56 protein-coding genes, 2 tRNA genes and 1 rRNA gene (1 of these 59 only partly in view) are annotated in these 56757 nt (G+C 58.1%); 33 read left to right on the top strand and 26 right to left on the bottom strand.

All coding sequences use genetic code 11. From position 1 onward, the window contains the following. Both WA922_RS02385 and WA922_RS02380 read left to right on the top strand, forming a co-directional pair. On the top strand, positions 1 to 128 hold the final stretch of the coding sequence (locus WA922_RS02385; protein ID WP_424770078.1) for a class I mannose-6-phosphate isomerase. It extends 679 nt beyond the left edge of the window; only the last 128 of its 807 coding nucleotides appear in the window; its start codon lies off the left edge, out of view; its stop codon occupies positions 126 to 128. A 6-nt stretch (positions 129 to 134) separates the two neighbouring features. Then, complete coding sequence (locus tag WA922_RS02380) at positions 135 to 575, top strand: DUF2721 domain-containing protein (protein WP_424770077.1); 441 nt, start codon at positions 135 to 137, stop codon at positions 573 to 575. Positions 576 to 584: 9 nt separating this feature from the next. Here the strand turns inward: WA922_RS02380 and WA922_RS02375 are convergent, their stop codons facing one another. Genes WA922_RS02375 through WA922_RS02365 form a run of 3 tightly spaced genes read right to left on the bottom strand, consistent with a single transcriptional unit; the run spans position 585 to position 2909 of the window. Beyond that, entirely contained in the window at positions 585 to 896 is a 312-nt protein-coding gene (locus WA922_RS02375; protein ID WP_424770076.1) for a polyhydroxyalkanoic acid system family protein, read from the bottom strand. After that, entirely contained in the window at positions 896 to 1693 is a 798-nt protein-coding gene (locus tag WA922_RS02370; RefSeq protein WP_424770075.1) for a hypothetical protein, read from the bottom strand. Before WA922_RS02370 ends, WA922_RS02375 begins: the two co-directional genes overlap by 1 nt. A 7-nt stretch (positions 1694 to 1700) precedes the next feature. Next, a complete protein-coding gene (locus WA922_RS02365; protein WP_424770074.1) occupies positions 1701 to 2909 on the bottom strand; it encodes a toxic anion resistance protein in 1209 nt (402 codons plus the stop codon). A 194-nt stretch (positions 2910 to 3103) separates the two neighbouring features. On the opposite strand from WA922_RS02365, the gene WA922_RS02360 reads away from it, so the two are divergent. After that, entirely contained in the window at positions 3104 to 4615 is a 1512-nt protein-coding gene (locus WA922_RS02360; protein WP_424770073.1) for a DUF389 domain-containing protein, read from the top strand. 24 nt (positions 4616 to 4639) lie between these two features. Here WA922_RS02360 and WA922_RS02355 read toward each other — a convergent pair whose 3' ends face one another. Beyond that, positions 4640 to 6394 (bottom strand): fatty acyl-AMP ligase, encoded by a 1755-nt coding sequence (locus tag WA922_RS02355; RefSeq protein WP_424770072.1) that lies wholly within the window; start codon positions 6392 to 6394, stop codon positions 4640 to 4642. 126 nt (positions 6395 to 6520) lie between these two features. On the opposite strand from WA922_RS02355, the gene WA922_RS02350 reads away from it, so the two are divergent. The 4 genes from WA922_RS02350 to WA922_RS02335 all read left to right on the top strand — a co-directional run bounded on the left by WA922_RS02350 (position 6521) and on the right by WA922_RS02335 (position 8639). Next, entirely contained in the window at positions 6521 to 7105 is a 585-nt protein-coding gene (locus WA922_RS02350) for a regulatory protein RecX (protein WP_424770071.1), read from the top strand. Positions 7106 to 7117: 12 nt separating this feature from the next. Further along, entirely contained in the window at positions 7118 to 7600 is a 483-nt protein-coding gene (locus WA922_RS02345; protein WP_424770070.1) for a DUF192 domain-containing protein, read from the top strand. A gap of 65 nt (positions 7601 to 7665) precedes the next feature. Further along, complete coding sequence (locus tag WA922_RS02340) at positions 7666 to 8064, top strand: NADH:ubiquinone oxidoreductase subunit NDUFA12 (protein ID WP_424770130.1); 399 nt, start codon at positions 7666 to 7668, stop codon at positions 8062 to 8064. Then, the gene (locus WA922_RS02335) at positions 8046 to 8639 is read left to right on the top strand and encodes a DUF2155 domain-containing protein (protein WP_424770069.1); all 594 of its coding nucleotides are present in this window, start codon (positions 8046 to 8048) and stop codon (positions 8637 to 8639) included. Before WA922_RS02340 ends, WA922_RS02335 begins: the two co-directional genes overlap by 19 nt. Here WA922_RS02335 and aat read toward each other — a convergent pair. After that, a complete protein-coding gene (gene aat, locus WA922_RS02330) occupies positions 8528 to 9253 on the bottom strand; it encodes a leucyl/phenylalanyl-tRNA--protein transferase (protein WP_424770068.1) in 726 nt (241 codons plus the stop codon). The two genes, WA922_RS02335 and aat, sit on opposite strands and share 112 nt — an antisense overlap. A gap of 118 nt (positions 9254 to 9371) precedes the next feature. Between aat and WA922_RS02325 the strand changes: the two genes are divergently transcribed. After that, positions 9372 to 9447, top strand: a tRNA-Trp gene (locus tag WA922_RS02325). Between the two features lie 181 nt (positions 9448 to 9628). Then, positions 9629 to 9778: a hypothetical protein gene (locus WA922_RS02320; RefSeq protein WP_424770067.1), complete on the top strand. Its 150-nt coding sequence runs from the start codon at positions 9629 to 9631 to the stop codon at positions 9776 to 9778. 75 nt (positions 9779 to 9853) lie between these two features. Here the strand turns inward: WA922_RS02320 and WA922_RS02315 are convergent, their stop codons facing one another. Then, positions 9854 to 11392, bottom strand: a complete 1539-nt coding sequence (locus tag WA922_RS02315) for an alanine/glycine:cation symporter family protein (RefSeq protein ID WP_424770066.1) — start codon at positions 11390 to 11392, stop codon at positions 9854 to 9856. 263 nt (positions 11393 to 11655) lie between these two features. Here WA922_RS02315 and secE point away from each other — a divergent pair, with 263 nt between their 5' ends. From secE to rplA, 4 genes are all read left to right on the top strand, one after another. Continuing rightward, the gene (secE, locus tag WA922_RS02310) at positions 11656 to 11862 is read left to right on the top strand and encodes a preprotein translocase subunit SecE (RefSeq protein ID WP_424770065.1); all 207 of its coding nucleotides are present in this window, start codon (positions 11656 to 11658) and stop codon (positions 11860 to 11862) included. Positions 11863 to 11941: 79 nt separating this feature from the next. Next, entirely contained in the window at positions 11942 to 12478 is a 537-nt protein-coding gene (gene nusG, locus WA922_RS02305; RefSeq protein ID WP_424770064.1) for a transcription termination/antitermination protein NusG, read from the top strand. A gap of 278 nt (positions 12479 to 12756) precedes the next feature. After that, entirely contained in the window at positions 12757 to 13188 is a 432-nt protein-coding gene (gene rplK, locus WA922_RS02300) for a 50S ribosomal protein L11 (RefSeq protein ID WP_424770063.1), read from the top strand. Between the two features lie 4 nt (positions 13189 to 13192). Beyond that, entirely contained in the window at positions 13193 to 13888 is a 696-nt protein-coding gene (gene rplA, locus WA922_RS02295; protein ID WP_424770062.1) for a 50S ribosomal protein L1, read from the top strand. Between the two features lie 139 nt (positions 13889 to 14027). Here the strand turns inward: rplA and WA922_RS02290 are convergent, their stop codons facing one another. Both WA922_RS02290 and WA922_RS02285 read right to left on the bottom strand, forming a co-directional pair. Further along, positions 14028 to 14783, bottom strand: a complete 756-nt coding sequence (locus tag WA922_RS02290) for a competence/damage-inducible protein A (protein ID WP_424770061.1) — start codon at positions 14781 to 14783, stop codon at positions 14028 to 14030. A 46-nt stretch (positions 14784 to 14829) separates the two neighbouring features. Continuing rightward, a complete protein-coding gene (locus tag WA922_RS02285; protein ID WP_424770060.1) occupies positions 14830 to 16335 on the bottom strand; it encodes a flavin-containing monooxygenase in 1506 nt (501 codons plus the stop codon). 105 nt (positions 16336 to 16440) lie between these two features. On the opposite strand from WA922_RS02285, the gene WA922_RS02280 reads away from it, so the two are divergent. Continuing rightward, positions 16441 to 18459 (top strand): TonB-dependent receptor, encoded by a 2019-nt coding sequence (locus WA922_RS02280; protein WP_424770059.1) that lies wholly within the window; start codon positions 16441 to 16443, stop codon positions 18457 to 18459. Between the two features lie 9 nt (positions 18460 to 18468). Here WA922_RS02280 and WA922_RS02275 read toward each other — a convergent pair whose 3' ends face one another. From WA922_RS02275 to WA922_RS02265, 3 genes are all read right to left on the bottom strand, one after another. Further along, a complete protein-coding gene (locus WA922_RS02275) occupies positions 18469 to 19515 on the bottom strand; it encodes an ACP S-malonyltransferase (RefSeq protein ID WP_424770058.1) in 1047 nt (348 codons plus the stop codon). Next, positions 19512 to 21713, bottom strand: coding sequence for a thiamine pyrophosphate-dependent enzyme (locus tag WA922_RS02270; RefSeq protein WP_424770057.1), 2202 nt, complete (start codon positions 21711 to 21713; stop codon positions 19512 to 19514). Before WA922_RS02270 ends, WA922_RS02275 begins: the two co-directional genes overlap by 4 nt. A 212-nt stretch (positions 21714 to 21925) precedes the next feature. Further along, a complete protein-coding gene (locus WA922_RS02265) occupies positions 21926 to 22399 on the bottom strand; it encodes an Lrp/AsnC ligand binding domain-containing protein (protein ID WP_424770056.1) in 474 nt (157 codons plus the stop codon). Between the two features lie 108 nt (positions 22400 to 22507). Here WA922_RS02265 and putA point away from each other — a divergent pair, with 108 nt between their 5' ends. Continuing rightward, positions 22508 to 26209 carry a bifunctional proline dehydrogenase/L-glutamate gamma-semialdehyde dehydrogenase PutA gene (gene putA / locus WA922_RS02260; RefSeq protein ID WP_424770055.1) on the top strand — a complete coding sequence of 1234 codons (3702 nt, stop codon included), beginning with the start codon at positions 22508 to 22510 and terminating at the stop codon, positions 26207 to 26209. Positions 26210 to 26264: 55 nt separating this feature from the next. Beyond that, positions 26265 to 28808, top strand: a complete 2544-nt coding sequence (locus WA922_RS02255) for a TonB-dependent receptor plug domain-containing protein (RefSeq protein WP_424770054.1) — start codon at positions 26265 to 26267, stop codon at positions 28806 to 28808. 402 nt (positions 28809 to 29210) lie between these two features. Here the strand turns inward: WA922_RS02255 and WA922_RS02250 are convergent. Beyond that, a tRNA-Ser gene (locus WA922_RS02250) sits at positions 29211 to 29301 on the bottom strand. 267 nt (positions 29302 to 29568) lie between these two features. Here WA922_RS02250 and WA922_RS02245 point away from each other — a divergent pair. Together WA922_RS02245 and WA922_RS02240 are read left to right on the top strand one after the other, a co-directional pair. Continuing rightward, positions 29569 to 30411, top strand: coding sequence for a DUF1134 domain-containing protein (locus tag WA922_RS02245; protein WP_424770053.1), 843 nt, complete (start codon positions 29569 to 29571; stop codon positions 30409 to 30411). Between the two features lie 112 nt (positions 30412 to 30523). Then, positions 30524 to 31702 (top strand): aromatic amino acid transaminase, encoded by a 1179-nt coding sequence (locus WA922_RS02240; RefSeq protein ID WP_424770052.1) that lies wholly within the window; start codon positions 30524 to 30526, stop codon positions 31700 to 31702. Positions 31703 to 31746: 44 nt separating this feature from the next. Here WA922_RS02240 and WA922_RS02235 read toward each other — a convergent pair whose 3' ends face one another. Beyond that, positions 31747 to 32238 carry a hypothetical protein gene (locus tag WA922_RS02235; protein WP_424770051.1) on the bottom strand — a complete coding sequence of 164 codons (492 nt, stop codon included), beginning with the start codon at positions 32236 to 32238 and terminating at the stop codon, positions 31747 to 31749. Positions 32239 to 32329: 91 nt separating this feature from the next. Between WA922_RS02235 and WA922_RS02230 the strand changes: the two genes are divergently transcribed. Continuing rightward, positions 32330 to 33655: a TrkH family potassium uptake protein gene (locus tag WA922_RS02230; RefSeq protein ID WP_424770050.1), complete on the top strand. Its 1326-nt coding sequence runs from the start codon at positions 32330 to 32332 to the stop codon at positions 33653 to 33655. Beyond that, the gene (locus WA922_RS02225) at positions 33645 to 34304 is read left to right on the top strand and encodes a potassium channel family protein (RefSeq protein ID WP_424770049.1); all 660 of its coding nucleotides are present in this window, start codon (positions 33645 to 33647) and stop codon (positions 34302 to 34304) included. Before WA922_RS02230 ends, WA922_RS02225 begins: the two co-directional genes overlap by 11 nt. 8 nt (positions 34305 to 34312) lie before the next feature. On the opposite strand, the gene yaaA is transcribed toward WA922_RS02225, so the two are convergent. Genes yaaA through WA922_RS02190 form a run of 7 tightly spaced genes read right to left on the bottom strand, consistent with a single transcriptional unit; the run spans position 34313 to position 39128 of the window. Next, on the bottom strand, positions 34313 to 35098 hold the full coding sequence (gene yaaA / locus WA922_RS02220) for a peroxide stress protein YaaA (RefSeq protein ID WP_424770048.1): 786 nt from the start codon (positions 35096 to 35098) through the stop codon (positions 34313 to 34315). A gap of 55 nt (positions 35099 to 35153) precedes the next feature. After that, a complete protein-coding gene (locus WA922_RS02215) occupies positions 35154 to 35771 on the bottom strand; it encodes a riboflavin synthase (protein WP_424770047.1) in 618 nt (205 codons plus the stop codon). Positions 35772 to 35809: 38 nt separating this feature from the next. Continuing rightward, complete coding sequence (ribD, locus tag WA922_RS02210) at positions 35810 to 36766, bottom strand: bifunctional diaminohydroxyphosphoribosylaminopyrimidine deaminase/5-amino-6-(5-phosphoribosylamino)uracil reductase RibD (RefSeq protein WP_424770046.1); 957 nt, start codon at positions 36764 to 36766, stop codon at positions 35810 to 35812. Between the two features lie 10 nt (positions 36767 to 36776). Continuing rightward, positions 36777 to 37304 carry a hypothetical protein gene (locus tag WA922_RS02205; RefSeq protein ID WP_424770045.1) on the bottom strand — a complete coding sequence of 176 codons (528 nt, stop codon included), beginning with the start codon at positions 37302 to 37304 and terminating at the stop codon, positions 36777 to 36779. Between the two features lie 32 nt (positions 37305 to 37336). Beyond that, complete coding sequence (locus tag WA922_RS02200) at positions 37337 to 38071, bottom strand: M48 family metallopeptidase (protein ID WP_424770044.1); 735 nt, start codon at positions 38069 to 38071, stop codon at positions 37337 to 37339. Further along, the gene (locus tag WA922_RS02195) at positions 38068 to 38511 is read right to left on the bottom strand and encodes a YcgN family cysteine cluster protein (RefSeq protein ID WP_424770043.1); all 444 of its coding nucleotides are present in this window, start codon (positions 38509 to 38511) and stop codon (positions 38068 to 38070) included. Before WA922_RS02195 ends, WA922_RS02200 begins: the two co-directional genes overlap by 4 nt. Further along, positions 38499 to 39128 (bottom strand): SCO family protein, encoded by a 630-nt coding sequence (locus WA922_RS02190; protein WP_424770042.1) that lies wholly within the window; start codon positions 39126 to 39128, stop codon positions 38499 to 38501. Before WA922_RS02190 ends, WA922_RS02195 begins: the two co-directional genes overlap by 13 nt. A gap of 82 nt (positions 39129 to 39210) precedes the next feature. Between WA922_RS02190 and WA922_RS02185 the strand changes: the two genes are divergently transcribed. The 7 genes from WA922_RS02185 to WA922_RS02155 all read left to right on the top strand — a co-directional run bounded on the left by WA922_RS02185 (position 39211) and on the right by WA922_RS02155 (position 44020). Then, complete coding sequence (locus WA922_RS02185; protein WP_424770041.1) at positions 39211 to 39852, top strand: ankyrin repeat domain-containing protein; 642 nt, start codon at positions 39211 to 39213, stop codon at positions 39850 to 39852. Beyond that, positions 39852 to 40526, top strand: a complete 675-nt coding sequence (locus WA922_RS02180) for a COQ9 family protein (RefSeq protein WP_424770040.1) — start codon at positions 39852 to 39854, stop codon at positions 40524 to 40526. The genes WA922_RS02185 and WA922_RS02180 overlap by 1 nt, the downstream gene beginning before the upstream one ends. A 62-nt stretch (positions 40527 to 40588) precedes the next feature. Further along, positions 40589 to 40840 carry a FeoA family protein gene (locus WA922_RS02175; protein WP_424770039.1) on the top strand — a complete coding sequence of 84 codons (252 nt, stop codon included), beginning with the start codon at positions 40589 to 40591 and terminating at the stop codon, positions 40838 to 40840. Further along, positions 40837 to 42687 (top strand): ferrous iron transporter B, encoded by a 1851-nt coding sequence (gene feoB / locus WA922_RS02170; RefSeq protein WP_424770038.1) that lies wholly within the window; start codon positions 40837 to 40839, stop codon positions 42685 to 42687. The genes WA922_RS02175 and feoB overlap by 4 nt, the downstream gene beginning before the upstream one ends. A gap of 31 nt (positions 42688 to 42718) precedes the next feature. Continuing rightward, complete coding sequence (ssb, locus tag WA922_RS02165; RefSeq protein WP_424770037.1) at positions 42719 to 43255, top strand: single-stranded DNA-binding protein; 537 nt, start codon at positions 42719 to 42721, stop codon at positions 43253 to 43255. 199 nt (positions 43256 to 43454) lie between these two features. Next, positions 43455 to 43814, top strand: a complete 360-nt coding sequence (locus WA922_RS02160; RefSeq protein WP_424770036.1) for a hypothetical protein — start codon at positions 43455 to 43457, stop codon at positions 43812 to 43814. Next, entirely contained in the window at positions 43811 to 44020 is a 210-nt protein-coding gene (locus tag WA922_RS02155; protein ID WP_424770035.1) for a helix-turn-helix transcriptional regulator, read from the top strand. Before WA922_RS02160 ends, WA922_RS02155 begins: the two co-directional genes overlap by 4 nt. Positions 44021 to 44055: 35 nt before the next feature. Here WA922_RS02155 and WA922_RS02150 read toward each other — a convergent pair whose 3' ends face one another. Together WA922_RS02150 and WA922_RS02145 are read right to left on the bottom strand one after the other, a co-directional pair. Then, positions 44056 to 44586, bottom strand: coding sequence for a YceD family protein (locus WA922_RS02150; RefSeq protein WP_424770034.1), 531 nt, complete (start codon positions 44584 to 44586; stop codon positions 44056 to 44058). Further along, a complete protein-coding gene (locus tag WA922_RS02145) occupies positions 44586 to 45164 on the bottom strand; it encodes a ubiquinol-cytochrome C chaperone family protein (RefSeq protein ID WP_424770033.1) in 579 nt (192 codons plus the stop codon). Before WA922_RS02145 ends, WA922_RS02150 begins: the two co-directional genes overlap by 1 nt. 196 nt (positions 45165 to 45360) lie before the next feature. Between WA922_RS02145 and WA922_RS02140 the strand changes: the two genes are divergently transcribed. From WA922_RS02140 to WA922_RS02120, 5 genes are all read left to right on the top strand, one after another. Next, positions 45361 to 45834: an outer membrane protein assembly factor BamE gene (locus tag WA922_RS02140; protein WP_424770032.1), complete on the top strand. Its 474-nt coding sequence runs from the start codon at positions 45361 to 45363 to the stop codon at positions 45832 to 45834. Positions 45835 to 45912: 78 nt separating this feature from the next. Then, positions 45913 to 46473, top strand: a complete 561-nt coding sequence (gene hslV / locus WA922_RS02135; protein WP_424770031.1) for an ATP-dependent protease subunit HslV — start codon at positions 45913 to 45915, stop codon at positions 46471 to 46473. Positions 46474 to 46484: 11 nt separating this feature from the next. Then, positions 46485 to 47786 carry an ATP-dependent protease ATPase subunit HslU gene (gene hslU / locus WA922_RS02130; RefSeq protein WP_424770030.1) on the top strand — a complete coding sequence of 434 codons (1302 nt, stop codon included), beginning with the start codon at positions 46485 to 46487 and terminating at the stop codon, positions 47784 to 47786. A gap of 129 nt (positions 47787 to 47915) precedes the next feature. Beyond that, positions 47916 to 50795: a M16 family metallopeptidase gene (locus WA922_RS02125; protein ID WP_424770029.1), complete on the top strand. Its 2880-nt coding sequence runs from the start codon at positions 47916 to 47918 to the stop codon at positions 50793 to 50795. A 5-nt stretch (positions 50796 to 50800) separates the two neighbouring features. Then, positions 50801 to 51199 carry a GFA family protein gene (locus WA922_RS02120; protein ID WP_424770028.1) on the top strand — a complete coding sequence of 133 codons (399 nt, stop codon included), beginning with the start codon at positions 50801 to 50803 and terminating at the stop codon, positions 51197 to 51199. A gap of 12 nt (positions 51200 to 51211) precedes the next feature. On the opposite strand, the gene WA922_RS02115 is transcribed toward WA922_RS02120, so the two are convergent. From WA922_RS02115 to WA922_RS02100, 4 genes are all read right to left on the bottom strand, one after another. Beyond that, complete coding sequence (locus WA922_RS02115; RefSeq protein WP_424770027.1) at positions 51212 to 53008, bottom strand: ABCB family ABC transporter ATP-binding protein/permease; 1797 nt, start codon at positions 53006 to 53008, stop codon at positions 51212 to 51214. 64 nt (positions 53009 to 53072) lie between these two features. Then, positions 53073 to 54092 carry an aspartyl protease family protein gene (locus tag WA922_RS02110; RefSeq protein ID WP_424770026.1) on the bottom strand — a complete coding sequence of 340 codons (1020 nt, stop codon included), beginning with the start codon at positions 54090 to 54092 and terminating at the stop codon, positions 53073 to 53075. A 62-nt stretch (positions 54093 to 54154) separates the two neighbouring features. Beyond that, complete coding sequence (locus WA922_RS02105) at positions 54155 to 55729, bottom strand: lipopolysaccharide biosynthesis protein (protein ID WP_424770025.1); 1575 nt, start codon at positions 55727 to 55729, stop codon at positions 54155 to 54157. A 16-nt stretch (positions 55730 to 55745) separates the two neighbouring features. Then, positions 55746 to 56045 carry a hypothetical protein gene (locus WA922_RS02100; RefSeq protein ID WP_424770024.1) on the bottom strand — a complete coding sequence of 100 codons (300 nt, stop codon included), beginning with the start codon at positions 56043 to 56045 and terminating at the stop codon, positions 55746 to 55748. A 300-nt stretch (positions 56046 to 56345) separates the two neighbouring features. Between WA922_RS02100 and WA922_RS02095 the strand changes: the two genes are divergently transcribed. Continuing rightward, positions 56346 to 56757 (top strand): 16S ribosomal RNA (locus WA922_RS02095); the annotation flags it as partial.

The raw sequence follows: 56757 nt of genomic DNA, 5'->3' as shown, positions 1-56757 counted from the left end.
CGCTGAGCGGTGAAGTGACTGTTGCAGACGAATGCATAGCAGCTGGCGAGTGTGCCGCGATTACTGCGCTTGCCTCGGCAGGTTTTTCTTCTCAAGGATTAACGCTCATCGCGCAATCTCTGAGGTAACGTGTCATGATCGCCGAGATTATCCAGGTCGCCCTCGCTCCGGTGTTTTTGCTGGTTGCCATCGGCAGCATGCTGAACCTGCTCACGGTCCGGCTTGGCCGGGTGGTGGACAGATCACGCATCCTGCAGGAACGGCACCCCGAAACCCAGGGCGTGGAACATGACATGATCGTGTCGGAAATCCGCAATCTGGCAAAACGAATCGAGTGCACCAACCGGGCAATATTACTGCTGGTGCTAAGCGGCCTCGTAACCGGGCTGACGGTGGTTCTGCTATTCGTGCGCGGCTTTACCCGCTTCGACCTGGAAGTTTTGCTTGCAGGCGCATTCATCCTGTCAATCGGGCTGATGATGACAGGGCTGATTTATTTCTTGAGGGAAACCCGCGAAGCCTCTGCCAGTTTGCGTATCCCGTCAACCTATCTGGAACTGGACCGCAAACTATAGTCAGTATGGTCAACCCGGTTTTGGCGCTTCCAGCAATTTTTCACCCTGTTGGCGCACCGCACCGGAAATGATCGGTTCGACAAAAGCCAGTGCCATCGGCAGGGCAATCTCGAAGACAAGCTGATGATCCTCTATATTCACTGTGCCGCATAAATCCTGCCCCATCGCGCTGATATTGATCTGCAGCGTATCCTCGCCGGTCCAATCGGTGCCGACTTGGGCCACTGCCCCAGGGATGTGGTCGGCAATTTCGTGGCTGCGTTCTTTCAAGCGGCGCCGCACCTCGTCGCGGCCCAGATCATGTGGAATGGCGACGCGCATCAATGGGCCTTTGTTCTGGTTGCATTGAAATCAGGCAGCGGCACCCCGCTATCGCCGGCCAGGCCGTCATTATATTTGTAATCAAGATAGCGGGTTTTGATGGCCAGATCATCGAGCGATCCTTCCGCCAATTGCCGGGTGACATTGTCTATCTCTCGGCTGATCTTGCCGAGGCTTTCGGTAACCTGCTGATCGGGCGTGGCACCGCCCCGCCTTTCACCGCCCCGCCTTTCACCGCGCAGATGGGCAGGGATATTGCGGTAAGCATCTATTGTGCCGGGCAGCACTTCGCCCACCAATTTGCGTATTTCACCGATCGCCGGATGCGATTGGTCTACCGTCTCCAGTTGCACGCCAAGCGAATCGAGCTGCACGCCCATATCATCGACAATTCCGGCAGCAGCTGGCGGCAGTTCACTGCGTTGATGCTCCAGCCATAATTCCGTTTTGCCAACCATCTGGCGCAAATCGCCCTTGGCCAAATCGGCCCGTTTTGGTGTTTTGACTTTGGGGTAATTGGAAAGCACCGCAATGGCGATAATGCTTGCGATAAAGACGCTCATCACCCCGATAAAACCGATGCCATTGAGCACTGCGCCCGCAATACCGGCCGTTACAAAAATGGCACCAACCGCGATTATGATATTGCGGATGCGTTTGACCCAGTTGGCCCGTTTAATCCGTTTGGAACCCTGGCCAATCGAGGCCATCCGGTGACGGCCGCCATTGCGGTTATCGTCACGCACCTGCTTGGCATGGTTCAGTATCTGTTCGCTCTGGTGGGTAAGGTCATTCATCGAAAGATCAGTCCTCAACCGTCAGCAAGCTCGATTCGCTGAGCTGTTTGGAGGCCTGTGCCTGCCCTTCCGCGCGGGCGATGTAGCCTCTTGATTTCTCAACCTCACCCGACAGCGCATTGACAGTCTGCTTCATCGATTCAAGCGAACGCAGTTTGAACGTGTCCACTTCATCCATCGTGTCGTAAATATTCTGGAAGGCGCGCTGTAGCGTTTCCAGCGGAATAGTGCTGGAGGCGGCCTGTTCGTGTATCTTGCCGGTCTGTTCGCGCAGCATCGCCGATGTGCTGTCGATAATGCCTGCGGTTGTTTCATTCAGCGCAGTGATTTGCCCCAATACCAGACGCTGGTTGGTCATCGCTTCGGATACCGTCACCGCAGTGCGCAATGCGCCGACGGTGGTGGTGCTGGCGCGGTCGACGCCTTTCACCAGTTCGACATTGTTCTTTTTCACCAGATCAAGCGCGAGATAGCCCTGGACGCTGACCGCCATCTGCGTAAGCAAATCCTGCGTTCGCTGACGGACATAGAACAATGCCGTTTCGCGCACTGCCTTGGCTTTGGCTGGATCGGTTGAATCAAGCTCGGCTGCCTTTTCCTCCAGCTTCGCATCAAGCGTTTTGGAGATATGGATCATCTGTTCCAGATCACCCATTGCCTCCCACAGTTTCTGCCGTTCCACATCAATGGCGGCATTGTCCATGATCAGCTCGTCTTTGCCGTTACCCAGCTTGGACAGAATTTCCTGAATATGGGTTTGCGCGCTCTGGTAGCTGCGGAAATAATTGGTGAGCTTATTACCCCACGGAATAATGCCGAAAATCTTTCGCGTACCGGTCAGCTTGCCGCGTTTGCCGGGATCAAGATCCTCCACGACATTGCGCAATTCCTGCAAATTGGCACCAACGCCCTCGTCCTTGTCCATCGCACGGATGGGCCGGTCGAGGAAGCGGTTGGACATGTTGCTGGCCGCCATAATTTCCTTGCGGCCCATATTGGTCAGTTGATCGACCTTCTTCCCAAATTCTGGCGAATTGGCATCTTCGGACAGCAAATCTGTCACGAAGCCTTCCACTTTGGTGGCCAGTTTTGATTGGACCTCTGCGGATACCGGTACAAGGCCGGCCGCTTCGGCGGGCTTGATTTCGGGGACCGGATCGGGCGCTGTCAATTCGAGCTTCAGATCGGTGGCGGTGAGTGTGTCAGTTGCGCTCATGGCGGCGGGCCAGCTCCATTAATGCCGCATCTTCCCATGTCCGGGGGCAATGCGGAAAGTGATATCTCCACTGTATTAAGCCTATAAGACACGAAGTTCAAGATTTGTGCGTCATACCGGCTCTTATCTCTGTGCTTTCTTATGTGAAACCGGCAAGCTATGCTGGGGCAAATAATAAAAAGGAATGCCCGCTTATGGCGAGCGAAGCGCCCGAAACCAACAATCTGACGTTTGCACGCGCGGTATATTCGTGGCGGCTATGGTGGCGGGAATCTGTGATCGGCACAGTCGATCAGCAAGCAGTGATCGAGAGACGGCGTGCCGAGTGCACTATGTCAGCGCGATACATGTTCATGACGGCGATGTCGGGCGGGATCGCCATTCTCGGCCTGTTGTTATCGTCCCCTGCGGTGGTTATCGGGGCGATGCTCCTGTCGCCGCTCATGGACCCGATCATCGGGCTGGGGTTTGCATTGGCGACAGGAGATTACAAGTGGCTGAGACAGTCGGCGGTATCGCTGGCATGGGGCACCTTGATGGCGGTGGGCCTGTGCGCGCTGATCGTGTTTCTATCCCCGATCCAGACAGTCACCTCGGAAATAGCCGCGCGGACATCGCCCAATTTATTTGATCTGCTGGTGGCCCTGTTTTCCGCTCTTGCAGGCGCCTATGCCATGATCCGCGGGCGCGAGAATACGATCGTTGGTGTGGCGATCGCGACCGCATTGATGCCCCCTCTTGCAGTGATCGGTTTTGGTCTGGCAACGTGGAACTGGACGGTTTTTTCAGGCGCTCTGCTTTTATACGTCACCAACTTGCTGACCATCGCGCTGACTGCATGGGGCATGGCGCGGCTTTACGGATTTCGATCGTCCTTATCGGAACGCCAGAGCCAGTTTCAAAATTTCATGGTCGTTGCGGTTTTTGTCGCATTGTCAATTCCGCTGGCATTTTCCTTGCGTCAGATTGCGTGGGAGGCGAATTCAGAACGCCAAGTGCGGTCCGTATTGATCGATACTTTCGATGACGTCTCGCGATTGGATGAAGTCAATATCAATTGGGATACGCGCCCGATCACCATTGATGCGACTGTCATGACCCCGACCAACCGGGAAAACGCCGAAGCACAGGCCGCGCGTGTGTTGACCCGGCAATTGGGTCAGGATGTCGATTTGCGAATAAACCAGTATCTGGTCGGCACTGGAAGTGCCGCGGCGGAACAGGCGCAATTAAGCGCGGCGCGCGCAAGCCAGGAAGCGGCGGCTGCCGAACGCGTTGCTGATCTGACCAGCCGGCTTGCGATTGTTGCCGGGGTGAAGGAAGACGAGCTGCTGATCGACCGCGAACGGCGCAGAGCGGTGGTGAAGGCGCGCGAACTGGATGGTGCGACGATGGCTGCCTATGCCGATCTGGAAAACCGCATCGGCGCGACCGCGCCGGATTGGCGGATCGAGTTGATCCCGCCTGCCAAGGCACTGCCGGTGATCGCCTTTGTGGATAGCGAGCCAGCCGATGCCGGGGCCGCGGCAATCGGGCTGATTGCATGGGCGGGCCGCCGCGTGGGCGCGCCAATCATTCTCACCGGACCTGTTGCGGACGCTGAAACTGCTGCTGCATTGCTGCGGGCAGAGGGTTTGGAAAACGTCACGGTTGAGGCCGGACGCGGCCCGAACATCATCGCAAGCTGGGGCGATATCGCCCGTTAGGTACCACTACTGCGCGGTGTGGCCCTAAGCCGCAACGGGCATCTCTATTGGCTGGATTTCGCCTGCCAGATAAAGCCGTTTTGCCTTCGCGCGGCTGAGTTTGCCAGAGCTGGTGCGCGGCAGCGTGCGCGGCGGGACCAGTTCGACCACGCAGTGCATGCCGGTGATCGAGCGGACTTTCTCGCGGATCTGCTCGTGCAGCTTTACCCGCTCCTGCGGATCGGACACGCGGCAATGGACCAGGACAGCGGGTGTTTCCTCTCCATCATCCTTATCAATCGAAAATGCTGCAATATCGCCGTGATTGAAACCGGGCAGTTGTTCGACAGCCCATTCGATATCCTGCGGCCACAGGTTTTTGCCATTGATGATAATCATATCCTTCGCGCGGCCGACAATGAATAAATATCCTGACGCCAGATATCCCATATCCCCCGTGTCCAGCCAGCCATCGACCAGACATTGACTGGTCGCGTCTTCATTGCGGAAATAGGAATGCATCACGCTCGTGCCCCGACACCAGACTTTGCCAATCTGCCGATCGCCCCGGACTGCGCCGTTTTCACCGCGAATCTCCACTTTCATCCCGCGAACGGCTTTGCCGCAATTGACAATGGCACGGTAGCGCGCCGGACGCGACAGGTCACGCGGCGTTCCCGAAAGGCTTTCTTCCTCGACCAGCTCAACCCGAATGCCTTCGCGCGGCGGCATCACCGTAACCGCAAGAGTCGCTTCAGCCAGGCCGTAGCTGGGGGTGAATGCGCTAGCCATGAACCCGGCATCGGCAAATGCATTGACGAAATTCTGCATCACATCAGGCCTGATCATATCCGCGCCATTGCCTGCTGTGCGCCAGCGCGACAGATCGAACCGGTCGGCGACATGGCTCTGGCTTGAGATACGGCGCGCGCAGATATCGTAACCGAATGTCGGTGAATAGCTGAGCGTGGTGCCTTGGTTGCGGCTGATCAGATCCAGCCATGCGAGGGGCCGGCGTGCAAAATGTTCGGTCTTGAGATAGTCGATCGACACCTGATTGGCGATGACCGACAGGAAGCATCCCACCAGCCCCATATCGTGATACCAGGGTAGCCAGCTGACAACACGGTCACCCGCGCCGACATCCATCGAAATCGAATGACCGGCCAGATTGTCGAGCAATGCACGGTGCGTGACGGCAACGCCCGTGGGGAAGCGCGTGGATCCGCTGGAATATTGCAAATAACAGATGTCATCGGGTTCTGGCGGGGTCAGTTCACAAGCGGGCGCGGGATATTCAGCAAAACTTTCCCAATCACAGCCGGTGCAGCCCTGGCGTGCAGCGGCGGCCTCCCCCATTTCGGAAATTTCTGCCGGATAGAGCAGAAGAACAGGATCAGAGCTGTCCAACTGTACCGCCAGCTGATCAATATAACCTTCCTTGCCGCCAAATCCTGTGGGCAGGGGGAGCGGAACCGGCCACGCCCCGGCATAGATGGCACCGCAAAACAGCGCGGCAAATTCTGCGCCCGTTTCGGCGATTATCGCCACGCGGTTTTCCTTGCCGATACCTGCGGCCCGGAAACGCTGTGCCATATCTATGGCATCTTGGTGCAGATCGACATAGGTATAGACGCGCTCAAGCGTGCCGCGCATATCGTGGAAATTCATGCCCTTGGCGCTTTGCGCGGCATATTCGACCGCCTCTGTAAAGGTGGAGAAATCAGATCTGCGGCGCGGCCAAGGGCAGTCATTGGGTGTAGGGGTGAGAGCGGCACTATCTGATGCGGTATCAATCATGTAGTCAGTTACAACCCGTTTGTTGCGCGCCCTCTGGCGCTTCCAAATGCCGCAGCGAGGAACCGTTTCTGATGCCATCGCTGTACTCGTTCCCATTTCCCTTAGACTGTGGCACGAATATGGCCGATGAACGATAAGCGATCGGGAAAAAAACGGGAACGGCAACCGCGAAAGCCGCCCAAGCCGCTCAATACGGCTGGTTTGCGCGATCTTGCATTGGCCTATGTCGCCCGGTTTTCCACCAGTTCGGGCAAGCTTCAATCCTATCTTGCCCGAAAAATCCGGGAGCGCGGCTGGGCACAGGGAGAGCCACCGGCTGATATCGCTGGCCTGGTCGCGCGGTATACCGCGCTGGGTTATATTGATGATGCGGCTTACGCAGCATCGCGCGCAGGCGGATTGCTAAGACGTGGATACGGCCCGCGCCGCGTATCGCAGGATTTATACGCTGCCGGAATTGACGAGCATTTACGTGACGATGTCGCGCCTGGTGAAGCGGATCAGCGCGAGGCCGCGCTCAATCTGGCGCGCAAACGCCGCTTTGGCCCGTTCCACCGCGAGGAGCTGGACCAGAAACGGCGTGACAGGCAGATTGCGGCGATGCTGCGGGCAGGCCATAGTTTTGATATTGTCCGCGCAGTAATCAATGCGCATAGCGAAGATGCGGCTGAACAATGGGCATGCGAGGCGCGTGATGATGAACCCCTGTAAGGATCACCGAAAATGAGATTTTTTCATGTCTTTGCTGTTGCTGCGCTTGCCATGACCGCATGCGCCCCGCAAAATACGCAAGAACCCCCTGCGGCAGCGCAAATCGCTGCAGTGCATCCCGAATCGGGACTGAACATTATTCCGCTCACCGTGACCAGCGGTAACACGCGTCACGAATTTCAGGTGGAAGTTGCCGCCAGTGATGCCGATCAAGCCAAAGGGTTGATGTTTCGCACGCAGCTTGGCCCCGATGAGGGGATGATTTTTCCGCGGACTCCGCCCGATATTGCCAGTTTCTGGATGAAGAACACGCCGCTGCCGCTGGATATCATCTTTGTCGGAACGGACGGCCGGATCTTGAACATTGCCGCGAACACGGTGCCGTATTCGCTCGACCCGGTGCGTTCTGCCGGGATGACCGGAACCGTTCTTGAAATCGCTGGCGGACGGGCCGAGGAACTGGGTATCACAGCCGGTGATCTGGTCGAATATTGAAGCGCATGAGTTAGAGGTTGGAAGGGCGCTGGGAAACCGCTAAGCGGCCCTCAAAGAGGTAAATGATGAAGTTTCTCGGCAAAATTTTCACATGGTGGAACGGCGGTACGATCGGAACACTGCTCAACAGTTGGCGAACCGGTGAAAAAGTCGGGACCGATGCGCAGGGCAATGCCTATTACCGGGCCAAGAAAACCAAACATGGCGCGCGCGAGCGGCGCTGGGTAATCTATGACGGCGCCAATGATGCAAGCCGCGTGCCCGCAGAATGGCATGGCTGGCTGCATGGATCGTTTGACGGTGTACCCGAAAGCAATCTGCCGCCTGCGAAAATCTGGGAAGTCGACTATATCCCAAACACCACTGGCACCGCTGCTGCCTACCGCCCGAAAGGTGCGCTGGAGCAGGGCGGCAAACGGGCAAAGGCCAGTGGTGATTACGAAGCGTGGACACCCGAAGCCTGACGATGCGCAGTTTTGCCACTGTTTTGATGAGCGCGGTGTTGGCCAGCATGCTGGCTGCGTGCGGTCAGGATACGCCCGAAGCGCCGGTCGCACAGGAAACTGCGGTTCCCGAAGACTTGCAGACAGCCGAAGCACCGCCCGATCCTGCCGAAATCACGCCGGAAATCGGCACGCCGATGGCGGAGCGAATTGCGACGCTCGGCGTACTCAACAAGCGTAACAATGTGTCGCAGGACCTGGAGATGAAACCGGGTGAGGCGCGGCGGCTGGGCGATGTCATCATCAGGCTGTCTGCGTGCGAGCGAACCCCGCCGTGGGAAATGCCCCGCGAGACCGGCGCGTTCGTGCAGGTTCTGACCATAATCAAAGACGCTGATGCAGAGGCAGAGGACCGGTGGAAGCGGGTTTTTTCCGGCTGGCTGTTCAAAAATTCGCCATCGCTTAATGTGGTCGAGGATCCGGTCTATGACGTGTGGGTTAAAGAATGCGCGATGAGCTTTCCGGGAGAGGCATCCCCGCCAGCGTCCTCTGCGCCTGAGCCTGCCGCGCCGCCGCCAGATAACAACGAAACGTAAGCTTCATGAAGCGACATGGCAGCAGGGCCACTGGCTTTGGCGATATGCGCGCAATAGTCCTGCTGCGACATGACCACCGCACCCAGTGATGCGAGATGAGCGGTCATAAACTGGCAATCGAGCACTGCATATCCGGCGTGTTTAAGCAGCGCGATCAACCATACCAGCGCGACTTTGGATGCATTATCGGCACGACTGAACATGCTTTCCCCGCAAAAAACGCGGTCAAAACTGACTCCGTATAATCCGCCGATCAGCGTGTCACCGTCCCAGCATTCGACCGAGTGGGCATGGCCAATATCGTGAAGCGCGACATAGCTGGCGGCGATCCGGTGGTTGATCCAGCTATCGGGGTGATCGGGGCGGGGGGCTGCGCAGGCTGCGACCACATCGGCAAATGCGGTGTTGCACGTTACGCGGTAGCGACCTTGCCGAACGACTTTGCGCAGGGACCGCGCCATACGGAAACTGTCAATCGGGAATGTCGCCCGTTCGCGTGGCTCAACCCAGAATATCTCTGGATCATCGCGGCTATCCGCCATCGGGAAAATTCCGCTGCGATAGGCGAGTAGCAGCAAATCTGTCGGAATCAATGAAGGCGCGGCAGCGGGCATTGCCGCGCATTGTAACCACGCATTGCCGCAGCGCCTAGCGGTCAGTTTGCCGGCTTTGCCGCGGTCATATTTAACATTGCCATGCCCGCGCGAGCGCATTAATTGCGGCTAGGCCTGCAGGGGCGTAGCTCAGTTGGTAGAGCGTCGGTCTCCAAAACCGAAGGTCCAGAGTTCGAGTCTCTGTGCCCCTGCCAGGTGGATCATCCAGACACCTTCTGATTTTGATGCGTTGTGATTTTGACACGCAAGAGGATTTTGCGCCTCTTTTGCAACCCATCGCTATGCCTGAACGAACGGCACAATATGTGTTCAGGGAACGCGCAGACGAGCTGTGCATTATTAGCGTCAGAACGAAATACAAGAAGGAAATCCACCATGTCCAGTTTGACTTACCGTAGCAGCCGCCCCGATGCCTGGGTTCAACCGCGTGCCTATCGTGATGCCTCGCAGCGTATGCAGCAGCACGGCAAAATCATCCCGATGGATGCGCCCGGAGTTTTGGCCCGGCTATTCGGCGCGCGCTAAGCCAGGCGGCACCGCCGCCAAAAAAAAGGGGGGGCCGGTTGTACGACCGGCCCCCCTTTTTTAACGTCTGAAGGATCAGTATTCGTTGGGTTCTTCCGGCGTGTCGGCGCGGAAATCCCGGCCAGCCTTTCTGTCACCTTGTGCCAATTTGAACACCACGCCGGATAACAGGGCCAATGCCAGCAGGTTTGGCAATGCCATTGCGGCGTTGGAAATATCGCCCATCCGCCAGACCAAGGTGAGGTCCAGCGTACTGCCAAGATAGATCACCACGCACCACAGCACGCGCCAGATCATGTGCAGCACTTTCTCTCCGCCGCGTGTCGAACCCGGAATACGGTCATAGATAAACGTGATCGCACGCTCCCCGTAATAGGACCATGTCAGCAGGGTCGTGAACACGAACAGGATCAGTGCGGTACTGGCGACCAACGTACCGATCGGGACGCTTGCAACGGTGAGCGGGAATGCAGCAGCAAACGCGCCCGATGTCATCGCAAAACCTTCAAGATCGGAGTTCCAGGCATGCGGCACAGCTTGCCCGCCGCCGGTAAAGTCGCCCTGAACGGTCAAGATAACCAGCGCGGTCATGGTACAGATTACAATCGTGTCGATAAACGTGCCCAGCATCGCCATGCGGCCCTGCTGTTCCGGATCATTGGTCTGCGCGACAGCGTGAGCGATCGGAGTGGAACCCTGACCCGCCTCGTTAGAAAACAGGCCGCGCGCCACACCGGCCCGGATCGCGAGCATAATGGCTGCCCCGACAAAGCCCCCGGTCGCCGCTTGCGGGTTAAACGCGCCGTAGAAAATCAAACCGAATGTCGCTGGAATATCTTCAAGGTTCAGCATCAGGGCGATGAAAGCCATGATGATGTAGGCGGCTGCCATGAAGGGAATAATCTTTTCTGCGACACCGCCAATGGATTTGATCCCGCCGATAATCACGATGAACACCAGCACGGCCACGATCAACCCGCCGAGCCATTCTTCAATGCCGAACAGTTCATTCAGGCCGTCAGCCACTGCATTGGCCTGTATCGAATTGCCCGTGACCAGCGCGGAAAACAGCGTTCCGATGCAAAACAGGATCGCGAGCCAGGTAAATTTCGGGCCCAGACCCATCATGATGTAGCTCATCGGCCCACCGCGATAGACGCCGTCCGATGTTTTCTCACGGTACCGAATGGCCAGCGATCCTTCAGCAAAAGCAAGCGCCATGCCGACCAGTGCTGTTATCCACATCCAAAAAATCGCGCCCGGCCCGCCCAGCGCAATTGCTGTCGCCACGCCGGCAAGATTGCCTGTGCCAACCTGGCCGGACAAAGCGGTAGACAACGCTGCGAAGGGAGAAATTTCTCCGTCGCCGTCGCTCTGGCGGCCTTTGAACAGACCGGCAAAGGCGCTGCCCAGTTTGCGGATCGGGTAGAATTTCAGCCCGATCATGATCCACATGCCAATACCCAGCAGGATCAATGTCATGGGCGGAATGGGTTGTCCGCCTATCGACAGCCATGAAACGACCTGCCCGTTCCATGTGCCGCCCCAGATAAAATCGGATACGTTCGTGACCTGGTCGATAAAGCTTGTCGCACCAGTTTCGCTTGCAGCCATTATCGGCCCCCCTATCGCGTAATTCCTCAAGCCGTGCACGCTAGAGCGGTGCGCGTGGCAACGCCAGCGATAAAACACCGCAGCCAGCCGGGGACGTTTTCACGTCCTTGCTTTTGGCCAGATGTGGCCCTAAATAGCTCGGACTTCCTACATTGGAACAATCACAGCCCCTCCCGGAAACAGCCGGGGCGGCGATTGGCCTATCCCGGAAGTGACGATTTTTAAGTCGCGTTTTTGATACAGGACGGCGAGAGTTTACGATTATGGCCGAAAAGAAGACCAGAACGACTCCGGGCGAATTCATTCGCCAGGTCAGGACCGAATCGAGCAAGGTCGTCTGGCCCACACGGCAGGAAACAATCACGACCGCGATTTTCGTGGGTATCATGATGGTGATTTTGTCGCTGTTCTTTCTTGGTATCGATTCGCTGTTCGGCGCTTTGGTTGGCTGGTTGCTCACTCTGGCGTGATTTCGGTGTCTTGTAATTGCGCGACACCATTTTTGCCCGCAACGGGCTGACCAAAATTTATTACTAATGGGGATCACACATGGCTCGCTGGTATATCATCCACGCCTATTCGGGTTTTGAAAATAAAGTCCGCGACGCAATTATTTCGGAAGCTGAGCGTTTGGGATTGTCCGACGGCGTTGAAGAAGTGGAAGTTCCGACCGAAACCATCACCGAAGTCAAACGCGGCAAGAAGGTTCAGGTAGAGCGTAAATTTATGCCGGGCTACGTGCTCGCCAAACTGCAAATGACCGATGATGTGTATCACCTGGTCAAAAACACTCCAAAAGTGACCGGCTTCCTCGGTTCAAACAATAAACCGCAGCCGATTACTGAAAAAGAGGCCGCACGCTACTTTGGCGGTGTCGAGGATGCCAAGGCTGCGCCGAAAACACAGGTCAGCGTTGATTATGAAATCGGCGACTCGGTCAAAGTGCTCGACGGCCCCTTCGCCAGCTTCAACGGCGTGGTGGAAGAGCTCGATTTCGACAAAGCCAAAGTCAAAGTATCGGTATCGATCTTCGGCCGTGCCACTCCGGTTGAGCTGGAGTTTGAGCAGGTTGAACTGTCGAAGTAGGACCCGGACGGCGGCGCCGCTTGTGCCCAGCTCTGAATTGCTGCGGCTGAAGCGAAGGTGATGCAGGAGATTACGGGCCATATATTTAGGCAATGTGTTTAGGCCATATATTCAGGCCATATAATCAGGCCATTTGTTTAGACCTTGTATTTGCCGCACAAAACGCTATCAGCGCCGCTCCTTGAAAGAGGAATTCGTGTGGGAGGCAGCAGGCTGCCGTTTGACCACTTAACATGACCCCAGACGTGATCCGGGGGATAGTGTGAAAGGAGGCCGTTATGGCCAAGAAGATTGAAGGCTACATCAAGCTGCAAGTGCCCGCGGGCACAGCCAACCCGTCCCCGCCAATTGGTCCGGCTTTGGGTCAGCGCGGCGTCAACATCATGGAATTCTGCAAGGCATTTAATGCCGCGACACAGGATTTTGAAAAGAATGCTCCGATCCCGACGATCATCACCGTCTATGCGGACCGTTCGTTCACATTCGTCACCAAGACCCCGCCTGCCAGTTTCCTGATCAAGAAAGCTGCAAAACTGAAATCCGGGTCGAGCGAGCCGGGCAAAGTCGTCGCCGGTTCGATCAAGCAGAGCCAGGTTAAAGAGATCGCCGAAACCAAAATGGTTGATCTCAACGCAAACGATATCGATCAGGCTATGAAAATCATCGAAGGCTCCGTGCGTTCAATGGGCCTTGAAGTGGTGGAGGGCTGATCCGATGGCTAAATTGACAAAACTGCAAAAAGTCCGCGCTGAAATGGACCGTGAAAAGCTTTACAGCGTTGATGAGGCGATCGCCACATTGCGCGATCATTCGAGCAAGAAATTCGACGAGACAGTTGAACTTGCCATCAATCTGGGGGTGGACCCGCGCCATGCAGACCAGATGGTGCGCGGCATGGTCGCTCTGCCATCGGGCACCGGCAAAGACGTGAAAGTTGCCGTGTTCGCACGCGGTGACAATGCTGACAAAGCCGTTGCTGCCGGTGCCGACAAAGTCGGCGCGGAAGATTTGATGGAAGATATGCAGGCCGGCAACCTTGATTATGACCGGGTTATCGCATCGCCCGATATGATGGGCGTTGTGGGCCGGTTGGGTAAAGTGCTCGGTCCGAAAGGCTTGATGCCCAACCCGAAGCTGGGCACTGTGACGCCTAACGTGGAACAGGCCGTGAAGGACGCCAAGGGCGGCCAGGTTGAATTCCGCGTTGAGAAGATGGGCATCATCCACACCGGTATCGGCAAGATGTCGTTCAAGGATGCAGACATCAAAACCAATTTCGAAGCGATCACCCAGGCTATCGTGAAAGCGAAGCCATCGGGCGCAAAGGGCAAATATGTGAAAAAAGTCTCGCTGACTTCCACAATGGGCCCGGGTCTGAAAATCGATCTGTCGGAAATCGAAGGCGCTTAGGCGGTTTTATCATTGCCGTAAAAATATGAGTAGGGCCGGGGGGAGATCCTCCGGCCCACATGCTGCATCATTGAATGACCGGCGCAGGGTGCAGAAAATGGCGATGATGGAACGGTTGTATGGCGGGACGGCAGTACAGTCAGATACCACCAGGGGTGAAATCATAACCCGACGTACCAAGCCCGTCGCATAGCGTATCGACACAGCTCTGTAGATCATCGGGATCGGTGGACCGTATCACGAAATTCGAGCCGACTTTGCCATCCCTGAAAAAGGGATAGCTGCCGATCTGGCAGTTTTCATGCGCCTGTTCTGTCTCTCGCAGCAGATCAGATATTTCGCTTTCCGGTATCCATCCGCCAATTGTTTCGGTCAGCAGCGGCGCGCCGCCTTCCAAGGTCCCGGTCAGCGCGTCGAGCATTCCTGCGGTGATATGCGGAACCCCTGCCATAAGAAAGATATTGCCGATCTGAATGCCCGGCGCCCCCGATGTCCGGTTCGCGATGAGCTGCGCCCCGTCGGGCACACGCGCCATGCGCAGCCGGCCGTCATTGATACCGCCTTTGTCCGCGTAATAGCGTTCCAATATGGCGCGCGCCTCAGGATGGATAATCACATCCACGCCGAGCGCCGCGGCAACCGCATCAACGGTGATGTCGTCATGCGTCGGGCCAATGCCGCCGGTCGTAAACAGATAATCATTGCGGGCGCGGAGCGTATTGACCGCTTCCACGATCCGTTCCTGAACATCGGCGACCACTCTGACCTCGTCCAGCCGGATGCCTTGCACTTGAAGCCAGCTTGCCACTTGCGCGATATTCTTGTCTTGGGTGCGGCCAGACAGGATTTCATCACCAATGACGACGAGCCCTGCGGTATAGATTTTTTCGCTCATAGAATTTCACTAAGCGAACCCCGCACGAAGGTGAAGCAGCGTTTGCCTATTCTGCCGGTTCTAATTGCTCTGCGCTGGTTTGCGCATTGGCACCGGCAGCATGGATCGACAGGATACCGTCTTCGACTGCGCCTTCCTGCATAATCTTTCTGTCGGTTACATATTCCTGATTGAGCCGCCAGGGATAGGCCACGGCGTTCTTTGGCATAATGTGTTTGCTGCGCTGGATATATCCGCTGGAGAAATCGAAAATATCATCTTCCTGCAGCGTGTGATTGGCGGGAAGTACTGGTACGGCGACATTTGCTTTCTTGGCACGCATCGTGTTGATGACACGGCAGATATATTCAGAATTGACATCAGACCGTAACGTCCAGCTGGCGTTAAGGTACCCAAACACGACCGCCAGATTGGGTAGGTTGGAAAACATGCAGCCTTTATAGTAGAACCGCTGGCTGAAATCGACCGGAGCACCGTCCTGGCTCACCGCGATCTTGCCGCCAACGGCCAGTTTCAGGCCGGTCGCCGTGACGATAATGTCGGCATCCAGATGGCTCCCATCATCCAGCGCGATGCCGGTTTCGGTGAACTGGGAAATCCTGGCAGTCACCACCTGCGCTTTGCCCGACTTCATCGCCTCGAAAAGATCTGAGTCAGGCACCAGACACAGCCGCTGGTCCCACGGATCGTAAGGCGGGGTGAATGTCGGTTCGTCAAAATTGTCTTTGCCGAGGGCTTTCACAATACCCTTTTTCAGCATTTTCTTGACGCGTTCGGGTTTGCGGCGCGCCTGTTTGAAGGCAAAATCCTGCAGTTTGATGTTCTTCCAGCGTGTGATCCTATATGCGGTTTCTTCGGGCAGAATCTTACGCAGAAAATTGGCCAGGGCATCCTTTGCAGGCCGCGCGAACATCCAAGTCGGGGTGCGCTGAAGCATCGTCACCTTGGCGGCTTTGTCAGTCATTGACGGGACGATTGTCACCGCTGTCGCACCCGATCCGATTACCACTATATTTTTGCCCGTATAATCGAGAGTGTCCGGCCAGAATTGTGGATGCAGCACCTGGCCTTTGAAATCACCAAACTCAAATCCTGGGTCATAGGCCTGATCATAATCGTAATAGCCCGATCCAAGATACAAGAAATTGGCCGTAACCCGCGTTTTGGAACCATCCACCAGTTCAATGCCAACGTGCCAGCGCGCTTCGTCGCTGCGCCAATCAGCACAGATCACTTTTTGCTGATGGCGGATGTGTTTGCGAATACCGCGCTCATCGACAATTCGATTGAGATATTCGAGAATCGAGGGCGCATCTGCAATGCTTTTTTCATGCTTCCACGGTTCGAAAATAAAGCCCAGAGTATGCATGTCGCTATCGGACCGGACGCCGGGATAGCGGAACAGATCCCACGTACCACCCAGATTTTCACGGCGTTCCACAATTCCGTATGATACTCCGGGGCAATGCATTTCCATATGCGCCGCCATCCCGATTCCGGAAATACCGGCGCCAACAATCAGAACGTCGAAATCAGGGGCAGTTGCAAGCATGGGTGTTCTCCTAAGGCGGGGATGTAAGCACAGCTTGCCGATAAATGCGAGCCTAGTTGCAATTCGGTACTGACGCGAGCGGTAACCATCGCTAGGCGTCATCCCATGCGTTACAAAATTATGATTGCTGCGGCCCTGATGCCTGCCCCTCTTTGCGCTCAGGAAGATAGCGGGGCCCAGCAAACAGATGATCGGTTCGCGATTGTGGTCACGGGAGAAGGTCTGCCCGATACGCCGGCTGTGCCTGCCTATGGCGCGATAACGCTGGACCGGGATGTGATTACAACATCGGGCTCTGGCCGGATTGACGATGTACTGGCGTCTGTCGCCGGCTTCCAGCAGTTTCGCCGGTCAGACAGCCGCAGCTCCAACCCCAGCGCGCAAGGTGTCACTCTGCGCGGTCTTGGCGGAAATGCAACCAGCCGCGCGCTGGTGCTGCTCGACGGTGTGCCGATGGCCGATCCGTTCTTCGGCTATATCCCGCTCAGCGCAATTGCGCCTGAAAGGCTGGAAACCATCCGCGTGACTCGCGGCGGCGGGGCGGGACCGTTTGGGTCGGGCGCGCTGGCCGGGACGATCGAATTGATGAGCGCAAATGCCGAGACATTAGGCGCCTTTAATGGCTCGGTACTGGTCAATGATCGCGGTGATACAGAAGCCAGTGCGAGTATTGCGCAAGACCTTGGCGGCGGTTTTGCTGTACTCAGCGGACGGTGGGACCGTGGTGACGGGTTTTTTACCACGCCGCAAAACCAGCGCGTTCCCGCCAGTGCCAAAGCGGGTTTTGATAGCTGGTCCGTGAGTGCCAGAGCTGTTGCCCCGATCACGGCGGATATAGAGCTGCAAGCGCGCGGTTTGGTGTTCAATGATGAACGCACATTGCGGTTTGCGGGCGCCGATAGTTCGAGCGAAGGGGCCGATGCAAGCGTAAGGCTGGTAGGGCGCGGCAATTGGGAATTTGACGCACTTGCCTATCTCCAGTCGCGCAATTTCTCCAACATCGTGATCAGCTCGACACGGTTCGTGCGCGTCCTCGATCAGCGCAACACGCCGTCCACCGGGATTGGCGGAAAGCTGGAAATACGGCCGCCCGTAGGCCCGGATCACACCTTGCGTATCGGCACAGACTATCGACGCGCATCGGGCGAATTGCAGGAAGAGGCCTATAGCGCGTTTTCGGGCAATCTGACCGAACGCCGCCGGGCTGGCGGGCGCAATAGCGATTGGGGCCTGTTTATCGAAAATGACTGGTCGCTTGGTGATCTGGTATTGACCGGAGGGTTGCGCGCAGACCGCAGTGTGGTTGAAAACGGATTCTTTCGCGCCACCGATGCAGATGGGCGTGAAGTGAACGAGGCGGCCGCATCAGACCGATCCGACTGGACGGTATCCTACCGCGCAGGGGCAGCGTTTCAGGCCAGTGACACCATCAGGTTACGGGCGGCGGTCTATCGCGGTTTGCGTTTGCCCACTCTGAATGAATTATACCGGCCCTTCGTGATTTTTCCTGTGGTGACACAGGCGAATGCCGCGCTCGAAAATGAGGTGCTCGAAGGGATCGAAGCCGGTATTGATGTGACCCCGTCGGAAACCGTCCAGTTGGCACTGACCGTTTTTGATAACCGGTTGAAAAATGCGATTGCCAATGTGACGCTCACCCCGACTTTGCGCCAGCGGCAGAATTTGCCAGCGATCGATGCCCGCGGTGTCGAAGCAAGCGCGTCAATTACGCAGGGACGGGTGAGCGTCAATGGCACCCTTGCCTATACCGATGCCGTCGTCGATGGCAGCGGTGCGTCGCTGGCGCTCAATGGCAATCGTCCGCCGCAAACGCCCGAATTCTCGGCCAGCGCGACGGTTGCCTGGAAGCCTGCAACTGGATGGCATTTCGCGGCGAGCGTGCGGCATGTGGGCGCGCAGTTTGAAAGCGATGAAGAAACGGATGTTTTGCCTGCAGCGACGACTGTGAACGCCTTTGCCGAATTTCCGTTAAGCAACCGGTTCGCGGTAATCCTGCGCGGTGAGAACCTGCTTGATGAAACGATCGTGACGCGCAATGCGAACGGCGTCCTCGATGTGGGTGTGCCGCGTACTGTGTGGGGCGGCATTCGCGCTGCGTTCTAGATCCTGGCTCTAATTCGCCGTAACGGATAGGCGCTGGGCTGCCATCCCCATCGATACGAGAATCGCAGATTTGGTCTGCTCGGCTTTGAAGGCAGTTTTGCTGTCCATACCGCGCCAGTCAGCCAGGATCAGCGATTGTGCTACAGCCCCGCCCAAAGTCGTTCCGGGTCCGGTGACGATAAACAGATCGGGCGCGAATTCGCGCGCTGCCACTGCGATGGCCCGGCTGAAATCATAGGGTTCAGTCACCTGATAGCCCAAAGTATAGTCGCGTAGCTGCGCGGTGTTCACCGCATGTGGCCACCAGATAGAGCCTCGCCCGTCAATCAGCGGTATGTCGGGTTGCCGGAACAGGCCGGCCCCCAGCAGGGCGGCACCTTTGCGGGCAACCGGGTGCTGCAACGGTGTATGGAACGCCGCATGATTGCCAAGGCGCATCGGGAACCGGCAATCAATCCGCTCCACGGCGTTTTCAAAGGCCGATAGTCCAGCCTCGTTCCCGGCCAAGACCAGCATCCCGCCCAGCTCGATTGAGAGTAGCAGGACATGACCGGGCTGTGCGTTGATCTGTGCCGCAAACCCCAGCAATGTGTCGCGGCGCGCGATATCGGGTGTCCATTCCTCGCCCATAAACGGATAGACAAGCTGTCCGCCAATGAGCGCCTCCTGCATCAGCGTGCCCATTGTGTTGGCCAGGGTAAATCCGTCTTGCGGGGACATGGCGCCCGCGCATGTGAGTGCAGAATACCACCCCATCGAATTGCCGGTGATGGCCACTATCTCGACCGCATCGCGGTCTATCGATAAAAAGTCACCCAAAGTGGCGGCAAAAATCAGGCCTGAGGCATTGTCGCCGCGCGTATGCCTGCTGAGGCTGAAGCGGTCTGCGCTGTCGAGGGCCGTCAGTGTTTCCTGGTCTGCGCTGCGTCTTTGGGCGTCGAAGCCGGCAAGCATCCCGGCATCAGGGAAGTGCTGTGCCAGATAGCCAAGTTCGCTTGCATTATAGGTTCCGCGCCCCGGGCAGATGAGCACTGCGGTTTTGCGCGTCCCCGTCATGCCCGCGCACCCGTGAGCGCGAGGGCTGCGTCCACAATACCCTCAGCGGACGGCATTGTCGCAGCATAGGCCGGCCCGGTCGCAACAAAGCTGTCCTCGGCCGTCAGGCGCCCGTGCGGGATATCGGTTTGTTCTGTAAACAGAGCCATTAACGCTTCGGCGAGCCCGCCGGTGCGGCGTGTCTCATCAACGATCAGAATATTGCCGCACTCCCCGACCGCTTCGAGCAGCGAAGCTTCTGGCAGAGGCGATAGCCACCCCAGATCAATCACGCGCGCGTCAATGCCCTTTTCAGCCAAACGTTTCTGCGCTTTCATCGACAAAAATGTGCCATTGCCGAATGTCACAATCGCAAGGTCCCTGCCTGCGCCATGTACGCGGACCTGGCCAAAGGACATGCGGTCTGACACGGCAGGGTAGGTGTGCATCCAGCCGCCATCACCGGCATCATGCAGATCGCGCATTGGATAAAGCGCAATTGGTTCAAGGAAAATCACCAGCCGCTGCTCTTCGCGCGCCAACCGGACGGCCTCGCGCAGCATCCTGACCGCGTCTGCACCATTGGAAGGACATGCAAGGATCAGCCCCGGAACATCGCGGATCGCGGCAAGGCTGTTATCGTTGTGAAAATGCCCGCCAAACCCCTTTTGATAGCCAAGCCCCGCAATCCGCACGACCATTGGGTTGGTATATTGCCCGCTGGAAAAGAACGGCAATGTTGCGCCTTCACCGCGAATCTGATCCTCGGCATTGTGGTAATAGGCCAGAAACTGGATTTCCGGGATTGGCAGAAACCCGTTTTGCGCCATTCCGAGCCCGAGGCCGAGAATGGATTGTTCATCCAGCAATGTATCAATCACGCGCGCCCGCCCGAAGCGTGCGGCCAGTTTCTGGGTGACGCCGTATACGCCGCCTTTGCGCCCGATATCCTCGCCCATCAAGGCAATCTCGCCGTGCTCCAGCATCAAATCGGTCAATGCCCAATTGATCAGGCGGGACATGATCTGCGGCTGGTCCATCTGTTTCAGATCGCTCCCAAACGCGGCCGCCCGGGCATCGCCGGTGGGGCCGCCTGACGGTGCGTGCTCGCGTCTGGGCGGAATGATGCTGGCCATCACCTGCTCGGCAGTTTGCAGCCGCGGGCGGTTTGCGGCCTCCTGTGCAATCCTGTCCACGCGTGCCGCCGTGCTGATATAGATATCCAGCGCGGCATTGTGAGGCAGAACGCCTGCCTCGCCTAGCAGCCGCGCTGAATGCAGTAACGGGTCGTCGGCCTCTTCGGCTTCGACATCGGATTTCGCCATATAGGTCGTCGGCACGTCAGCACCGGCATGGCCATACAGACGGATCGTGCGGATATGCAGGAAAGCGGGCTTGCGGCGCTTGCGAACATAATCGGCGGCCTGTGCTGCCACGCGGAATGTTTCATACATATCCAGTCCGTCGCAATAGAAATATCTGATCCCCGGCCGCGCGCTGAAATTGGCCGCAATCCAGCCGGTGGGGGTTCGGGTGGAGATACCGATCCCATTATCTTCGCACACCCATAGCAGCGGCATGGGAACGGTCTGATAGGCGGTCCATGCCGAACTGTTGATCGCCCCTTGCGCGGTCGAGTGATTGGCCGATGCGTCACCAAAACTGCAGATCACAATCGCATCATCTGGTAAATGCCGGTGCTGCGGGGGATGGCGCTTTGCCAAACCCACCGAATATGCCGCGCCCACAGCTTTGGGCAAATGGCTGGCGATGGTCGATGTCTGCGGCGGGATGGAGAGGGCCCTGGACCCCAAAACCTTGTGCCGTCCGCCCGAAATTGGGTCGTCACTGGAACAGGCGAAAGATAGCAGCATGTCCCAGGTGATCGTCTGCCCCATGCCAGCGGCACTGACCTGTTCTGCGCGCTGAATTTGAAATGCGGCATCGCGGTAATGCAGGAACGCCATATCGGTGGGGCGAAGCGCGGCCGCAACCGCCGCCATCGCTTCATGACCCGATGATCCGATAGTGTAGAAGCCTTGGCCCTGCGCCTGCATCGCGCGGCTGGCCCGGTCGAGCGCGCGGGTTACACAGCCCGAACGATAGATTGATACGGCCATTGCCGGATCAAGCGTGCCCGCAGGGGGATTGCCCGCAGGAAAATCCGCCTGTGCGCAGCGGCGCAGGAAATTGTCGTGAACAATATGTGCCCGGTCCATGCGGGCCCCTTAACGATGTTCCCGCTTGTGGCCAAGCGGCGGGTCGAAGCCGGCGGATAAATCCTGACCAAGCAACGGTGGTGCGCTCGCCGAAATGAAAACTGGCCCGTAACTGTCCGTAAGCGGCTCCCCGGTCCTGATCCTTTGCCCGGCTTTGATGCTTCGCCCGATCGCTTTGCTTCAATAAACCGGTTGATAACAGCGCCGTTCAATTACACGAAAATCGGCACGTGATGCGTGTCTTTGACCTCTTCCATGACCGGGAAAGAGGACGTCTGTTCCACAAATGGCAACTGCGAAATGACATCCCCGATGAGGATACGGTAACCATCCATATCGCGCGTGCGCACTTTCAATAGATAATCATAGCCGCCTGACATCATGTGGCACGAGATGATTGCAGGCACATCTTTTACTGCACGATTAAATTCCTCAAGGCTGGCGCGTGAGGTGCTTGATAGTTTCACCTGATTGTAGACCAGATAGCCCTGATCCAGTTTGCGCGGATTTAGCCGTGCTGAATAGCCTTCGATGATGCCCTGATCCTCAAGCCCGCGCAGACGTTTGAGGCATGGCGTCTTGCTCAGATGGATGCGTTTGGCGAGTTCTACGACGGAAATCCGCCCATCTTCCTGAATGCATTGCAAGAGCTGCAAATCGATCTTGTCGAGCGCGATTCGTTTCATCTGTTAGTGATCCTTTTGACTATGATATGACCAATATCGATCAAATATGAATAGTAATATTGCATTCTTTGGACCCAAAAACTGCAATTCGCAACTATTGTAGTTGATATGAACATTACGACATCCGCTTTGACGCAGGCCAATTTCGGTCAATTGGCGGCAGCCTTTCTGGCTGATGAGAGGGCGTGTCTTCAGGCTTTGTCGCGGTCTCTGCAGCCAGATGCCGGGGTGCGCGACGCTGCCTATAAACAGGCGAAGGCCTGGGTCGAAGCGGTCCGCGCAAACGGCGCAAATGAAAGTCTGCTTGATGCTTTCATGCGCGAGTTCAACCTTTCCAACAATGAAGGTGTTGTGCTGATGCGCCTGTCGGAGGCCTTGATCCGAACCCCTGACCCAAGCACTGCAATGAGACTGGTCCGGGACAAATTGCTGGCCGGCGACTGGGGTGATCACGCGGGCGCGAGCGACAAGATGCTGGTCAATGCGGGCGTCACCGGCCTTAGACTATCGAAAAGCTGGATTGAGGCAACCGGAGGCGAGCAGGCGCGGAGCATTGCTGCGAAGCTGGGCGATAAGGTGATGTTGGCCGCAATGAAGCGCGCTATGGACATTATTGCCCGCGATTTTGTGCTCGGTGCAACGATTGAAAAGGCGGTTGCTACTGGCAAAAGTGCCGGGGATGGTGATCGGTACAGTTTTGACATGCTGGGTGAGGCCGCGCGCACCCAGCATGATGCCGCAAACTTTTTCTCCGCTTACAGCCATGCGATCGCCCATCTCGCATCGCAGTCACAGGCGCACGATAATATCCACGGCGCGCCCAGCGTCTCTGTTAAGCTTTCCGCTCTTCACCCGCGATACGAGCCTGCTCAGGCCGATATTTGCGTAAAGGAGATTACTGAACGGCTTCTAAGCCTCGCAGCCCAGGCGCGCGATGCAAATATTGGTCTGATTATTGACGCTGAAGAAGCGGATCGTCTGGAAATTTCGCTTGATATCTTTCAGCGACTAATAAATGCGCCGGGGTTTGAGGGCTGGGATGGCCTGGGCATTGTCATTCAGGCCTATCAGCGCCGCTGCGCAATGGTAATCGACACTGTGATTGGCATGGCGCGTGAGGCCAATCGCCGGATATGTGTGCGGCTGGTCAAAGGCGCATATTGGGATATGGAGATCAAGCGCGCCCAGGAACTGGGGCTGGAAAGCTATCCCGTTTTTACGCGTAAAGAACATTCAGATTTAAGCTTTGTCGCTGGCGCGCAGCAACTTCTGAATGCGCGGGATATCGTCTATCCGCAGTTCGCAACGCATAATGCGCTTTCTGCAGCGACCATTTTCGAGATGGCCAAGGCAAGCCGCGACGGCGTGGCGGGTTTTGAATTTCAGCGCCTCCACGGTATGGGCGCAGACCTTCACGCAGAAATAACGCGCGCGACCGGTTTGCCAAGCCGGATTTACGCCCCTGTCGGAGCACATAAGGAACTGCTCCCCTATCTCGTGCGGCGCTTGCTTGAAAACGGCGCGAACAGCTCATTCGTAAGTCAGATCAACAATCCGGACATATCGGTTGATGAAATTGTTGCAGACCCCCTTGCGGACAGCATGGCCCGGGATTTCGCGCCGCATCCGCGGATAAAGGCCCCGCGCGATCTGTTTGACGGTTTGCGCCTGTCTGCCAAGGGCGAGGACTTCACGCAGAATTCTATCGCAGCGCGGTTGGATGCCCTTGCGTCAATCCCGCATTTGGACAGCATGGCGGATGCGAATGCGGGTGCGAATGCGAATGCGGCTTGGCCAGCGGGCAGCGGCAGACACGGTGTGCCCATCGGTTGTGCTGCGCGATCTGATCCGCAGCGCGCCGAAGCGGACACTGCAGTCCCGCCTGACAGGCGCACGCTCGGCCAGGCCATGAACCGCGCTGAACCCTCTACGCAGATGGGTGGCAGCGCGTTTTTTGCGCCTGAAAACCTCGACGACGCGCTGAACGGCTTCGACCCGGCATACTGGCGTGGTTTTACACCAGAAGCGCGCAGTGGGGTGCTGGTGAAGATTGCCGATCTGATGGAGCAGGAGGCTGACGAACTGATGCTTCTCTGTGTTCAAGAGGCCGGCAAGACCTGGGATGATGCACAGGCCGAGCTGCGCGAGGCAGTCGATTTTTGCCGCTATTATGCGCTTGAGGCGCTGGCGCCGGAAAACGCGAAGCGCGAACCGCTGGGAACAGTCGCCTGCATCTCACCCTGGAATTTCCCGCTTGCCATTTTTTCCGGTCAAATCGCCGCAGCATTGGTGATGGGAAATGGTGTTCTGGCAAAGCCTGCGCATCAAACGCCGCGCATCGCAGAACGCGCTGTTGACCTGTTCCAAAGGGCCGGTGTGCCCGTCTCAGCACTGGCTCTGCTTCCAGGAGGGCGCGCGCTGGGCGCGGCATTGGTTGTCCGGCCCGAAGTGGATGGCATCTGCTTCACCGGGTCCACCAAGGCTGCTCAGGCGATCGCCCGTGCCCGCGCCGATATGGGCAAAGCGTCCGCCCCACTCATCGCCGAAACCGGCGGCATTAATGCCATGATAGTGGACAGCACGGCTCTGCTTGAACAGGCGGTGATGGATGTGGTCGACAGCGCATTCCAAAGCGCAGGCCAACGCTGTTCCGCCTGCCGGATAGTGTGCGTTCAAGAAGGCATTGCGGATGAGTTCAATACGATGCTTGCAGGTGCGATGGTGCTGCTTCGTGCAGGATATTCTGGCGACCTTTCGACCGACACCGGGCCGCTGATTGACGCAGAGGCGCACGGCCGTATTGGCGAATATGTGGAGCATGCCCGGGCAAAGTTCCGGGTCATTGGCGAGGCGCCAGCTATCACTGAGGGCGGACCGCCCAAACATAATGACGGGCCGAGCCATTCTTCTGGCCAAAGCTATTTCCAGCGCCCGATCGCATTTGCAGTTCCGCATGTGCGCGATGTGCAGCAGGAAGTGTTCGGGCCTGTGCTGCATGTGGTGCGCTTTGCTGCCGATGGGCTCGATGCACTGATTGATGATATCAATGCGCTCGGATTTGGCCTTACTATGGGACTGCACACCCGGATTGATACACGGGTTGAGCATGTCCGCTCGCGTGCCCGGGTTGGCAATCTCTACATCAACCGCAACCAGATTGGCGCCGTGGTCGGGGTTCAGCCATTTGGCGGAGAGGGTCTATCAGGCACCGGCCCCAAGGCGGGTGGCCCGCATTATCTGGGCCGGCTCAGCAAGGGTGGCGGGCGATGCTCAATGCCGGCCATCTCAATGCCTGAGCCAAAGCGGCTGGAGGATGATGCTGCGGGTGTTTTGACCAAGCTTGAGACCGCATATTGCAGCGCCCCGGCGCACCCTTATCACACCGCACAGCTTCCCGGACCAACGGGCGAGGAAAATACCCTCTCCCTCTACCCCCGTGGGGTGATCCTGTGCGTCTGCCACCCGGCCGAGCCGCAGCGGCTTGCATTGATGATCGACCGGCTGCTCGAGACGGGGAACATCCCGGTTGTCGCGGCAGAAGACGCGGATGTTGCAGGTATCGCCGGTGATCAAAGCCGCGCCATAATCGTGGGGGCAGGGCCAGCTGATATTGCCCGTTACGGCGCAATTTCGGGAGTGCTTGCAAGCAGGGAATTGGCGGAATCTGTCTCGGCGATTGTGGCGCAGCGTGATGGCGCCCTGTTGCCCGTGCTTGACCTGGAGGATTCCGCGAGCCGCTTTTTCAACGAGCGCACGCTCACCATCAATACAACAGCCGCAGGAGGGAATGCTTCACTTATGTCGCTGTGAGGGAAAGGCGGCACGCAATTCAGAGCATAGTAAAAGATAACGATAGGGGATAGAAATGAAATTGATCAAAATTCAACTGCTCGCCGGGGCTTGCCTTGCCGGTCTTGGCTTCGCCGCACAACCGGCATTGGCACAAGATGCCGCCAATGTTGATGAGGGCGTCGAGGAAACCAGCGTCATCACGGTTCTCGGCAGCCGCCGCGAAGCCCGCTCGGCAATAGATTCGCCCGTTCCAATTGATGTCGTTCAAGCAAGCGAACTGATGAATCAGGGGTCAAGCGACATTATTGACGCGTTGACGACTGTGGTCCCGTCTTTGAGCGCCAACCGCGAGCCCATTTCCGATGCGGCAACGCTGGTTCGCCCGGTGAACCTTCGTGCGCTGCCCTCTGACCACACGCTTGTGCTGGTCAACGGCAAACGTCGTCATCGCGGCGCCGTTGTCGGTGAGTTTGTCTCAGGGGTCAATCGCGGCGCGCAGGGCGTGGACATCAATCCGCTATTCGGCGCATCACTTGAACAGGTTGACGTGCTGCGCGACGGTGCGGCGGCGCAATATGGCTCTGATGCGATTGCCGGCGTGATCAATTACCAGCTGCTGAGCGATCCCGATGCGCGCAACATCGACGTGCAGATTTCGCAAAGCTATGAAGGCGATGGCCGTATTCTTGAGGCATCGGGCGCATTCGGCGCGTCGATTGGCGATGGCGGGTTTGCCACAGTTGCCCTGCAATTCCGCGATCAGGAAGCGACCAGCCGAGGTGTGCAGGATGGCGAAGGCAGCAATGGCGGTGCAGCGGGATTGGCAGCGGCAGGTTTCCCGGTTGCGGACCCGGTTGTTGTCTGGGGCCAGCCTGAAGTTGAAAATGACTTCAAAGCCGCATTCAATATGGAAATTCCGGTTGGCGATGCTGCGGTATACTCGTTTGCGACTTACGCCATGCGCGATGTCGACGGTAGCTTCTTCTATCGCAATCCCACCAACCGCGCGGGCGTGTTCGCCAATGACGGGAACGTACTTTTCGCGGATTTAACCGGTGAGGGCGGTTGTCCCACCGGTCCCTTGCCAACCACATCCTTTGCCGATGCAACGGCATTTGTGGACGGCGCACCTGCCAATTGTTTTGCCTTCTTCAGCAATTTTCCCGGCGGCTTTACTCCGCGCTTTGGCGGCACGGTGAATGACAGCGCACTGTTTGTCGGCTTCAAAGGCGAAGTGGGCGGAAATTTGACCTATGATGTGAGCGGCGGATATGGCCGGAACAAGGTGGATTATCAGATCCGCAACACAGTCAACGCATCGCTCGGGCCAAACACACCAACCAATTTTAATGCCGGTTTTCAGGCGCAGACCGAGCTCGTGTTCAACGCCGATTTCACCTATGGCGTTGATCTTGGCTTCGCTTCGGATTTAAACATCGCCTTTGGTGCCCAATATCAGGACGAACAATTTGAAATCGGCGAAGGCGACCGCGAAAGCTACATTGCAGGCCCCTTCGCCGCGCAAGGTTTCTCGGTTGGCTCCAACGGTTTCCAAGGCTTCTCTGATCGCGTGGCAGGCAAATTTTCGCGCGACAGTATCGGGTTCTATGTCGATGCAGAAGCGGACATAACCGACAGCCTGCTATTGTCTGGTGCGGTGCGTTTTGAGGATTTTTCCGACTTTGGATCGACCTTCAACGGCAAGGGGTCATTCCTTTTCCGTCTGTCGGACAGCTTTGCCCTGCGCGGGTCAGCAAGTACAGGTTTCCGGGCCCCGACCTTGGGACAGTCAAACCTGCAGCGGGCATCCACCGGCTTTTCCGGCGGGCAGCTGGTTGAGCAATTGGTGATTGCCTCAACCGATCCGATCGCGGTCTTCTTTGGCGGTGGTCAGCTCGATGCCGAAAGCGCAACAAATTTCAGCCTTGGTACGACGGTGGAGCTTGGTCCGGTCACAATCACTGCCGATTACTTCAACATCAAGGTGGAAGATCGCGTCGCGCTCACCTCGCGTGACATTTCTGCCGCCGACCGTGCTGCGCTCGTTGGACAGGGGATTGCGTCAGCTGCAACCGTCAGCAATGTACAGTTTTTCGTCAATGACTTCGACACGCGTACAAGCGGCGTGGATATTGTTGCGAATATGCCCGTCTTCTGGCTGGGCGGCAAAACCAACTTCACTCTAGCGTACAATTATACCGATACCAAAGTGACCAATCGGGGGACCACCATTTCAGCAGGGCGTGAGCGTGAGATCGAAGATGCGCTGCCGGCAAACCGCGCAACCTTCACCGCAGCGCATACCGCCGGGGCGTTTGACGGCCTCATTCGGCTCAACTATTTCGGTGAAGCCTATGAGAGCCTGTTCAATGATGACACGCTACCGGTCGTGACGCCATCATTGCTCGTGGTGGATGCCGAGATCGGGGTCACTGTTGCCGAGCATTTCCGTTTGGCGGTAGGGGCGAAGAACCTCTTCGACGCCTATCCCGACGAATGGCAGATCGGAAACTTCACCGGCCGTACACCAGGCTTCCTGGGTGCCATCTATCCGCTCAACCACCCGGCTGGCTTCAATGGTGGCAGCTATTATTTGCGGATATCGACTGACTTTTGATGTAACGTACACATCTGCAAAAAAAGGCCGGAGCAAGGATGCTTGCTCCGGCCTTTTTTAGGTCGCCTGCCTGCCGCTCTCACAAATCGGGCGCGGATACTGGCCAGCGATCAATTTGCCCAAAGCTTCACAGATGGTGCTCTTGGCCAAGGCACTATGCTGCGCGCGCCCGGTTACTGGCACTGATATGCGCAGAGCAGACAAAGCCGGCTCGGCTTTTAAAGCTCTGCGAACAGCGTTCCGGACATCTTTTTTAAAATACGATATTTCGCAGCGCCAGGCCAATCAGTGTACCCGCTTCGACTATACCATCGTGCCATAAATGGGCGCTACCATCGCCGTCCCAGGTAGCTGGAATGGCTCGAACTACCGGAGTGTCAGGAGCGCACCGGAAAAGTAAGGTGGAGGAGACGGAGGGATTCGAACCCTCGATAGGATTTACTCCTATGGTTCCTTAGCAGGGAACTGGTTTCAGCCACTCACCCACGTCTCCGGATTGCAGCAGCAATGTGAGCGGCGCTATAACGCCGGTGCCTGCATGCGGCAAGTGGGCAATCGGTGCGCCCGGTTATTTGCCGTTGGCTGATGCAGCATGGTATCTGGCACGGGCCAACACGGGCCGGCACGGGCCGGCGTGTCCTGGCGCATAGCGATCTCGTTTCAGCGCAAAAGGGAATCGCTTCGCCGCCCATTCATTGCCGCTTCAGCCGTAAAGGATTCTGGTAACGGCTTCTACCCATCGGTACCGTTTGGAGAGACCATGAGCATCCTATCCGCCGCCCGCCAGCACGTCCGCAACGCCTGTATCGCCGCGTTCGCAACGGCCGCCATCATGGCCGCGCCGCTCAACGCGCAGACAATCGAAACGGTCGATCCCACTGCAGTCATCGATGGTGATCTGAGCGAATCTCCGGGACAGGGGCCGGTCTATGCCGATGAGCAGCCCGTCCCGCAGACCCCCGATGCCGCCCAGCCGGATTTTGACGAGGCGATGACCGGCCAGGCCGGTACTGCGTCTGACGCTGCATCCGAAGCCGGGGCGGATGTTGCCCCAACATGGTCGAACCCGGCAACCGGCGCGGAAGATTACGCGGTGAATACCAATACCGGGGTGCAATCCGATACCTATCAGGAAGACGATCTGATCGGCGCGGCTGAGGGCGTATTTGGCAAGGGCGCCGAAGGTTTGGCCGGCCTGATCCAGGATCTGCTGAAAGAGCAAGGCGAACCCAATGGCTATATCGTCGGGCGCGAGGCGGGCGGTGCCTTCATTGTCGGTGCGCGTTATGGTTCGGGCACTTTGTTCCACAAGGTCGAGGGTGAACAGAAAGTCTATTGGACCGGCCCGTCGGTGGGGTTCGATGCAGGGGCCAATGCGGGCAACACATTTGTTCTGGTGTATAATCTGTATGATACACAAGACCTGTTCAAACGCTTCCCGGCGGGGGAGGGGCAGGCCTATCTGGTTGGCGGAATGCACGCGTCCTATTTGCGCCGCGGCGATATCGTGATGATCCCGATCCGCGTTGGCGCGGGTCTGCGGCTGGGGGTGAATGCCGGATATATGCGCTTTTCCAAAAAACAGCGGTGGCTGCCATTTTAATGCACAATACCGCGCTTGCGCCATATCGCGTGAGCCGGTCCGGCAAACAGTTTCGCATGCGGGCTGAATAAACCTGTTGCAGCGGCTGGCGGGGCTGGGCATGGGGCGTGCCATGTTAGATACTCTTCCCCCCCAATCGCCCGATGCGCTGCTGGCGCTCATCAAGCTCTATGCCGCCGACGAACGCAGCGACAAGATCGATCTTGGCGTGGGCGTATACCGGACCAATGAAGGCGAAACGCCGGTTTTTGCTGCCATCAAGCAGGCGGAGGCGAAGTTGGTGGCCGAACAAAACAGCAAAAGCTATCTCGGCCCAGAAGGCGATCTGGGATTTGTCCATGCGTTGATGCCATATATATTCGGCAAAGATGCGACCAAGGGCGGCCGGATCGAAGGCATGCAGACCCCCGGCGGCACCGGCGCGGTGCGGCTGGCGGTGGCGGTGGCGCAAAAAGCGGGCGTTACAGCCGTCCATATGGGCGTGCCCAGCTGGCCAAATCACGCGCAAATCCTGAATGATATCGGGCTGGAAACTCGTACATTTGGCCATTCGCATGATGATGGCACGGCCCATCTCGACAATGTTCTGGGCGCGATCCGTACCGCTCAGGCGGGCGAGGCGGTGCTGCTGCATGGCTGCTGCCACAATCCCACCGGTATTGATTACACCAATGATCAATGGGACCAGATCTCTGCCGCTTTTGCGGACAGCCCGGCTTTGCCGATTCTCGACAGCGCCTATCAGGGGCTGGGTCAAGGTATGGAAGAGGATGCGTACGGTGTCCGCACCGTCCTCTCCGCTGTGCCGGAGGCGCTGGTCGCCTATAGCTGTGACAAGAATTTCGGCATGTACCGTGACCGGGTCGGCGCGCTTTATGTCATGGCGCAAAATGCCGATGCATTGCCGCCGATCCTGTCCAATCTCAATGCGCTGGCCCGCGCCAGCTGGTCGATGCCGCCAGATCACGGGGCGGCGGCTGTGCGGCTGATCCTGCGCGATGATGACATGACGCAGATATGGCTGGAGGAACTGGCCGCAATGCGCACGCGCATGCGCGACGTGCGCGGCCAGCTGGCGGCTGCCGGTGATGTCGGCACGCTCGATCTGCGCCCGCTGGGCCAGCAGCACGGATTGTTCTCGGTCCTGCCGCTCAGCAAGGATCAGATTCAGGCACTGCGTGATGATCACGCGATTTACATGGCTGGATCGGGCCGGATCAATATTGCCGGATTGCATGTGGGCAATATCGAAAAATTTATCGGCGCGCTTGAAGTTGTGACGGCGCAATAAGGACAGACGTTTCGCGTGTAGGGAAGGGACGCTCCGGCGGTTTTTCACGGGCGTGACTTTCGGCTGGGGGTTGCCGCGTTCGCGCCGCGCCGCGAAGCCATCCCCAGCGCCTGTGAAAGCTGCAAAAGCGCGAAATTGTCGGCTTTTCGCCGCACTCCGGCATAACGGCCGCGGTGCAGGATGATCTGCCACCGCCCGCTGGCAATGCGCCATTCCAGCTCCGCAACTGTGACCTTTGCGGACGCGGTGTGACTTTTGAAAATGCTCTCAATCGCATGGCCAGCCGCCGCATCCCAAGCGGCACAAAAGCTTTCCGCCCATTCGCGCCGCCGCAGCCGGTATGCTGTCTCGCGCGCCATCCCGACGTGCTGCGCCGCCAAACTAACCGAGCGCGTCTCCGCCAAATGCCCGATAAACTCCGCTTGCCTCAACGGCGTCCACCCATCTGCCCGCGCTTTGCCCGGAACGGCATAAAAGGACGGAATACGGCGCTGGGGTGATGGCGTAGGGGCGAGGCGCGAAGGATACTGCTTCATCGCGCAGGATTAGGCAGATTTTTCGGGTGTAGGAAAGCGATGTTAACAGAGAGCTTTACTGGTGATCTGCATCGGCTCAGGGATGCAGGTAATGGGCCTACGTGATCCGATTCGGTTGATCCCGATACTCTTTCTGGGTGCGATAGCATTTGGAACTTTGCTGCTTAGTCTGCCTGCCGCGACATCTGACGGCACGCCGACGCCGATATTGACCGCGCTTTTCACCGCGACCTCTGCTGTTGCAGTGACCGGCTTGATCGTGGTCGATACAGCCACCTATTGGTCCATCTTCGGCCAAGTGACGATCCTGCTGCTGTTCCAGATCGGTGGTCTGGGTATTATGACTGCTGCCACTCTGTTCGGACTGATGCTGGGCCGGGGTGTCGGGTTGCGCGACCGGATGGCAACGCAGGTAGAGCGCAACCGTCTGGAAACGGGCGATGTAGCTGCCGTTTTGAAACTGATACTGATTATTACCCTTACCGTTGAAGCCATTGTGGCCGCTATTTTGGCCGCGCGGCTGATGGTAACGCACGGCGCAGCCCCGTCAGACGCGATCTGGCACGGCATTTTCCATTCCGTCAGCGCCTTCAACAATGCCGGTTTCTCAAGCTATTCGGATAGCGTGATGGGTTATCAAGAGGATCCGGTCATTCTGGGGCCGATCATGTTGGCCGTCTTTATCACTGCGCTGGGCTTTCCGGTGATGCAGGATATCCGCGCAAACCGTTTCGGCTGGCGCCGCTGGTCACTGCATACCAAGATCACTGTATCGGGCACATTGGCGTTGTTGCTGTTCGGTTTTGTCTCAATCCTCTGGATGGAATGGGACAATCAGGCAACGCTTGGACCGATGCCGCTCGGCAGCAAGATACTGAATGCTGCGTTCCATTCGGTGATGCCGCGTACTGCCGGTTTCAACAGCCTGGATGTCGGCGCATTCGAAGATGAAACGATTATGGTGAACTACCTCCTGATGTTCATCGGCGGGGGGAGCGCCGGCACAGCGGGCGGCATCAAGATCACGACATTCGTGGTGCTGTTTGCCATTGTTCTGTCCGAAGTGCTGGGCCGCCGCGATGTCGGCCTGTTCCAGCGGCGGTTTGGCCATGCGGTCGAGCGGCAGGCTTTGTCGGTAACAGTACTCGCAGCGGCTCTGATATTCGCCGCGACCACCTATATTGCGTCGATCACCACATTGCCGCTCGACGATATATTGTTCGAGTGTATTTCCGCCTTTTCTACCGTTGGCCTGTCCACTGGCATCACTGCCGATTTGCCGCCCGCCGGGCAGTTGGCCATTATCGCGCTGATGTTTATCGGGCGTGTTGGAACAATCACTGTTGCCACCGCTCTGGCGCTGGGCAAACGAGAAATCCCTTACCGCAATCCGCAGGAGAATCCCATTGTCGGCTGAAAAACGCAAACCAGTATTGGTCATCGGCCTGGGCCGATTTGGCGGCGCGGTCGCGGAAACGCTGGAGCGCATGGGGCATGAAGTGCTGGGCGGGGATACCGATCCACAGATCGTACAGGAATACGCGCCCACGTTGACCAAAGTGGTCGAGGCCGATTGTACCGATGTGGATACGCTCAAACAATTGGGCGTGCGGGATTTCGACGCTGCTGTGGTGGCGATCGGCAGTGATATCGAAGCCAGTGTTCTGACTGTGCTGGCTCTATCCGATTTGGGGATCACGAATATCTGGGCCAAGGCAACCAATGATCGGCATGCCCGCATATTGGAGCGTACCGGCGCGCATCATGTCGTGTTCCCCGAACAGCGTATGGGTGAGCGCGTGGCGCATCTGCTCAACGAACGGCTGCTGGATTTCATTTCTTTCAGCGACGAGTTTGCCATTGCCCGACTGGCCGCGCCAAAGCCGATTGTCGGCCTACCGCTTGTGACTAGCGAATGCCGCAAGAAGTACGAGGTAACCGTCGTCGGGGTGAAACGGGAAGGAGAGGATTTCATCCATGCCGTGCCCGACACGCTGATCTTTCCCGATGATGAGCTGGTCGTATCGGGCCGGATTACCGATATTGAACGTTTCTCGGCAATCTGAGTTGGGCCCTACTTCTTTGTCGGCGGCTGCTTTCTCGAAAACACCATTTCACTCTCGCTCGACGCTTTCGCATCGTAGGCGTAACCCTCGGCGTTGAAGTCCTTCACGCCCTCGGCGCGGTCCACGCGGTTATCCATGATCCAGCGGGCCATCAGACCGCGCGCAAACTTCACGTGATACATCAGCTGGCGCGCTTCACCGTCTTTCACATTTAGGAAGGACGCGGTGATGACGGGGGCGGAGAGCGCCTGCGCATCGACCGCTTTGAAATACTCGTTTGAAGCAAGGTTGATGATCGTGCGGTCATCATGGCCCGCCAGATCGTTCTCCAGCGTTTCCGCAATCCGGCTGCCCCAGAAATCATACAGCGATTTGCCGCGCGGGTTTTTCATCTTGGTGCCCATTTCCAGCCGGTAGGGCTGGATCGCATCCATCGGGCGCAGCAGACCGTAAAGGCCCGACAATATCCTCAAATGGTCCTGCGCATAGGCCAACGTTTCATCGCCCATGCTGCTGGCTTCGAGGCCCCAATAGACATCGCCATCAAATGTCAGCCCGGCGGGTTTCGCGCTATTGCTGCGCCCGTCCAGATCAAATGCCTTGAACCGCTCAGCATTGAGCTCGGCCAATTTGTCCGAAATATGCATCAGCTTTTTCAGATCGGCGGCGGATTGTTGTCTTGCCACCATCGCAATTTCGCGCGTGTCGCTGCCGAGGCGCGGCTGGGTAATTTCCCGCTGCGTTTCCAGCGGATCATAGTTCAGCTTCTTGGCGGGGGAGAGCAGAGTAATCATGGCAGGGCCCAAGTCTTTCAGAGGTCGGTTTGTGTGTCGGTTTTGGTGTAACGCTTCAGCCGCGCAAACTTTCCATCCGTTGCAAATAGCGCGCCAGAACGTCGATCTCCAGATTGACATGGCTGCCCTGTTTCAGCGAGCCCAGCGTCGTCACTTCCCATGTGTGCGGGATGATATTGAGCGCAAAGCTGCATGATCCATCGGGATTGTCGGTCACCGCATTGACCGTCAGAGAGACGCCATCGACAGTAATAGACCCCTTGGGCGCGATATAGGCGGCAAGCGCCTGCGGGGCGCGGATCACGACCGTGTGCGATCCGCCGATTTCGGCCGTGCTTTCCACTTCGCCCACCGCATCGACATGACCGGTGACGATATGGCCGCCTAGTTCATCGCCCAGTTTCAGCGCGCTTTCCAGATTGAGCGCGGCGCCCGCATCCCACATGCCGGGCGCGGTTTTGGACAGGCTCTCCTCCGAAATATCGACGGCGAACCAGGCATCACCCGGGGCTCCGCCGCGTTCAACCACCGTCATACACGCGCCCGAACAGGCGATGGATGCGCCGATGGCAATCGTCTCGGGATCAAACGGGCATGCCACGCGGACGCGCAGATCGCCGCGCGCCTCGCTGCTGTCAATGGTGCCAATAGCGGTGACGATGCCTGTAAACATGAAGAGTTCCTGTTGGGTTTTCTTACGTGCCGGGTATTCTAAGCGGTGGGTGACCGGCGGCGGACATAGGCTTCGAATGTATCGCTGCCAAGCTGGCTGCGCTGGACAAGGTGCCATCGGCCATGCGCATCGGCCAGCGCCGTCAGGCCGATATCGCCCAATGCGGGCAAGCCCGTGCCCAGCAGGATCGGCGCACGGTACAGCTCGATCCGGTCCACCAGATCAGCGCGCAGAAATGATGCAGCGGTCTGCGCGCCGCCTTCAACGTAAAGATAGTGTACATCATCCAATTCGGCGATCTGGCCGGGGATATTGATGATCCGTATCCCGTCAATCGGAACACCGCGCGTCAGAACCACACGCCGGGGGCTGCGGTCTTCAATGCCGGGGAGCCGCACGTCAAGGCGCGGCTTATCCGCTCGCCAGGTGCCGCCGCCAACCAGAATTGCATCCGCCATCGCGCGGCGTGAATGGACATGCGCGCGGGCCGTTTCGCCGGTGATCCACTGGCTTTCACCCGATGGCAGCGCGATGAGCCCGTCCAATGACATGGCGAGTTTCAGCGTGACGTGCGGGCGGCCCTGCACGCGGCGCATCATATACCCGGCAAGACTTTGCTCGGCAGCGGCGCTGTCGATCTGCGTCACGGATATTCCGGCTCGCTGCAAAATCGCCGCGCCTTCACCGCAGGTCCGTATATCGGGGTCAAGACAGGCAAACACCACACGTGCAATGCCCGCCTCGGCAATCAGGGCGCTACAGGTTGGTCCGCGCTGCGACGGGTGGGCGCACGGCTCCAGCGTTGTGTACAGGGTTGCACCGCGTGCAAGGTCGCCGGCCTGCGATAGCGCCATCGCCTCACCATGCGGCCGGCCGCCAGCCTGCGTCCAGCCGCGCCCGGCGAGCGTTCCATCCGCCACAATAATCGCGCCAACGCCGGGGTTGGGGCGGCTCAGCGGGCGTCCACGCATACCCAACCGGGCTGCGGCGGCCATCCATTGCCCGTCACTCGGCAGGTTCAGCGGCCTGTGCAGCGTTTACCGCCGGTGTGGCGGGGCCAGCTGCTGCTTCCGCCTGACGTTGTACATCTTCGGGGATATCCTTCACCTGGCCGAGCATGACATCGCGGATACGCTGCGCCTCTTCGGCTTCGGCTTGCCGTTCGAGCGCGCCCTGCCGTTCGATCTCCTCGACATCCATGCCGCTCACTTCGCCCAGAGTGCGGTAAAGTTCGCGCTTGCGCTCCTCGCGCTCGGCAAGAATCTGCTCAAGCTGGTCTTTGCGCCGTTGATTGGCGATATTACCGGCCAGAATTTCTGCATCGCTCCGGTCAGACGCAAAGCTGCTGATATAGGTCACTTCGGGCGGGATCGGCGGACCCTTTACGCCCTCCTGCGTGAACATGAAAATCAGCGTAAATGTCATCAGCCCCGACACGGCAAGAATGCGCCAGCGATAGGGGTTGGGGCGGCTGAATTCGCGGACAAAATCCGACACGCCTTCTTTGGGATTGAGTCTGCTGAAAAAGCCCATGCGGCCAAGATAGGGCGGTAGGCGCGCTTTCGCTACCCGAAATATCCGTAGAGCGACCGGCCATGCTGCTTCAGCCAGCGGTTTGCGGGCGCGACCGGTTCGTCGAGCAGATGATCCAGCAATGCATGGAATGCGGGGCTGTGGTCGAAATGGACCAGATGTGCGGCCTCATGCGCGACGACCGACCGGCGGACAAAATCGGGCGCCATGATCAATCGCCAATTGATCCGTACCGTGCCCGCGGAAGAACAGCTGCCCCAGCGCCGCTGCGCGCGCGACAGTCTGATGGGCGGTGCATCCACCCCGGCAGCGGCGCAATAGTAAGCCAGATCGCTTTCCATCAGCGGCACAGCATCCGCGCGGAGCCATTTTTCCAGCCTCTGCGGGATGCTTTCCTGCGCCCCGCCGATGATCAGTTGCCCGTCATCCAGCATGGGCATCCGGCGGGCGGTGGCATCCCACACTATATCCAGCATGGTCCCGCGATAGGGCAGCGTCGCCCCGTCTCCAACTGGATGGGCACTGGCCACATCGCCCAATTGCCGTTCCAGCCATGCCATTCTGGATTGCGCAAACCGCACCGCTTCGCGCGACTGCCCCCAACGCGGCATGGTCACGCGGATTTCGCTGCCATCGGGCGCGAGCCGCATGACCAGTTTCTTCGCCGTCGGATGGCGTTTTATCGCCAGCGGCAAACTGCGCCCGGCAACGTCGATCACCGGGTCGGCAACATCAGGCCTGAGAGCGGGGATCAGCCAGCGTGTCATGCATCGTCCCAATCGGTCAAATGATGGTCCAATGGCCCGGCACTGACTTCGCTGATCACGCGGCCAGCAACCGATATGCCTGCCTGTTTCACACTATCGCGATCCCCCGACAGCAGATAATGCCAGTCATGCAGCGGTTTGTTCTCGCTGCGCAGCCTATAGGCGCAGCTGGGCGGCAGCCACGCCACGCTTTGCACAATGCGCAAGGTCAGCCGCATACAATCGGGAACATAGGCTTTCCGATTGCGGTAATCGCTGCATTGCGCCGTCTGTATATCGAGCAGTTTGCACGCGACATTGGTGCCCTGGATGTCGCCTGTATCTTCATCTTCCAGCTTGTGCAGGCAGCATTTGCCGCAGCCATCGCACAGGGCCTCCCATTCTGCGCGGTCAAGCTGGGCCAGCGGCAATTCCCAGAATTTGTCCCTCACCGCACCCACTTTGCCAGTTCGGCCGCCACCGCCTCTGGCCCCTGATCGGCAGGCAATGTCGCCAGCGGATCGCCGCTTGGCCCGAACAGATAGAGGATATTGGTATGATCCATCAGATAGCCGCCGCCGGGCTGGTCTTCGCCGCGCGCATAAAAAACCTTAAATGTATCGGCGGCTTGCCTGATCTGGTCCGGGGTGCCGGTCAGACCGATGATATTGTCCGAAAATGCGCTGGTGAATTCAGCCAGAACTTCGGGCGTATCGCGCTCTGGATCGACCGTGATAAACATCGGCTGGATGGTCTTGGCCAGCTCCGGCTGGGCCTTTTCATATTCGGCCAATCCGCGTGCGAGCCGGTTCATGTCAGTCGGGCAGATATCGGGGCAATAGGCGAAGCCGAAATAGACGATCCGGTACTTCCCTGCAAAATCCGACCATCTGACAGTCTCGCCAGTGCTGCTGGTAAGTTCAAACGCCCCGCCAATATCAGCGCCCGCCAATGGCGCCTGATCCAGCGGCGGCTGGACAGTTGCCGTACCGGAATTACAGGCGGACAGAGCGGATAACATTGCCAATGCGGCGGCGTATATAAGAGTATGTTTGATCATCATAGCGTTTGGGTTCATGCTCTGCTAATTGCCCTGATGCAAGGTTTGAACAGGGGGCAGGATACGGCCCTTTCACATAGGTAGATATTGGAGAATGAAAATGGCCAACGCCGTTTTCCGGTTGAACAGCATGGTCCGTGCCAGCATTCTGGCATCGGGGCTGGCAGCGGCAGCGGCAATCACGCCCGCCACCGCCCAGACATTTTCGGACGGTTATGAATTTTTGAAAGCGATCCGTGACCGCGATGGTGATGCGGTGACCAAAGTGCTCGATCAACCGGGCAGCGTGCTGGTCAACACCCGGGACATCAGCAGCGGTGAGACCGCGCTCCATATTGTGACCGAGCGACGCGATTTGGCGTGGGTGCGTTTTCTCGCGCAGAAGGGGGCCAATCCCAATATCCGCAACAAGGATGGCAATACACCGTTGCAACTGGCCGCATCGCTGGGTTTTCAGGAAGCGATAGAAGTGCTGATGAAGGCCGGGGCAAATATCGATGACAGCAATGTGGCTGGCGAAACGCCGCTGATTACCGCTGTACATCGCCGTGATGTACCGATGATCCGCATTTTGTTGGCCAATCAGGCCGATCCTGACCGAAACGACAATTCCGGCCGCTCGGCGCGCGATTATGCCGAGCTGATGACCGGCAACACTCTGATGATGAGCGAATTTGCCAAAGCTGACGCCGCCCGTGAGAACGACGGCGCTGCTGGTGTAACCTATGGACCGAGTTTCTAATGCCCCAATCTGCCGAGCTGGACCCTGCCGATATGACATTGGATGAACTGCGTATCGCGCTGGCCCCTGCGCTGGCGGATTCCGCGATTTTTGATGGCTGGAGTGACGAGGCGGTTGTGCAGGCAGCGGAAATGTTCGGCGCTGATCCCGATGTCGCGCGTCTCGCCTATCCTGGGGGTGCGATGGATATGATCGGGGCGTGGATCGAATCGGTCGACGCACGGATGATGGCCGAATTGCTTGGCGAAAAGCTGGCCGACATGAAAATTCGCGAACGGATACGCGCTCTGGTCCAATTCCGGCTCGATGCGATTGACGGGCAGGAAGAGGCGCTGAAACGCGCCACTGCGATCATGGCGATGCCGCAAAACGTGCCTGCCGCGCTTAAACGCGGTTGGGCGTCTGCGGATCTGATGTGGCGGCTGGCCGGGGATACTGCGACTGACTATAATCATTATACCAAGCGGACTATTCTGGCCGGACTATACACCGCGACTTTGGCCGTATTTGCCGATGACATCAGCGAAGGCAAGGAACAGACCAGAGCATTCCTCGAACGGCGCATTGACGGTGTAATGCAGTTTGAGAAAGTGAAAGCGAAATGGCTTAACTCTGACCGTGAGAGTTTCAGCCTGACACGCTTTCTGGGCCGTTTGCGATATGCCGCACGATAGGCGGACAGCGCCTTATTGATAACCAGTTGCAATAATACGGCGGCTCTGGCAATCGGCCGGGTATGAAACCTGCTATGACATTGGACTCGCTCGCCTGCGGTAGCCGCGCGATCATACGCACCATTGACTGGGCCGTGCTTGCGCCAGAAGAAGGCACGCGATTGCGCGCTTTGGGCATTGACCTGGGGGCGCAGATCGGCGTGGCGCATAAGGGTGTTTTTGGCGGCAGTGATCCGATTGCCGTCACCATCGGACGCATGACGATTGCCATTCGCAGGGCGCATGCCGCCGCCATGCATATCGAACCCGTGTGACCGCCGCGGCCGCTCCCATCCGGATTGCCTTTGTGGGCAATCCCAACGCTGGCAAAAGCGCGCTGTTCAATGCGCTGACCGGGGCGCGGCAGAAAATCGCCAATTATGCCGGGGTGACGGTGGAACGCAAAGCGGGCAGGTTGATCCTGCCATCGGGCGAAGCGGCAGAATTGATCGATCTACCCGGCAGTTACGGGTTTGACACGGTCAGCCCCGACGAAGAAGTCACCCGCCAGGTCGTGATGGGCGAATTTGCCGGCGAAGCGCGCCCCGATGTGCTGGTGATCGTGCTCGATGCGGCCAATCTGCAGCAGCATCTGGTGTTCGCGCAGGAGGTGATCGGGCTGGGTCTTCCCGCTATCGCTGCGCTCAATATGGTCGACCTGGCACAGAGGGACGGACTGACGCTCGATCCCAATGCGCTGGCGGCGGCGCTGGGTATTGCGGTGGTTCCGACAGTTGCGGTCAGGCGCAGAGGTCTGGCTGAACTGGCCCGGGCGATAGATGCAGCGCGGCAGTCGCCGAGCACGCAACCGCGCCCGCCGATAACGCTTCCCGAACGGCGGCTGGCGGCGGGCAATATCGCCAAAGCGGCCATTTTGTCAGAAACCCGCGAGCGGCGGCTGCATGCGGGCATTGATAATGTCCTGCTGCATCCCTGGCTGGGCCCGCTCATTCTGCTTGGCTTGCTATTCGTGGTTTTTCAGGCGGTATTTGCATGGGCGGCGCCGTTTATGGACGCGATCGAAGCGGCGGGGGATGCGGTCAATGGGTGGCTGCTATCGGCCATGCCGGGCGGGTTTGTGCGCGATCTGATTACCGAGGGATTGCTTGCCGGGGTTGGTTCTGTGCTGGTGTTTCTGCCGCAAATCGTGATCCTGTTTGCGTTTATCCTGATTATGGAATCAAGCGGATATATGGCGCGCGCGGCCTTCATCATGGACCGGATGATGGCCAGCGTTGGCCTGTCGGGCCGCAGCTTCATCCCGCTGCTATCCAGCTTTGCGTGCGCTATTCCCGGCATCATGGCGACGCGCAGCATTGCCGACCCCAAGGACCGCCTGACGACTATCCTGATTGCGCCGCTGATGACATGCTCGGCGCGGTTGCCGGTCTATGCGGTAATTATCGCTGCGGTGATACCGGCCCGCAATGTCGCCCCCTTTGTGGGGCTGCAAGGACTGGTGCTGTTTCTGCTATATCTCGCGGGCATAGCCGGGGCGATGGCGGCGGCGCTGATCTTGCGCAAAACGGTTACCGCCGGTGCGGTGAGCGGTCTCATCATGGAATTGCCGCGCTATCAGTGGCCGCAACTGAACGATCTGCTGATCGGTTTGTGGCAGCGGGCATGGGTATTTCTGCGCCGCGCGGGCACCATCATTTTCGCCGCGACGGTGATTTTGTGGCTGTTGCTGACATTTCCAAAAGCGGGCGAGGGTGAGAACCAGCTCGATATGTCTTACGCGGGGCAGATTTCCGCTGCGATCCAGCCGGCGTTTGATCCGATTGGCTTTCATCAGGAAATGACCTTGGCGCTGGTACCCGCGATGGCGGCGCGCGAGGTGGCGGTGGCCTCTCTCGCGACGACCTATGCGGTGAATTCTGAAGACGAGGTTGCAGCCGAGGCGGCATTGCGCGATCAGATCAGCGCCCGCTGGAGCCTGCCCACCGCGCTGGCTTTTTTGGCGTGGTTCGTGTTTGCCCCGCAATGTATCTCCACCATTGCTGTGGCGCGGCGGGAAACAAACGGGTGGAAATGGCCCCTGGTGATGGTGGCGTACCTGTTCGCTTTGGCCTACATATTTGCGGGAATCACCTATTGGAGTGCGCTGGCCTCAGGGCTGTAGAAGCGCCGCAGATGTAAATTAAGGAAGTGTTATGGCCGGGTCTCTCAACAAGGTAATGCTCATCGGCAATCTGGGCGCAGATCCCGAAGTGCGCAGTTTTCAGAATGGCGGCAAAGTCTGCAATCTGCGGATTGCCACATCCGAACAATGGAAAGACAAGAACTCGGGTGAGCGTCAGGAACGCACCGAATGGCACACGGTCGCTATTTTTTCCGAAGGTCTGGTCAATGTGGCCGAGCGATTTTTGCGCAAGGGCAGCAAGGTCTTTATCGAAGGCCAGTTACAGACCCGCAAATGGCAGGACCAGCAGGGCAATGACCGTTACAGCACCGAAGTTGTCCTGCGCGGCTATAACGGAACATTGACCATGCTTGACGGGCCCGGCGGAAATCAGGGCGGCGGGAATCAAGGCGGCGGCGGAAATTACGGCGGCGGTTCGGGCGGCGGCTCAGGCGGCGGCTGGAACCAAGGCGGCGACGGTAATTCGGGTGGCGGCAACTTTGGTGGAGGCGGCTCTGGTGGAGGGGGCTCCAATTATGACGATCTGGATGACGATATTCCGTTCTGATCTGAGGAAAACAGCCCATCATCCTAGCAAGGCCCGCCAGTCTCTCTGGCGGGCTTTTTGATTTGCTGGGCAAGGAACCAGTCCAGCAATGTTAAACTCTATTGACATTTCCGATAAAATGTACAAATGTCTTTACATCAATGGGAGTAGCGATGTGAAGAGTATGACATATAGGCAAAAGATGTGGGCGCTTGCGGCAATGGCTATCCTCACGTCCATAGCGGTTGGCGTGGTGATGGGTATGGTGAGCCGGGATATCGCATCGCCATCGAATATATGGGTGGTGGCACCGATTTTGATTGTGTTATTTGCAGTGCAATTGATCGCGATACGCCCGTGGTGGAACCATTTGGATGACCTTCAAAAACAAGCGCATCTGACGAGCTGGTACTGGGGCGGCATGTCCGGGGCTGTGCTGTTTATCATCTGGCTGGTTGCCAATACAATGCACCACAGTGATTTCGGCATGGGCGCCGGGGCCATGTTCTTTGCGCAATTTGCCGGCTTCTGTGCGTATTATCTTTATTGGCGGGTCCGGGGGCGGGGACCGGCGGAATGAAAAACTGTCTGCGCGAATTGCGCAAAGCGAAAGGTATCAACCAAGCCGAGCTGGCTGAAGCTATCGCGGTTTCACGCCAGTCCATTATCGCGATGGAGGCAGAGAAATATGATCCATCTTTGCCGATGGCATATCGCCTGGCGGCTTTTTTCGATATTCCGGTAGAGGAGATGTTTTTCAACCCGTGGCGCGCGCAGCAAGGGTAAATCCGTGCAGTACCGCGCTGTCCGTGGGGGCGCGCTTACCGCTTCAGCGCCGCCAACATTTCTGCCAGCGGTCCGCCATGTTCGCCCTCCACCGAAAGATTTTTATTTTTCCGCGCCGTTCCTGCAGCGGGGCCGGTCGCATATGGGTCAATCATCAGGCCGAAGCTCTGCGCAACCGCTTCGCCCAGATCGAAACTGTCGCCGTCATATTCCAATTCATCCAGATCATCTGCGCTCAGCTCGAGCTCCTCATCGGGAGCATAATCGCGGCGTGCCGGCACAAAGCGGAGCGATAATTCCTCGCTATCCGTTACTGCAAAATCCTCACCCGACACCGCGCAGCTTTGTGTCCAGGCCGCAGCGAGCGTTCCGACTGCCGCGATTGCCTCGCCATCGGGCGTCACCGTCAACACCGCGCGGAGGCGGCCGATCGCGGGCACATCAAAGCGTTTAGCAAGCGCGCCGCGTTCCGCTTCACTGGCGGTAATATCATAGCGGCTTTCCGTGATCGCCTTGATTTTGATCGGCCGGTGCAGTTCGCCTGTTTTCATCTCTGGCGCGTCCATCAGTCGGGGAAACCCGCCAAGACCCGATCATTGGGCGCCGCTGAAAGGCTGTGCGACACAGCAATCAACCGCTGCGCCATTGCCGATCCATCACTGCCCTCAGTAAGGTTGGCGTTGCGGATGACGACTGCGGTGGTCGCCTCCAGCCCTTCGGGAATGGCGGTACGGAACGCGCCGAGCCGGCCGCCCATAGCTTCCATCATTTCACCCATTTTCTTGCCCAGGGTCGGGTCACCAAAACCAAGTTCGCGCAGTTGCCCTTCCATGTCATCGACGAACAATTCGGTCAGCCGGGAAGATTCGGCAATCAATTCACCGTTCTGTTCCAGCCGCAACATGGCAATCGCCAGCACGTTGGTGATCATATCGAACCGGCCGTCAACCGTGTCCGATGCGCCGCATTCGCGGTACCATACCGGATTGCGCGCTTCGTTCACCACCCATAGCCATAATGGGCGCAATTCTTCCTTCGGATCCGCCTCTGTCCCGAATAATCTGCCGAAAAATGACATGAAATACGCCCTTACATTCTGTTTGGTCAGCATCCGATTGGCGCCCGATGGCCAAATACCGTTCATCGATAATTCAAACGCGCCCCGCCAACCGGCCAGAGCGGTTCCCCTGGCAGCAGATGATACTGAATGCCGAGTGTTGCACACTCTGCACTGCCGCCTTAAGGGATACTGATGATATAGGGCTTGGTTCCGCCCATCCAAGGCGCGCACTGCGTTTGGAGAGCGGAGCGGAAGGCTGATGATAAAAAGTAGGATATTCATGTTCTCACGCAAAATGCTCGCTTGTCTCGCTTTGGCCGCCAGTGCGACCACCATCAGCGGCTGCGCATCTATCCGTGAAAATCGCGGCTATATCGTCGATCAGGGACTGATCAGCGCGGTCCAGCCCGGCATTGATAACCAGCAATCGGTTGCCGCCACGCTTGGGCGCCCGACATTTACCAGCCAGTTTGGTGAACCGGTGTGGTATTATGTATCCAGCACAACCGGGCGCAAGCCCTTTGTCCGCCCGCAGATACGCGAACATACCGTCCTGGCGGTCAAGTTTGATGCGGCAGGCAATGTCATTGCAGCGGACCGTTCGGGTCTTGAGCAGGTGGCCTACATCTCCCCCGATGGCGATCAGACGCCGACTTTGGGCCGCGAACGCGGGTTCCTGGAAGATCTGTTTGGCAATATCGGCACGGTTGGCGCACCGGGTGCTGGCGGGGCTGGCGGCCCCGGCGGTCCGTAAGCCTATTGGCTGCGGCGCATCCCGGCATCCCGGCACCTGACGCCTTGACCGGTTGAGGCGGCTCCCCATATCCCTGTCATGAGTGATACACACAACCCGCACGGGCTCGTCCAATGGCACGGGACCACGATCATTGGTGTAAAAACAGGCGGCAAAACCGTTATCGCCGGCGATGGTCAGGTCTCTATGGGCAACACGGTGATGAAGCCCAATGCCCGCAAAGTCCGCCGGATTGGCAAGGATGGAAACGTCATTGCCGGTTTCGCGGGCGCCACCGCTGATGCCTTTACCCTGTTTGAACGGCTGGAGAAAAAGCTGGAGCAGCATCGCGGCCAATTGCTGCGCGCTGCGGTGGAGCTTGCCAAGGACTGGCGGACCGACAAATATCTGCGCAATCTGGAAGCATTGATGATCGTGGCGGATACGGAAAGTCTGCTGGTGTTGACCGGTAATGGCGATGTGCTGGAGCCCGAAGGCGGCGTTACCGCGATCGGATCGGGCGGAAATTACGCTCTGGCGGCAGGGCGGGCGCTGACAGATTATGAAACCGATGCAGAGCAAATTGCGCGCAAAGCGATGGCCGTGGCCGCCGATATCTGCGTGTTCACCAACGGCAATGTGACCGTGGAAGAAATCTGAGATTTAGACACATGACACAAGCACTTACCCCCAAAGCCATTGTGGCTGCGCTGGATGAACACATCATCGGGCAGAAAGACGCCAAACGCGCGGTGGCTGTTGCCTTACGGAACCGGTGGCGGCGCCAGCAATTGGGTCTTGATCTGCGCGATGAGGTAACCCCCAAGAATATCCTCATGATTGGTCCCACTGGCTGCGGCAAAACCGAGATCAGTCGCCGCCTTGCCAGGCTGGCGCAGGCCCCGTTCGTAAAGATCGAAGCGACGAAATTTACCGAAGTTGGCTATGTCGGCCGCGATGTCGAACAGATTGCCCGCGATCTGGCCGAGGAAGCGATCCGGCTGGAGAAAGAGCGCCGCCGCGAAGCCGTGCGCGAGGCAGCCAGCAAAGCTGCGATGGACCGTTTGCTGAACGCTCTGGTGGGCGAAAATGCCTCCGAGGCGACGCGCGAAAGCTTTCGCCAGCGGATCACCGATGATTCGATGAACGATACTGAGGTGGAAATCGATGTGATCGATGCCCCTTCCATGCCGATGGATATTCCCGGTATGGGCGGTGGGATGGGGATGATCGACCTGTCCGATATGATGGGCAAAGCGATGGGCAAGTCCAACACCAAGCGGCGCAAATTAAAAGTGCCCGATGCGTGGGACAGGCTGGTCGAAGAAGAGGCCGAGAAGCGGATGGACCAGGATGATGTCGCCCGCGTTGCATTGGAAAATGCGGAAACGAACGGCATCGTGTTCCTTGACGAGATTGACAAAATCGCGGTCAGCGATGTGCGCGGCGGCTCGGTTAGCCGCGAAGGCGTGCAGCGCGACCTGTTGCCGCTGATAGAGGGCACGACCGTATCGACAAAATATGGTCCGATGAAAACCGACCATATTCTGTTTATCGCCAGCGGCGCGTTCCATGTCTCCAAACCCTCCGACATGCTGCCCGAATTGCAGGGCCGCCTACCGATCCGGGTGGAATTGCGCGCTCTGACCGAGGAAGACTTCGTCCGTATTCTGGGCGAGACGCGGGCCAATCTGGTGGCGCAATATAAGGCGTTGCTGGCTACTGAACAGGTGACAGTGGAAATGGGCGAGGATGCCATTGCCGAAGTTGCCAGGATTGCGGCGCAAGTGAATGAAAGCGTTGAGAATATCGGCGCGCGGCGTTTGCAGACTGTCATGGAAAAACTGCTCGAAGATCTAAGCTTTGAAGCCGAAGACCATACCGGCGAAACGATCACAATCGATGCCGCCTATGTGCGCGAGCGGCTGACTGATCTGGCAAGCGATACCGATTTGAGCAAATATATCCTGTAAGGCGGAGGTGCGCGCTCCTGGCCGAGCGCCATCATACACTGACAGAATAGTCCGCCTTGCCGGTTGCCATATGGCGTCTGGCTTGGTTAACTGGACCCTGACGCCAATCACCGATCAGGGGACTTTGCCATGCTTCGCTCAATTCTAACCGTCAGTACTGCGGCCTTTGCCTTAATGGCAGCCGGGCCCGCTTTGGCCGATGGCCATAGTGGCGGACATGCAGATGGGCATATGGGCGATACAGCACCGGCCATTGCAGCGCCCGAAATCGAATATACCGAATGGATGCTCGATAACGGGCTGCGCGTCATCGCGATTGAGGATGATACAACCTCCACCGTCACCACATCGATGTGGTATGATATTGGCAGCAAGCTGGACCCGGAAGGGCGCAGCGGTTTCGCGCATCTGTTCGAACATATTCTCAGCCGCAAGACGGAGAATATGCCGTATAATATGATTTACGGCCTGACCGCTGATATTGGCGGCACGCGCAACGCATCCAACAGCCCCGACCGGACCAATTATTTCGAGCAGGTCCCGGCTGAATATCTGGAGCGGATGCTGTGGACGCATAAGGAGCGGATGGCGCTGCCGGTTATTGATGAGGACGTGTTTGGCAAAGAGCGCGAAGTGGTGAAGGAAGAGCTGCGCCAGCGTGTGCTCGCGCCGCCTTATGGCCGGTTCCAGCGATTTGTTCTGGCGGAAAATGCGTTTGATGTGCTGCCGCAGCGCCGCCCCGGTATCGGCAGTATTGACGATCTTGATTCCGCCACGCTGGATGACGCGCGGGCATTTTATCAGGCCTATTACGGGCCTGATACGGCGACGCTGATCGTTGCGGGCAATTTCGATATGGCGCAACTGCGCGGCCTGGTCGATGAATATTTCGCCGATATTCCGCGCCGCGCCGCGCCGGTTCCGCTGGAGATTATCGCGCGCGAACCCGAACGGACCGAGCCGCGCTTCATTACGGCCACCGCGCCCAACGTACCGCTGCCGCTGCTTGGTGCCTTGTGGAAAATTCCCGGTGCCGCGCACCCTGATGCGGCGGCATTGGAAGTGCTCGACCAGATAATGTCAGGCGGCGATAACAGCCGCCTGCACAAGGCGCTGGTGCGGACCGGTAAGGCTGTCCAGTCGCAGCATTTTGCGTCATTAAGCGAGGAGGGCGGTTTTCTCGCCAATTTCGCGGTGGTCAACCCGATGGCCGACGCCGATGAAGTAAACGCATTGCTCGCCGCAGAACGCGAAAACGTGCGCACGCATCCGGTCACCGGTGCCGAACTGGCGGAAGCGAAAAACGAGATTTTTGCCGCTGCCCTGCGCCGCCGCGAAACTGCGCGCGGGCGGGCGTTTGAAGTGGGCGAGGCATTGATGCTAACCGGCGATCCCAAGGCGGCTGATATCCGGCTCCAACGGATCGCGGCGGTTACTGCCGATGATATCATGCGCGCCGCGCAGACGCATATGAAGCCGGAGGCGCGGGTCGAGTTTAAATATATCGCCGGGGAGGATGATCCGGCAAGCTATGCCAACCCGCATCCATTCCCGGTATTCCGCGCCTTGCCAGCAGCCACCGGCACGCCGCGCCAGGTCAAAGCTGATGGGGAGCGCGAGCTGCCTCCTGGCCCGGGAGCCAAGCCTGTTGTCGAGGCCCCGGCCATTGCCGAAACGATGCTAGATAATGGCATGGCTGTGGTGGCAACGCAGACCAGCAATGTCCCGATGGCGACCATGACAGTCCTGTTTCCCGGCGGCAGCGCCAGCGATCCGCGCGATAAGGCGGGCATTGCCGAATTGGCGGCAGGTCTGGCCGATAAAGGGACAGCGACCATGTCGGCCGGCGAGATCGCTGCGCGGCTTGAAAGTCTGGGCGCGTCTTTCGGCGGCACCGCTGCGACCGATGGCACCTATTTCAGCCTGACCGCGCCCGCTGCGGTTTTCAAACAGGCGGGGATGATCTTTGCTGACATTGTCAGCAGCGCATCCTATCCCGGCGATGAATTCGAGCGCGAGAGGAAGCGCGCTCTGGACGGGTTGCAGGTGCAACTGAAAGATCCCGGGGTTTTGGCGGGGTATGTCGCGTTGCCGGTCATGTATGGCGATGCACCCTATGGCACATTGTCTGATGGCACACCCGACAGCCTGGCCGCCATCACTGCGGCGGACCTTACCGCGCACCGCCAGAAATACTGGCACCCGCAGCGCGCGAAAGTGATTGTCAGCGGGGGTATGGCCCCCGATGCGGCCACCGCAATGGTGGCTGAATTGATGGGCGATTGGACTGTCGATACAGCGCCGCCAGAACCGGTTGCGGATCTCGATGGGGAGGCTTTGCCGCCGCGCACCATCGTCATTGATATGCCGGAGGCCGGGCAGGCGGCCGTGCTCGCGGGCGTACGCGCCCTGCCGCGCGCGGATGAGCGGTATTATGATCTGATGCTGGCCAATGCTGTGCTGGGCGGCGGATCAAGCGGGCGTCTGTTCGATGAAATCCGCACCAAGCGGGCGCTTAGTTACGGTGCCTATAGCGGTTTTGGATCGCGGGCAGGTGCATCCGTGCTGACTGCCAGCGCGCAGACCAAAAACGAAACTGCCGCCGAGGTGGCAAAGATTTTCCTTGATGAGTTTGCGCGTCTGGGAACCGAGCCGTTGGCCGATGATCTGCTCGAAACGCGGCGGCTTTTCCTGGGCGGCAGCTATTCACGCGCGCTGGAAACCAGTTCCGGTTTCAACGCTATCGTTGCTGGATTGATGCTGCAGGGACTGGAGCCCGCAGAAGCGTCCCGCCTGGCGGAGGAATTGTCGGCTGTCAGCGCACAGGATGCTTCATCGGTCGCCACGGATATTGTCGATCCCGACAAAGCAACCATCATCATCGTCGGCGATGCGAAGCAGTTCATCGACAAATTGCGCGAATTGCGCCCCGATGTGGAAGTGATCCCTGCCGAGGGGATTGACCTGTCGAGCGCCGATCTGGGCGTCACATCGGCTGAAAGGAAGTAAGCCAGATGGCCGAAGGGGGATGCCAATGCGGTGCGGTACGGTACGCCATCACCGGTGATCTGGAACGGCATGCGCTGTGCCATTGCAGCGATTGCCGCGCGAGTTCGGGCGCGCCGATGATGGGCTGGCTGGTGGTGGAACAGGCCAGGATGCAGATCACCAAGGGTACGCCGCAAGCCTACCAATCATCCGAGAATGCCAGTCGCCATTTTTGCGCCACCTGCGGGACGGGATTGTTTTATTACAATCCGGTCTATCTGCCCGGTATGGTGGATGTGCAAAGCTGCACGCTGGATGATCCGGATGCAGCACCGGCCGGAGCGCATATCATGGTCACCGAACGCGTGGGCTGGATGGAACACGCGCATGACTGGCCGCAATTTGAAACATTTCCAGGCGAGTAGGAGCGAAGCTGTCTAGCTGCTCTCACTCGCCTGCCGCAGCCACATTTCGGCATAGAGCCCGTCTTGCTTGAGCAGATCATTATGGCTACCGCGCTCAGCCAGTGTCCCCTGGTCCAGCACCAGAATTTCATCCGCATCGGCAATTGTTGACAGGCGATGCGCAATCGACAGCGTGGTCCGGTCGCGCGAAATCCGGTCCAGAGTGGCGAGAATATCCTGCTCGGTCCGGCTATCCAGCGCGCTGGTGGCTTCATCGAGCATAAGTATGGGCGGGTTTTTCACCAGGGTTCGCGCAATTGCAACGCGCTGCTTTTCACCGCCTGACAGTTTCAGTCCGCGCTCGCCGACTTCGGTGTCAAAGCCTTGCGGGAGCTTTTCGATAAAAGGCAAAATCGCTGCATCACGCGCAGCGGCCAGCATTGCCGCTTCATCCGCGCCGCCTTTACCGTAAGCGATATTATAGCCGATGGTATCGTTGAACAGAACGCTGTCTTGCGGAACGATCCCGATTGCATCGCGCACCGTGGCTTGCTGGACAGAGGCAATATCCTGCCCGTCGATCAGAATGCGGCCCGACCACGGATCGTAAAAGCGAAACAGGAGGCGGGCGATGGTCGATTTGCCCGCACCCGATGGGCCAACAATCGCAATATTATCGCCTGCAGGGACTTCAAAGCTGAGGCCTTGCAAAATGGTGCGATCGGATTCGTAGCCGAACACGACATTATCAAACACGACCGTTGGCTGGCGGATCACCAGAGCGGGCGCGCCGGGTGCGTCTTCCACTTCAACGGCGGTGTCGATCAGCTTGAACATTGCGCCCATATCAATCAGCCCCTGCCGGATCGTGCGGTAGACAAAACCAAGCAGATCGAGCGGCCGGAATAGCTGCATCAGATAGGTATTTACAAACACCAGATCACCGACCGTCAGCGCGCCCTTGCTCCAGCCCCACACGGTGTAAGCCATCGCGCCCGCCATCAGCGCGTTGGTAATCAGCGATTGGGTGATGTTGAGGAGGCCGAGCGAGTTGTCGCTTTTCACTGCCGCATCGGCATAGGCATGCGCGGCCTTGCTATAGCGTTCTTCCTCGCGCGTTTCGGCGCCAAAATATTTGACCGTTTCGTAATTGAGCAGCGAATCCACCGCGCGGCCCAAAGCGCGGCCATCCATATCGTTCATCTCGCGCCGTAACTGTGTGCGCCACTCGGTGATCCAGCGGGTGACAGCGATATAGGTGATGACGGTGAAGGCCGTTGCCGCAACCAGTTCCCACCCGAAATTGAGGTAGAAGATAATCCCCACTGCGATCAGTTCCACAATGGTTGGCGCGATATTGAACAGCATGAAATAGAGCATCGAATCGATGGTCTTGGTGCCGCGCTCGATTGTTTTGGTAATCTCTCCCGTGCGCCGGGACAGATGGAAGCGCAGGCTCAGCCGGTGGAGGCGGTGGAAGACATCCTGAGCAAACTGGCGCGTTGCGTCCTGCCCGACCCGTTCAAACACGATGTTGCGCAGATTATCAAACGCGACGCTGGCAAACCGGCCAAAACCATAGGCCAGCACCATAGCGAGCGCGGCCAGAAACGCTTCGTTCGATACCGTCGCCATGCCATCCACGGCTGCGCGGTAGGCGAAGGGCAGCGACAGAATGGTGGCCTTGGCCGCGATGACCAGCAGGATCGCAATAACGATCCGCAGTTTCAGTGACGGATTGTCGCTTGGCCAAAGATAGGGCAGAAACCGTCTGAGTACGCCCCAGCTTTCGTGATCGGATGGTGCGGGGGAAGCGTGATCTGGCGGCATGGACGCCTATGTGGCGATGATCGCTGTCCGCCGCAATGCCGTTATCTGCAATGTCCGCGCGCCGTCAGCGGCGGCTGGATCGAAATCCGATATCGGTATCGCGCACGTTGCGGGTATTGGCAGGCATATCAAACAGCACTTGGCGCCGCTCAAAATCAATGGCCAATCGGTCCAGCAAACGCAAATCGCGCATACCCATAATCAGGGCAGGGCGGCGATCCAGCTTGAGCGCAGCAAAGGCGGGGCTGTCAGCAAAGGTGATCGGCATATTGACCAACTGCATCCGCTGGATGCGGACCGATTTTGCGATGTGACGATCACCAACCAGCACGGCGCCGTTGACGTCGGTTGCGCTTACTTCTTCCCGGCTGCGCGACCGCAATTTCCGTTTCAGAGCGGGATTGCCGAAGCTGTTTTGAGCGCCGGTATCGATAATCACCGCGGTTTTGACGCCGTCAATCACGGCATTGGTGATGATCAGGCGGCCGAGGCGGCGGCGCGCGCGGACGACGATTTCATACCCGGCATTCCCGCCCAGTGCCGCGGCATTATCCACTGCAATCGAATTGGCCCGAAAATCGATCAGAACGCGCAGGTCCTGCAGACTGTCGAGGCCCAGGATGCCGTCCGCGCCGATATTGCGCGCCTCCAGCATAGGCGCTTCGATAGTGCCGAATATTCGCGCGGCAAATTCCAGTCCGCTCAGCTCGACCAGATCCACTGCCTTGCTGCTGGCCATGCCAACCACCGTGGCGCGGCCCGCAGATGGCAGTTTGAGCCGTTCGGTCAAACCGCGCGTAACCACTGTGGCTTGCGCGCCGGTATCAATCATGAAGCGAAACGGGCCTTCGCCCTTGATGGTGACCGGCACGGTCAGCCGTTTGTGAAAATCGGCTTGCCCCTCGACCACCTCTTCGCCGTTTGTCGCGCCGCTCTGCCCAGTGTTTTCGGGCGCAGTGTTTTCGGGCGCAGTGTTTTCGGGCGCAGTGTTTTTGGGCGCTGCGTCTTCGCGGTCTGGTAAGGAGTGGGCCGGGGCGATTGGCGCAGCCAGAGCAGACCCGGCGAGAAGAACGAAATGGAGCATAGTGAACGGGTGTTTCTTAATGACGAGACGTGGATATACCACGCCGCGGCGCCGCCACCTAATCAGCTTATCGCGCCGGTCCTGCTGGTATCGCTATCCGGGACGGCACTGCGCTGGCGCAGCATCGCCCATGTTTCGCGGATTACAGTTGGCCAGACCAGCCATAATGTCCCGGCATATGTCGCCCCGCCAATCGCGGCCAGGCATAGCAGTTCAACGGGCGCGAAAAGGCCAGCTGTCAGAAATTTCGCGCCGGAAACCGTTGCAGCCATCACCGCGCAGCCGACCATTGCAGGGATCAGCTGGGCTACCAGATCACCGAACCGCACATTGATGGCGGGCAGGGTCAGCACCAGCGTTGTCACCAGCAATCCGGGGGCGGCAACCCACCACGCATGAACAAGCCCCATCGGGCCAGCCGAAATGCCCCACAGGAAGGCGCAGGGGAACAACACCGCACCCGCAATGCTGCTGGCCACATATATACGCGGCCGGCCAATCGCATTGGTGGCAGGGGAGCAGACAATTTGCAGTGCAAAGAAGGGCATGGCCAATGCAAGGCCGGCAGCAATCGGTGCCATTTCCGTCCATTTGGGGCCGAACAGGGTCAGGATCGCGGCATCAGCGGTCAGGGCAAGGCCAACATATAAAGGCGCGGTGACCAGAATGACTGTACGCGCGGTGCGCAGGAAGGGGGCGGCCAGAGGCTTCCCTTTCTTGTGCAGTTCCGCATAAGCGGGAAAGGCGACTTCGTTAATCGGCGGCAGAAACCGCGCGGTAATTATGAGCGTGACAAACAGCGCCTCTGCATACAAGCCCAGATCATGCACATCGAAAGCGCGCCCCGCAATCAGGATGTCGCTCTGACTCTGCACAATCCAGAATAGCTGGCATAGGGTCAGCGCGCCGCCAAAGCTGATTATGTCGCCTGCGCCGCGGAAATCAAACACCGGCCACACCAACAGCCGGGCAGAGATCGTCAGGCCGAGAGCTTTGACGGTGAACATCGCGATCGGCGCATAGACCAATGCCCATACACCGTAACCCAGCCATGCCAGAGCGAGCGCCGTGCCTGCGCCCACCGCGGCACAGAGCAAATTCACGAGACCCTGATTTTTGAACTGTATCTGCCGCGACAGCAGCGCACTGGGCAGCGCGATGAACGGGGTGGTCAGGAAGATCACGGCCTGGACTTTCAGCATCGCTTCGACTTGCGGCTGCCCGTAATAGTCCGCTGCAACCGGGGCGAGCAGGAATTGCGCAATGGCAAGGCATGTATTCATTATCAGTAGCAGGGCGAACACCTGCCCGGTGCGCCGCTGATCTATATGATCGGCCTGTATAAGGGATGTCGCGAAGCTATATCCGTTGAGGAACGCGAGCGCGTTAAGCATAACGTGCGTCATTGCGAACAGGCCGTAATCGCTCGGCTCCAGCAAGCGCACGACTGCGAAAGTGGACGTCCAGGTGATAATCTGCGCCAGGACCTGCGTGCCCCAGCGCCACGCGACGGCATTGCGTACGCGTATACCGAAATCGGGATCATCGCCCGACTCGGCTCGCGAATCCGGGGAAGTGAGGAACACGTCTTGCGTCACTGTCCCGCGCATAGAGGGCAAAGGTGAAGAATCAGCCAATAAACGGGCCGATTAACTATGTGGTTGAAAGTTCATCCGCCATGATCGGACCGCGTTTTGCGGTTGTTTTGGCCGCACCCGCCTTCGATTCTTCACCGGATACCCGTTCCAGAGCGGCCCCGCATCCGCAAACATGCCGCAGATACGGGAAAATATAAGCGGAAAAACCCCGGATTTCCGGGATTTTTCGTTCAATTTCGTTTCTTTTGTAATAAAATTGCAAAAAGCATTTGACGATTTTCAGAACCGCCAGTAGAAGCGCCTCACCAACACGGAAACGACGGCTTTGCCGCTTCGCCGGGTTGGTCGCCAACATTAATCGGATAGCCGGTCCCCCGGTGTAAATCGGGGAAACCATTGCTGTCCGCTTTTATGTTGAGCGGCTCTTTGACATTGTTAGTTTATGATGAAGGGACATGTGGGCGACGGCGCCAGGTCTATAGGCTTTAGGGCTATAGATACCTGTTAAATTAAGTCGATGCCTAATCTTGGTACACGCCAAGACTAAACATGTCTCAAATGTATCCATAAAATACGTTTGTATGCAGGTATCGACTCCTTAAATTCAAGCTACTTGGTTTGCTGCCCCTGGGCAGTGCCAATTGGTTTGTGACACAAACTTGAGAGTTTGATCCTGGCTCAGAACGAACGCTGGCGGCATGCCTAACACATGCAAGTCGAACGAACCCTTCGGGGTTAGTGGCGCACGGGTGCGTAACGCGTGGGAACCTGCCTTTAGGTTCGGAATAACAGTTAGAAATGACTGCTAATACCGGATGATGTCTTCGGACCAAAGATTTATCGCCTTTAGATGGGCCCGCGTTGGATTAGCTAGTTGGTGAGGTAAAGGCTCACCAAGGCGACGATCTCTAGCTGTTCTGAGAGGAAGATCAGCCACACTGGAACTGAGACACGGTCCAGACTCCTACGGGAGGCAGCAGTGGGGAATATTGCACAATGGGCGCAAGCCTGATGCAGCCATGCCGCGTGTGTGAAGAAGGCCTTCGGGTTGTAAAGCACTTTCAGTT

Origin of the sequence: Pontixanthobacter sp., from assembly GCF_049682855.1 — a bacterium.
Lineage (GTDB): Bacteria > Pseudomonadota > Alphaproteobacteria > Sphingomonadales > Sphingomonadaceae > Pontixanthobacter.
The sequence above is the reverse complement of the archived record's forward strand: the minus strand, read 5'-3'. Positions and strand labels throughout refer to the sequence as shown.

Coding starts and splice junctions, on each gene's coding strand:
- WA922_RS02265 (WP_424770056.1), bottom strand. CDS start 22,399: ATGAAACGAATCGCGCTCGACAAGATCGATTTGCAGCTCTTGCAATGC.
- yaaA (WP_424770048.1), bottom strand. CDS start 35,098: ATGATTACTCTGCTCTCCCCCGCCAAGAAGCTGAACTATGATCCGCTG.
- WA922_RS02235 (WP_424770051.1), bottom strand. CDS start 32,238: ATGAAGCAGTATCCTTCGCGCCTCGCCCCTACGCCATCACCCCAGCGC.
- rplA (WP_424770062.1), top strand. CDS start 13,193: ATGGCTAAATTGACAAAACTGCAAAAAGTCCGCGCTGAAATGGACCGT.
- WA922_RS02155 (WP_424770035.1), top strand. CDS start 43,811: ATGAAAAACTGTCTGCGCGAATTGCGCAAAGCGAAAGGTATCAACCAA.
- WA922_RS02280 (WP_424770059.1), top strand. CDS start 16,441: ATGCGTTACAAAATTATGATTGCTGCGGCCCTGATGCCTGCCCCTCTT.
- WA922_RS02200 (WP_424770044.1), bottom strand. CDS start 38,071: ATGACACGCTGGCTGATCCCCGCTCTCAGGCCTGATGTTGCCGACCCG.
- WA922_RS02355 (WP_424770072.1), bottom strand. CDS start 6,394: ATGATTGATACCGCATCAGATAGTGCCGCTCTCACCCCTACACCCAAT.
- ssb (WP_424770037.1), top strand. CDS start 42,719: ATGGCCGGGTCTCTCAACAAGGTAATGCTCATCGGCAATCTGGGCGCA.
- putA (WP_424770055.1), top strand. CDS start 22,508: ATGAACATTACGACATCCGCTTTGACGCAGGCCAATTTCGGTCAATTG.
- WA922_RS02290 (WP_424770061.1), bottom strand. CDS start 14,783: ATGAGCGAAAAAATCTATACCGCAGGGCTCGTCGTCATTGGTGATGAA.
- WA922_RS02175 (WP_424770039.1), top strand. CDS start 40,589: ATGAAACCTGCTATGACATTGGACTCGCTCGCCTGCGGTAGCCGCGCG.
- WA922_RS02185 (WP_424770041.1), top strand. CDS start 39,211: ATGGCCAACGCCGTTTTCCGGTTGAACAGCATGGTCCGTGCCAGCATT.
- WA922_RS02110 (WP_424770026.1), bottom strand. CDS start 54,092: ATGCTCCATTTCGTTCTTCTCGCCGGGTCTGCTCTGGCTGCGCCAATC.
- WA922_RS02100 (WP_424770024.1), bottom strand. CDS start 56,045: ATGTTGGCGACCAACCCGGCGAAGCGGCAAAGCCGTCGTTTCCGTGTT.
- WA922_RS02115 (WP_424770027.1), bottom strand. CDS start 53,008: ATGCCGCCAGATCACGCTTCCCCCGCACCATCCGATCACGAAAGCTGG.
- secE (WP_424770065.1), top strand. CDS start 11,656: ATGGCCGAAAAGAAGACCAGAACGACTCCGGGCGAATTCATTCGCCAG.
- WA922_RS02370 (WP_424770075.1), bottom strand. CDS start 1,693: ATGAATGACCTTACCCACCAGAGCGAACAGATACTGAACCATGCCAAG.
- WA922_RS02315 (WP_424770066.1), bottom strand. CDS start 11,392: ATGGCTGCAAGCGAAACTGGTGCGACAAGCTTTATCGACCAGGTCACG.
- WA922_RS02365 (WP_424770074.1), bottom strand. CDS start 2,909: ATGAGCGCAACTGACACACTCACCGCCACCGATCTGAAGCTCGAATTG.
- hslV (WP_424770031.1), top strand. CDS start 45,913: ATGAGTGATACACACAACCCGCACGGGCTCGTCCAATGGCACGGGACC.
- aat (WP_424770068.1), bottom strand. CDS start 9,253: ATGCCCGCTGCCGCGCCTTCATTGATTCCGACAGATTTGCTGCTACTC.
- WA922_RS02180 (WP_424770040.1), top strand. CDS start 39,852: ATGCCCCAATCTGCCGAGCTGGACCCTGCCGATATGACATTGGATGAA.
- ribD (WP_424770046.1), bottom strand. CDS start 36,766: ATGGCCGCCGCAGCCCGGTTGGGTATGCGTGGACGCCCGCTGAGCCGC.
- WA922_RS02145 (WP_424770033.1), bottom strand. CDS start 45,164: ATGAACGGTATTTGGCCATCGGGCGCCAATCGGATGCTGACCAAACAG.
- WA922_RS02285 (WP_424770060.1), bottom strand. CDS start 16,335: ATGCTTGCAACTGCCCCTGATTTCGACGTTCTGATTGTTGGCGCCGGT.
- WA922_RS02150 (WP_424770034.1), bottom strand. CDS start 44,586: ATGGACGCGCCAGAGATGAAAACAGGCGAACTGCACCGGCCGATCAAA.
- WA922_RS02350 (WP_424770071.1), top strand. CDS start 6,521: ATGAACGATAAGCGATCGGGAAAAAAACGGGAACGGCAACCGCGAAAG.
- WA922_RS02275 (WP_424770058.1), bottom strand. CDS start 19,515: ATGACGGGGACGCGCAAAACCGCAGTGCTCATCTGCCCGGGGCGCGGA.
- WA922_RS02270 (WP_424770057.1), bottom strand. CDS start 21,713: ATGGACCGGGCACATATTGTTCACGACAATTTCCTGCGCCGCTGCGCA.
- WA922_RS02125 (WP_424770029.1), top strand. CDS start 47,916: ATGCTTCGCTCAATTCTAACCGTCAGTACTGCGGCCTTTGCCTTAATG.
- WA922_RS02320 (WP_424770067.1), top strand. CDS start 9,629: ATGTCCAGTTTGACTTACCGTAGCAGCCGCCCCGATGCCTGGGTTCAA.
- hslU (WP_424770030.1), top strand. CDS start 46,485: ATGACACAAGCACTTACCCCCAAAGCCATTGTGGCTGCGCTGGATGAA.
- WA922_RS02340 (WP_424770130.1), top strand. CDS start 7,666: ATGAAGTTTCTCGGCAAAATTTTCACATGGTGGAACGGCGGTACGATC.
- WA922_RS02190 (WP_424770042.1), bottom strand. CDS start 39,128: ATGAACCCAAACGCTATGATGATCAAACATACTCTTATATACGCCGCC.
- WA922_RS02140 (WP_424770032.1), top strand. CDS start 45,361: ATGTTCTCACGCAAAATGCTCGCTTGTCTCGCTTTGGCCGCCAGTGCG.
- WA922_RS02255 (WP_424770054.1), top strand. CDS start 26,265: ATGAAATTGATCAAAATTCAACTGCTCGCCGGGGCTTGCCTTGCCGGT.
- WA922_RS02345 (WP_424770070.1), top strand. CDS start 7,118: ATGAGATTTTTTCATGTCTTTGCTGTTGCTGCGCTTGCCATGACCGCA.
- WA922_RS02215 (WP_424770047.1), bottom strand. CDS start 35,771: ATGTTTACAGGCATCGTCACCGCTATTGGCACCATTGACAGCAGCGAG.
- WA922_RS02380 (WP_424770077.1), top strand. CDS start 135: ATGATCGCCGAGATTATCCAGGTCGCCCTCGCTCCGGTGTTTTTGCTG.
- WA922_RS02160 (WP_424770036.1), top strand. CDS start 43,455: ATGGCTATCCTCACGTCCATAGCGGTTGGCGTGGTGATGGGTATGGTG.
- WA922_RS02245 (WP_424770053.1), top strand. CDS start 29,569: ATGAGCATCCTATCCGCCGCCCGCCAGCACGTCCGCAACGCCTGTATC.
- WA922_RS02240 (WP_424770052.1), top strand. CDS start 30,524: ATGTTAGATACTCTTCCCCCCCAATCGCCCGATGCGCTGCTGGCGCTC.
- WA922_RS02120 (WP_424770028.1), top strand. CDS start 50,801: ATGGCCGAAGGGGGATGCCAATGCGGTGCGGTACGGTACGCCATCACC.
- WA922_RS02360 (WP_424770073.1), top strand. CDS start 3,104: ATGGCGAGCGAAGCGCCCGAAACCAACAATCTGACGTTTGCACGCGCG.
- WA922_RS02375 (WP_424770076.1), bottom strand. CDS start 896: ATGCGCGTCGCCATTCCACATGATCTGGGCCGCGACGAGGTGCGGCGC.
- WA922_RS02230 (WP_424770050.1), top strand. CDS start 32,330: ATGGGCCTACGTGATCCGATTCGGTTGATCCCGATACTCTTTCTGGGT.
- WA922_RS02205 (WP_424770045.1), bottom strand. CDS start 37,304: ATGGGCTTTTTCAGCAGACTCAATCCCAAAGAAGGCGTGTCGGATTTT.
- nusG (WP_424770064.1), top strand. CDS start 11,942: ATGGCTCGCTGGTATATCATCCACGCCTATTCGGGTTTTGAAAATAAA.
- rplK (WP_424770063.1), top strand. CDS start 12,757: ATGGCCAAGAAGATTGAAGGCTACATCAAGCTGCAAGTGCCCGCGGGC.